Origin of the sequence: Streptomyces sp. AV19 (assembly GCF_015999245.1) — a bacterium.
Taxonomy (GTDB): domain Bacteria; phylum Actinomycetota; class Actinomycetes; order Streptomycetales; family Streptomycetaceae; genus Streptomyces.
The window spans coordinates 485,422-542,148 of record NZ_JAEAMR010000022.1 but is presented as its reverse complement, the minus strand read 5'-3'; the positions used below and the strand labels follow the sequence as shown (position 1 = coordinate 542,148).

At 71.9% G+C, this 56,727-nt stretch carries 50 protein-coding genes (1 of these 50 only partly in view); 32 read left to right on the top strand and 18 right to left on the bottom strand.

Annotation, left to right across the window (positions count from 1 at the left end):
- The 6 genes from I5Q34_RS30560 to I5Q34_RS30535 form a co-directional block, all read left to right on the top strand.
- Positions 1-240, top strand: the 3' portion of a protein-coding gene (locus tag I5Q34_RS30560; RefSeq protein ID WP_199895694.1) for a DUF742 domain-containing protein. 123 nt of this gene lie to the left of the window's left edge; 240 of the gene's 363 nt are visible here — the last part of the coding sequence; its start codon lies off the left edge, out of view; it ends in the stop codon at positions 238-240.
- Positions 218-871: an ATP/GTP-binding protein gene (locus I5Q34_RS30555; RefSeq protein WP_199895693.1), complete on the top strand. Its 654-nt coding sequence runs from the start codon at positions 218-220 to the stop codon at positions 869-871. The genes I5Q34_RS30560 and I5Q34_RS30555 overlap by 23 nt, the downstream gene beginning before the upstream one ends.
- Positions 868-2,343, top strand: coding sequence for a cytochrome P450 (locus tag I5Q34_RS30550; protein WP_277965591.1), 1,476 nt, complete (start codon positions 868-870; stop codon positions 2,341-2,343). The genes I5Q34_RS30555 and I5Q34_RS30550 overlap by 4 nt, the downstream gene beginning before the upstream one ends.
- Positions 2,340-3,452, top strand: coding sequence for a cytochrome P450 (locus I5Q34_RS30545; protein ID WP_277965590.1), 1,113 nt, complete (start codon positions 2,340-2,342; stop codon positions 3,450-3,452). Before I5Q34_RS30550 ends, I5Q34_RS30545 begins: the two co-directional genes overlap by 4 nt.
- Before the next feature lie 105 nt (positions 3,453-3,557).
- Entirely contained in the window at positions 3,558-5,609 is a 2,052-nt protein-coding gene (locus I5Q34_RS30540) for an APC family permease (RefSeq protein ID WP_199895691.1), read from the top strand.
- Between the two features lie 85 nt (positions 5,610-5,694).
- Positions 5,695-7,023 (top strand): class I SAM-dependent RNA methyltransferase, encoded by a 1,329-nt coding sequence (locus tag I5Q34_RS30535; protein ID WP_199895690.1) that lies wholly within the window; start codon positions 5,695-5,697, stop codon positions 7,021-7,023.
- 124 nt (positions 7,024-7,147) lie between these two features.
- Here I5Q34_RS30535 and I5Q34_RS30530 read toward each other — a convergent pair whose 3' ends face one another.
- The 8 genes from I5Q34_RS30530 to I5Q34_RS30495 all read right to left on the bottom strand — a co-directional run bounded on the left by I5Q34_RS30530 (position 7,148) and on the right by I5Q34_RS30495 (position 18,070).
- Positions 7,148-7,564 carry a type II toxin-antitoxin system VapC family toxin gene (locus I5Q34_RS30530; protein WP_199895689.1) on the bottom strand — a complete coding sequence of 139 codons (417 nt, stop codon included), beginning with the start codon at positions 7,562-7,564 and terminating at the stop codon, positions 7,148-7,150.
- Entirely contained in the window at positions 7,561-7,824 is a 264-nt protein-coding gene (locus tag I5Q34_RS30525; RefSeq protein WP_199895688.1) for a CopG family transcriptional regulator, read from the bottom strand. Before I5Q34_RS30525 ends, I5Q34_RS30530 begins: the two co-directional genes overlap by 4 nt.
- A 615-nt stretch (positions 7,825-8,439) precedes the next feature.
- A complete protein-coding gene (locus I5Q34_RS30520; RefSeq protein ID WP_199895687.1) occupies positions 8,440-8,748 on the bottom strand; it encodes a hypothetical protein in 309 nt (102 codons plus the stop codon).
- Positions 8,745-9,959, bottom strand: a complete 1,215-nt coding sequence (locus I5Q34_RS30515; protein WP_199895686.1) for a hypothetical protein — start codon at positions 9,957-9,959, stop codon at positions 8,745-8,747. Before I5Q34_RS30515 ends, I5Q34_RS30520 begins: the two co-directional genes overlap by 4 nt.
- 50 nt (positions 9,960-10,009) lie before the next feature.
- Positions 10,010-11,233, bottom strand: a complete 1,224-nt coding sequence (locus I5Q34_RS30510) for a TIGR02679 family protein (RefSeq protein WP_199895685.1) — start codon at positions 11,231-11,233, stop codon at positions 10,010-10,012.
- A gap of 2 nt (positions 11,234-11,235) precedes the next feature.
- On the bottom strand, positions 11,236-15,267 hold the full coding sequence (locus tag I5Q34_RS30505) for a TIGR02680 family protein (protein ID WP_199895684.1): 4,032 nt from the start codon (positions 15,265-15,267) through the stop codon (positions 11,236-11,238).
- A complete protein-coding gene (locus I5Q34_RS30500) occupies positions 15,264-16,502 on the bottom strand; it encodes a TIGR02678 family protein (RefSeq protein ID WP_199895683.1) in 1,239 nt (412 codons plus the stop codon). Before I5Q34_RS30500 ends, I5Q34_RS30505 begins: the two co-directional genes overlap by 4 nt.
- The gene (locus tag I5Q34_RS30495) at positions 16,499-18,070 is read right to left on the bottom strand and encodes a TIGR02677 family protein (RefSeq protein WP_199895682.1); all 1,572 of its coding nucleotides are present in this window, start codon (positions 18,068-18,070) and stop codon (positions 16,499-16,501) included. Before I5Q34_RS30495 ends, I5Q34_RS30500 begins: the two co-directional genes overlap by 4 nt.
- Positions 18,071-18,480: 410 nt before the next feature.
- Here I5Q34_RS30495 and I5Q34_RS30490 point away from each other — a divergent pair, with 410 nt between their 5' ends.
- The 9 genes from I5Q34_RS30490 to I5Q34_RS30450 all read left to right on the top strand — a co-directional run bounded on the left by I5Q34_RS30490 (position 18,481) and on the right by I5Q34_RS30450 (position 28,380).
- The gene (locus I5Q34_RS30490; protein WP_199895681.1) at positions 18,481-19,236 is read left to right on the top strand and encodes a helix-turn-helix transcriptional regulator; all 756 of its coding nucleotides are present in this window, start codon (positions 18,481-18,483) and stop codon (positions 19,234-19,236) included.
- Complete coding sequence (locus tag I5Q34_RS30485; RefSeq protein ID WP_199895680.1) at positions 19,233-19,439, top strand: DUF397 domain-containing protein; 207 nt, start codon at positions 19,233-19,235, stop codon at positions 19,437-19,439. Before I5Q34_RS30490 ends, I5Q34_RS30485 begins: the two co-directional genes overlap by 4 nt.
- A 1,266-nt stretch (positions 19,440-20,705) precedes the next feature.
- On the top strand, positions 20,706-21,611 hold the full coding sequence (locus tag I5Q34_RS30480) for an aromatic prenyltransferase (RefSeq protein ID WP_199895679.1): 906 nt from the start codon (positions 20,706-20,708) through the stop codon (positions 21,609-21,611).
- Between the two features lie 313 nt (positions 21,612-21,924).
- Positions 21,925-22,941: a mevalonate kinase gene (gene mvk / locus I5Q34_RS30475; protein WP_234429701.1), complete on the top strand. Its 1,017-nt coding sequence runs from the start codon at positions 21,925-21,927 to the stop codon at positions 22,939-22,941.
- Positions 22,931-23,953, top strand: coding sequence for a diphosphomevalonate decarboxylase (gene mvaD / locus I5Q34_RS30470; protein ID WP_199895677.1), 1,023 nt, complete (start codon positions 22,931-22,933; stop codon positions 23,951-23,953). Before mvk ends, mvaD begins: the two co-directional genes overlap by 11 nt.
- Positions 23,950-25,044, top strand: coding sequence for a phosphomevalonate kinase (locus tag I5Q34_RS30465; RefSeq protein WP_199895676.1), 1,095 nt, complete (start codon positions 23,950-23,952; stop codon positions 25,042-25,044). The genes mvaD and I5Q34_RS30465 overlap by 4 nt, the downstream gene beginning before the upstream one ends.
- Before the next feature lie 8 nt (positions 25,045-25,052).
- On the top strand, positions 25,053-26,144 hold the full coding sequence (gene fni / locus I5Q34_RS30460; RefSeq protein WP_199896054.1) for a type 2 isopentenyl-diphosphate Delta-isomerase: 1,092 nt from the start codon (positions 25,053-25,055) through the stop codon (positions 26,142-26,144).
- Positions 26,141-27,202, top strand: a complete 1,062-nt coding sequence (locus I5Q34_RS30455) for a hydroxymethylglutaryl-CoA reductase (protein ID WP_199895675.1) — start codon at positions 26,141-26,143, stop codon at positions 27,200-27,202. Before fni ends, I5Q34_RS30455 begins: the two co-directional genes overlap by 4 nt.
- 2 nt (positions 27,203-27,204) lie before the next feature.
- Positions 27,205-28,380: a hydroxymethylglutaryl-CoA synthase gene (locus tag I5Q34_RS30450; protein ID WP_199895674.1), complete on the top strand. Its 1,176-nt coding sequence runs from the start codon at positions 27,205-27,207 to the stop codon at positions 28,378-28,380.
- A gap of 571 nt (positions 28,381-28,951) precedes the next feature.
- Here I5Q34_RS30450 and I5Q34_RS30445 read toward each other — a convergent pair.
- The 7 genes from I5Q34_RS30445 to I5Q34_RS30415 all read right to left on the bottom strand — a co-directional run bounded on the left by I5Q34_RS30445 (position 28,952) and on the right by I5Q34_RS30415 (position 33,875).
- Positions 28,952-29,134 (bottom strand): hypothetical protein, encoded by a 183-nt coding sequence (locus I5Q34_RS30445; protein ID WP_199895673.1) that lies wholly within the window; start codon positions 29,132-29,134, stop codon positions 28,952-28,954.
- Positions 29,131-29,763 carry a hypothetical protein gene (locus I5Q34_RS30440; protein WP_199895672.1) on the bottom strand — a complete coding sequence of 211 codons (633 nt, stop codon included), beginning with the start codon at positions 29,761-29,763 and terminating at the stop codon, positions 29,131-29,133. Before I5Q34_RS30440 ends, I5Q34_RS30445 begins: the two co-directional genes overlap by 4 nt.
- Positions 29,764-29,854: 91 nt before the next feature.
- Positions 29,855-31,039, bottom strand: coding sequence for a phage tail sheath subtilisin-like domain-containing protein (locus I5Q34_RS30435; protein WP_199895671.1), 1,185 nt, complete (start codon positions 31,037-31,039; stop codon positions 29,855-29,857).
- Positions 31,040-31,227: 188 nt separating this feature from the next.
- Positions 31,228-31,734, bottom strand: a complete 507-nt coding sequence (locus I5Q34_RS30430) for a PhzA/PhzB family protein (protein ID WP_199895670.1) — start codon at positions 31,732-31,734, stop codon at positions 31,228-31,230.
- Positions 31,735-32,016: 282 nt separating this feature from the next.
- Positions 32,017-32,316, bottom strand: coding sequence for a hypothetical protein (locus I5Q34_RS30425; RefSeq protein ID WP_199895669.1), 300 nt, complete (start codon positions 32,314-32,316; stop codon positions 32,017-32,019).
- A gap of 112 nt (positions 32,317-32,428) precedes the next feature.
- Complete coding sequence (locus I5Q34_RS30420) at positions 32,429-33,604, bottom strand: 3-deoxy-7-phosphoheptulonate synthase (protein ID WP_199895668.1); 1,176 nt, start codon at positions 33,602-33,604, stop codon at positions 32,429-32,431.
- A gap of 34 nt (positions 33,605-33,638) precedes the next feature.
- On the bottom strand, positions 33,639-33,875 hold the full coding sequence (locus tag I5Q34_RS30415) for a PhzA/PhzB family protein (RefSeq protein ID WP_199895667.1): 237 nt from the start codon (positions 33,873-33,875) through the stop codon (positions 33,639-33,641).
- A 614-nt stretch (positions 33,876-34,489) separates the two neighbouring features.
- On the opposite strand from I5Q34_RS30415, the gene I5Q34_RS30410 reads away from it, so the two are divergent.
- The 4 genes from I5Q34_RS30410 (at position 34,490) to I5Q34_RS30395 (ending at position 38,727) form a co-directional block, all read left to right on the top strand.
- Positions 34,490-35,122 carry a DUF4956 domain-containing protein gene (locus tag I5Q34_RS30410; protein WP_199895666.1) on the top strand — a complete coding sequence of 211 codons (633 nt, stop codon included), beginning with the start codon at positions 34,490-34,492 and terminating at the stop codon, positions 35,120-35,122.
- Positions 35,119-35,940 (top strand): polyphosphate polymerase domain-containing protein, encoded by an 822-nt coding sequence (locus I5Q34_RS30405; RefSeq protein ID WP_199895665.1) that lies wholly within the window; start codon positions 35,119-35,121, stop codon positions 35,938-35,940. The genes I5Q34_RS30410 and I5Q34_RS30405 overlap by 4 nt, the downstream gene beginning before the upstream one ends.
- A gap of 413 nt (positions 35,941-36,353) precedes the next feature.
- Positions 36,354-37,685 (top strand): cytochrome ubiquinol oxidase subunit I, encoded by a 1,332-nt coding sequence (locus I5Q34_RS30400; protein ID WP_199895664.1) that lies wholly within the window; start codon positions 36,354-36,356, stop codon positions 37,683-37,685.
- 58 nt (positions 37,686-37,743) lie between these two features.
- Complete coding sequence (locus I5Q34_RS30395; RefSeq protein WP_199895663.1) at positions 37,744-38,727, top strand: cytochrome d ubiquinol oxidase subunit II; 984 nt, start codon at positions 37,744-37,746, stop codon at positions 38,725-38,727.
- 506 nt (positions 38,728-39,233) lie between these two features.
- Here the strand turns inward: I5Q34_RS30395 and I5Q34_RS30390 are convergent.
- Positions 39,234-39,596, bottom strand: a complete 363-nt coding sequence (locus I5Q34_RS30390) for a hypothetical protein (RefSeq protein ID WP_199895662.1) — start codon at positions 39,594-39,596, stop codon at positions 39,234-39,236.
- A gap of 580 nt (positions 39,597-40,176) precedes the next feature.
- The gene (locus tag I5Q34_RS30385) at positions 40,177-40,518 is read right to left on the bottom strand and encodes a hypothetical protein (protein WP_199895661.1); all 342 of its coding nucleotides are present in this window, start codon (positions 40,516-40,518) and stop codon (positions 40,177-40,179) included.
- A 569-nt stretch (positions 40,519-41,087) separates the two neighbouring features.
- Between I5Q34_RS30385 and I5Q34_RS30380 the strand changes: the two genes are divergently transcribed.
- The 4 genes from I5Q34_RS30380 (at position 41,088) to I5Q34_RS30365 (ending at position 43,771) form a co-directional block, all read left to right on the top strand.
- Complete coding sequence (locus I5Q34_RS30380) at positions 41,088-41,501, top strand: cell division protein SepF (RefSeq protein ID WP_199895660.1); 414 nt, start codon at positions 41,088-41,090, stop codon at positions 41,499-41,501.
- A gap of 24 nt (positions 41,502-41,525) precedes the next feature.
- The gene (locus I5Q34_RS30375) at positions 41,526-42,689 is read left to right on the top strand and encodes an ATP-binding protein (protein WP_199895659.1); all 1,164 of its coding nucleotides are present in this window, start codon (positions 41,526-41,528) and stop codon (positions 42,687-42,689) included.
- A gap of 155 nt (positions 42,690-42,844) precedes the next feature.
- Positions 42,845-43,195 carry a nucleotide pyrophosphohydrolase gene (locus I5Q34_RS30370; RefSeq protein WP_234429805.1) on the top strand — a complete coding sequence of 117 codons (351 nt, stop codon included), beginning with the start codon at positions 42,845-42,847 and terminating at the stop codon, positions 43,193-43,195.
- A 117-nt stretch (positions 43,196-43,312) separates the two neighbouring features.
- Positions 43,313-43,771, top strand: a complete 459-nt coding sequence (locus I5Q34_RS30365) for a DUF6099 family protein (RefSeq protein WP_199895657.1) — start codon at positions 43,313-43,315, stop codon at positions 43,769-43,771.
- Positions 43,772-43,782: 11 nt separating this feature from the next.
- Here I5Q34_RS30365 and I5Q34_RS30360 read toward each other — a convergent pair whose 3' ends face one another.
- A complete protein-coding gene (locus I5Q34_RS30360) occupies positions 43,783-43,977 on the bottom strand; it encodes a hypothetical protein (protein WP_199895656.1) in 195 nt (64 codons plus the stop codon).
- 247 nt (positions 43,978-44,224) lie between these two features.
- Between I5Q34_RS30360 and I5Q34_RS30355 the strand changes: the two genes are divergently transcribed.
- The 9 genes from I5Q34_RS30355 (at position 44,225) to I5Q34_RS30315 (ending at position 56,670) form a co-directional block, all read left to right on the top strand.
- The gene (locus I5Q34_RS30355) at positions 44,225-45,148 is read left to right on the top strand and encodes an LLM class F420-dependent oxidoreductase (protein WP_199895655.1); all 924 of its coding nucleotides are present in this window, start codon (positions 44,225-44,227) and stop codon (positions 45,146-45,148) included.
- 25 nt (positions 45,149-45,173) lie between these two features.
- Positions 45,174-46,094 (top strand): homocysteine S-methyltransferase, encoded by a 921-nt coding sequence (gene mmuM / locus I5Q34_RS30350; RefSeq protein ID WP_199895654.1) that lies wholly within the window; start codon positions 45,174-45,176, stop codon positions 46,092-46,094.
- Positions 46,095-46,128: 34 nt separating this feature from the next.
- Complete coding sequence (locus I5Q34_RS30345) at positions 46,129-47,613, top strand: 3' terminal RNA ribose 2'-O-methyltransferase Hen1 (RefSeq protein ID WP_199895653.1); 1,485 nt, start codon at positions 46,129-46,131, stop codon at positions 47,611-47,613.
- Entirely contained in the window at positions 47,610-50,216 is a 2,607-nt protein-coding gene (locus I5Q34_RS30340; RefSeq protein WP_199895652.1) for a polynucleotide kinase-phosphatase, read from the top strand. The genes I5Q34_RS30345 and I5Q34_RS30340 overlap by 4 nt, the downstream gene beginning before the upstream one ends.
- 445 nt (positions 50,217-50,661) lie before the next feature.
- Entirely contained in the window at positions 50,662-51,102 is a 441-nt protein-coding gene (locus tag I5Q34_RS30335) for a hypothetical protein (protein ID WP_199895651.1), read from the top strand.
- A gap of 41 nt (positions 51,103-51,143) precedes the next feature.
- On the top strand, positions 51,144-52,421 hold the full coding sequence (locus I5Q34_RS30330; RefSeq protein ID WP_199895650.1) for an arginine deiminase: 1,278 nt from the start codon (positions 51,144-51,146) through the stop codon (positions 52,419-52,421).
- A gap of 45 nt (positions 52,422-52,466) precedes the next feature.
- Positions 52,467-53,510, top strand: a complete 1,044-nt coding sequence (gene argF / locus I5Q34_RS30325) for an ornithine carbamoyltransferase (RefSeq protein ID WP_199895649.1) — start codon at positions 52,467-52,469, stop codon at positions 53,508-53,510.
- Positions 53,511-53,593: 83 nt separating this feature from the next.
- Complete coding sequence (locus I5Q34_RS30320; RefSeq protein ID WP_199895648.1) at positions 53,594-54,421, top strand: enoyl-CoA hydratase family protein; 828 nt, start codon at positions 53,594-53,596, stop codon at positions 54,419-54,421.
- A 2-nt stretch (positions 54,422-54,423) separates the two neighbouring features.
- The gene (locus I5Q34_RS30315; protein WP_199895647.1) at positions 54,424-56,670 is read left to right on the top strand and encodes a bifunctional salicylyl-CoA 5-hydroxylase/oxidoreductase; all 2,247 of its coding nucleotides are present in this window, start codon (positions 54,424-54,426) and stop codon (positions 56,668-56,670) included.
- Positions 56,671-56,727 lie beyond the last annotated feature (57 nt).

Here is a 56,727-nt window from a genome sequence, read left to right as displayed (position 1 = left end):
CGGCCGCTGGCCGGACTCAGCCCGGAGAAGCGCCGCATGATGGAGCTCTGCCTCGGCGGCGCCCTCTCCGTCGCCGAGATCGCCGGCCACCTCGGCCTTCCGGTCAGCGTCACCAAGGTGCTCCTCGGCGATCTGGTGGACAGCGGCCACCTCGCCACCCGGGCCCCCATCCCCTCGGCCCAGCTGCCCGAGGCCCAGATCCTCCAGGAGGTGCTCGATGGACTCCGCGCTCGCCTGTGACGGCGGCGTCCGTGACAGCGGCGTCCGCGACGGCGGCGCACACGACAGCGGCGTCTACCTGCCACGGACCGTGCGCACCGCCGCGAAGGTGCTCGTCGTCGGTCACTTCGGGGTGGGCAAGACCACGTTCGTCGGGGCCCTCTCCGAGATCCGGCCGCTGCGCACCGAGGAGACGATGACCCAGGCCGGCGCGCACCTGGACGACCTGGCCGGCACCGCCGGCAAGACGACCACCACCGTCGCCATGGACTTCGGCCGCATCACCATCAACGACGGCCTCGTCCTCTACCTCTTCGGAGCCCCCGGCCAGCAGCGGTTCACCCGGCTGTGGCTGGACATGACCCAGGGCGCCCTCGGCGCGGTCGTCCTGGCCGACACCCGGCGGCTGGAGCAGTCCTTCGACGTCATGGGCCTGCTGGAGGAGCACGACCTGCCGTACGCGGTCGCCGTCAACCACTTCGACGACGCCCCCGCGCACCCCGAGGAGGAGATCCGCGAGGCCCTGGACCTGCTCCCCGAGACCCCGCTGGTCACCTGCGACGCCCGGGACCGCCGCTCCGCCACCCGCGCCCTGATCACCCTCGTGGACCACCTGCTCCACACCCGCACCATCACCCGGGAGCCCGTGTGAACCACCGCCCCGCCCCGGGCACCGGGCAGTGCCCCGCCCACCGGGGCGCGACCGCGCTGCACGGACCGGAGTTCGCCGCCGACCCGCACGCCGTCTACCGGCGGCTGCGCGCCCACGGGCCCGTCGTGCCCGTCGAACTCGCCCCCGGCGTACCGGCGCACCTGGTCACCGACTACCGTGCCGCCCTCGAAGTGCTGCGCAGCCCCGGCACGTTCGCCAAGGACCCGCGGCGCTGGCGCGACCTGGCGGAGGGCCGCATCGCGCCGGACAACCCCGTCGTGCCGATGATGGCCTACCGGCCCAACTGCCTGTTCACCGACGGCGAGCAGCACCGCAGGCTGCGCGGCGCGGTCACCGACAGCCTGGAGCGCATCGACCCCAACGCCCTGCGCGGCTACGTCGAGCGCAGCGCCGACACCCTCATCGACCGCTTCACCGCGCTCGGCGAGGCCGACCTGCTCGGTTCCTACGCCAAGGTCCTGCCGCTGCTCGTCTTCAACCAGCTCTTCGGCTGCCCGCCCGAGCTCGGCGACCGCCTCGTCGAGGGCATGTCCGGCATCTTCGACGGCGTCGACGCCGAACGCGCCAACACCCTCGTCTACACCACCCTCACCGAACTCATCGGCATCAAACGGCGGCAGCCCGGCGCCGACATGACCTCCTGGCTGATGGCCCACCCGGCCCGGCTCACCGACGAGGAGATGATCCACCAGATCGTCGTCCTCATGGGCGCGGGCACCGAGCCACAGCAGAACCTCGTCGCCGGGGCGCTGCGCCTGCTGCTGTGCGACGACCGTTTCGCGGGCGATCTGGCCGGCGGCAGCATGCCCGTGGACGACGCGCTCGACGAAGTCCTGTGGCTCGACCCGCCGATGGCCAACTACGGCGTCCACTACCCCACGGCCGACCTGGACTTCGCGGGCGTGCGGCTGCGCGCGGGTGACCCCGTCGTCGTCAGCTTCGCCGCCGCCAACACCGACCCCGCGCTGCGCCCCGAGCGGCACTCGGGGCAGCGCACCGGCAACCGCGCCCACCTCGCCTGGAGCGCCGGCCCCCACCACTGCCCGGCCAAGGACCCCGCCCGGCTCATCGCCTCCGTCGCCGTCGAGCGGCTCCTGGACCGGCTCCCCGACCTCGAACTGGCCGTACCCGACGACCGGTTGGTGTGGCGGCCCGGCCCCTTCCACCGCGCGCTGACCGCGCTGCCCGTCCGCTTCCCGCCGCAGCCCGTCCCCGCGCGGGCGCCGGAACCGGCCGCCGCGCGCGCTGCCGGACTCCCCGCCGAAACACCCGCCGGGACACCCGTCGAGCCCCCCGCCGAGACCCCTGGAGACAGCCGATGGAACCTTCCCTCCCGCCCCTCCGGATCGACCCCTCCGGCCGGGACGTCCACGGCGAGGCCGCCCGCGTCCGCTCCCGCGGGCCGGCGACCCCCGTGGAGCTCCCTGGTGGCGTGGTGGCATGGGCGGTGAGCTCCCAGGCGCTGCTCAAGCGCCTGCTCACCGACCCCCGCGTCTCCAAGGACCCGCGCCGGCACTGGCCCGCCTGGATCAACGGCGAGATCTCCCCGGAGTGGCCGCTGTTCACCTGGGTCGCGGTGCAGAACATGTTCACCGCCTACGGCAGTGACCACCGCCGGCTGCGCGGCCTCGTCGCCAAGGCCCTCACCGCGCGCCGCACCGCCGGCATGCGCCCCCGCATCGAGAAGATCACCGCGGAGCTCCTCGACGGCCTCGCCACGCACGGCCCCGGCGCCACCGTGGACCTCCGCGAGGGCTACGCCTACCCGCTGCCCATCCAGGTCATCTGCGAGCTGATGGGCGTCGGGGACGAGGAACTGCGCGCCGGCCTGCGCCGCTGCGTCGACTCGATCTTCCACACCTCGGCCGACCCCGAGGAGGTCACCGCGACCTACACCGAGATGTACCGGCTGCTGGGCGAACTCGTCGCCGCCAAGCGCGCCGAGCCCGGCGACGACCTGACCAGCGCCCTGATCGCCGCGCGCGACGACGAGGGCGACACCCGGCTCAGCGAGCAGGAACTCCTCGACACCCTGCTGCTGGTGATCAGCGCCGGCCACGAGACCACCGTCAACCTCCTCGACAACGCCATCCACGCCCTGCTCACCCATCCCGAGCAGCTCGCCCTGGTCCGCGCGGGGAAGGCCGGCTGGGACGACGTCGTCGAGGAGACCCTCCGCGTCCAGACGCCCGTCGCCAACCTGCCGCTGCGCTACGCCGTGGAGGACATCGAGCTCGACGGCGGCGTCACCCTCCGCAAGGGCGACGCGATCCTCGCGGCCTACGCGGCCGCCGGCCGCGACCCGGAGCGGTACGGCGAGGGCACCCGTCCCGACGTCTTCGACGTGACACGTGCCACTAAGGAACACCTCGCCTTCGGCCATGGCGTCCACTTCTGCATCGGCGCCCCGCTGGCCCGGCTGGAGGCGGCCGTCGCCCTGCCAGCGCTCTTCGAGCGGTTCCCCGAACTGACCCTCGCGGTCGCCCCGGAGCTGCTGGAGCCGGTCGATTCCTTCATCTCCAACGGCCACCGGTCCCTCCCGGCACACCTGCACCTGTGACCTCTGCCGTCACCCACCGGAACCGGTGATCGCCCGGAATCCGATTTCCGTTACTGGTGGGTGGCGGGTGGGCGCGGTCAATACCGAACCCTTACGATCCTCTGCGTGTCCAAACTGACCGACCTGCCGAAACGGATCCTCATCGGGCAGGCGCTGCGCAGCGACAAGCTGGGAGAAACCCTTCTTCCCAAGCGCATCGCACTCCCCGTCTTCGCGTCCGACCCGCTCTCCTCGGTGGCGTACGCGCCGGGCGAAGTGCTCCTCGTCCTCTCCGTGGCCGGCGTGTCGGCCTACAAGTTCAGCCCGTGGATCGCCGTCGCGGTCGTCGTGCTGATGTTCACGGTGGTCGCCTCGTACCGCCAGAACGTCCACGCCTACCCCAGCGGCGGCGGCGACTACGAGGTCGCCACCACCAACCTCGGCCCCAAGGCCGGCCTCACCGTCGCCAGCGCCCTGCTCGTCGACTACGTCCTGACCGTCGCGGTCTCGATCTCCTCCGGCATCGAGAACCTCGGCTCGGCCGTGCCGTTCATCATCGAGCACAAGACCATCTGCGCCGTCGTGGTGATCGTGCTGCTCACCCTGATGAACCTGCGCGGCGTCAAGGAGTCGGGCAAGCTCTTCGCGATCCCCACGTACGTGTTCGTCGGCGGCGTCTTCCTGATGATCGCCTGGGGTGCCTACCGCGGCCTGGTCGCGGGCGACAGCATGAAGGCCCCCACCGCCGACTACACCATCCACGCCGAGCACCAGGGCCTCGCCGGCTTCGCGCTGGTCTTCCTGCTGCTGCGGGCCTTCTCCTCCGGCTGCGCCGCGCTCACCGGCGTCGAGGCGATCAGCAACGGCGTCCCCGCCTTCCGCAAGCCGAAGTCGAAGAACGCCGCCACCACGCTGGCCCTGATGGGCGGCCTGGCCGTCACCATGTTCTGCGGCATCATCGGCCTGGCCATGGTCACCAAGGTCCGGATGGCCGAGAACCCGGCCACCGACCTGCTCAAGAACGGCGTGCCGGTCGGCGACGGCTACACCCAGAACCCGGTCATCTCACAGGTGGCCGAGGCGGTCTTCGGCAACGGATCGTTCCTCTTCATCCTGCTCGCCGCCGCCACCGCGCTCGTCCTCTTCCTGGCCGCGAACACCGCCTACAACGGCTTCCCGCTGCTCGGCTCGATCCTCGCCCAGGACCGCTACCTGCCGCGCCAGCTGCACACCCGCGGCGACCGGCTCGCCTTCTCCAACGGCATCGTGCTGCTGGCCGGCGCCGCGGCGGTGCTGGTCTACATCTACGGGGCCGACTCCACCAAGCTGATCCAGCTGTACATCGTCGGCGTCTTCGTCTCCTTCACCCTCAGCCAGATCGGCATGGTCCGGCACTGGAACCGCCACCTGGCGACCGAGACCGACCCGGCCAAGCGCCGCCACATGATCCGCTCCCGGGCGATCAACACCTTCGGCGGCTTCCTCACCGGCCTGGTCCTCGTCGTCGTGCTGCTGACGAAGTTCACCCACGGCGCCTGGGTCGCCCTGCTCGGCATGGTGATCTTCTACGCCACCATGACCGCGATCCGCCGCCACTACGACCGGGTCGCCGAGGAGATCGCCCTCGCCGAGGAGCCGGGCGAGCACGCCGTACGGCCCTCCCGGGTGCACTCCATCGTGCTGGTCTCCAAGGTCCACAAGCCGACCCTGCGCGCCCTCGGCTACGCCAAGCTGATGCGCTCGGACACGCTGGAGGCCCTGAGCATCAGCGTCGACCCGGCCGAGACCAAGGCGCTGCGCGAGGAGTGGCACAACCGGGGCGTCGACGTCCCGCTGAAGATCCTCGACTCGCCGTACCGCGAGATCACCCGGCCGGTGATCGACTACGTGAAGTCGCTCCGCAAGGAGAGCCCGCGTGACGTGGTCAGCGTCTACATCCCCGAGTACGTGGTCGGCCACTGGTACGAGCACCTGCTGCACAACCAGAGCGCCCTGCGCCTCAAGGGCCGCCTGCTCTTCACGCCGGGTGTCATGGTGACCTCCGTCCCCTGGCAGCTCGACTCCTCCGAGGCCGCCCGCCGCCGCGCCCGCAAGCGCGCCGAGTGGAACGCCCCGGGCGCGGTGCGCCGCGGCCCCGTCGCGCAGCCCCGCAAGGAAAAGGCCGCCACGAAGAAGTAGCGCGTCGGGTGGGTGGCGCGGCGGGACGTAGACTGAGCGGCTGTTGTCCCGCCGCACCACCCACCCCACCAGGAGCTCTTCCACCATGCAGACGGAATCGACGGACTCGCTGGTCGGCCAGGAGTACGAGGTGGAGGTCGGCCCGGTCGCCCACGGCGGCCACTGCGTCGCCCGTACGGACGCCGGCCGCGTCCTGTTCGTCCGCCACGCCCTCCCCGGCGAGCGCGTGATCGCCCGCGTCACCGAGGGCGAATCGACCTCCCGCTTCCTGCGCGCCGACGCGGTCGAGATCCTCGACGCCTCCAAGGACCGCGTCGAGGCCCCCTGCCCCTTCTCCGGCCCCGGCAAGTGCGGCGGCTGCGACTGGCAGCACGCCAAGCCGGGCGCCCAGCGCCGCCTCAAGGGCGAGGTCGTCGCCGAACAGCTGCGCCGCCTCGCGGGCCTGACCCCCGAGGAGGCGGGCTGGGACGGCACCGTCGTTCCCGCCGAGGGCGACAAGCTTCCGGCCGGCCGGGTCCCCGCCTGGCGCACCCGTGTGCAGTACGCGGTGGACGCCGAGGGCCACGCGGGCCTGCGCAAGCACCGCTCCCACGAGGTCCAGATCATCGACCGCTGCCTGATCGCGGCTCCGGGCGTCACGGAACTCGGCATCGAGAAGCGCGACTGGCCCCAGATCGCCTCCGTCGAGGCCATCGCGGCGAGCGGCTCCGCCGACCGCCAGGTCATCCTCACCCCGAAGCCGGGCGGCCGCCTCCCGATCGTCGAACTGGACAAGCCGGTCTCGGTGATGCGCGTGGGGGAGAAGGACGGCCGCATCCACCGGGTCCACGGCCGTCCCTTCGTCCGCGAGCGCGCGGACGAGCGCACGTACCGCGTCGGCGAGGGCGGCTTCTGGCAGGTTCACCCCAAGGCCGCCGACACCCTTGTCCAGGCCGTCATGCAGGGCCTCATGCCCCGCAAGGGCGACATGGCCCTCGACCTCTACTGCGGCGTCGGCCTCTTCGCCGGCGCCCTCGGCGAACGCATCGGCGAGAAGGGCGCGGTCCTCGGCATCGAGTCGAGCAAGCGCGCCGTCGAGGACGCCCGCCACAACCTCCAGGACCTCGACCGCGTCCGCATCGAACACGGCAAGGTCGAGTCCGTCCTCCCGCGCACGGGCATCGACTCCGCGGACATCGTCGTCCTCGACCCGCCGCGGGCGGGCGCGGGGAGGGAGACGGTCCGGCATCTGGCGGGGCTGGGCGCGCGTCGGATCGCGTATGTGGCGTGCGATCCGGCGGCGCTGGCGCGGGACTTGAAGTACTTCGCGGGGGAGGGGTATCGGGTGGCGAAGCTGCGGGTGTTCGATCTGTTCCCGATGACCCATCACGTTGAGTGCGTGGCGATTTTGAAGCCGGTGGCCAAGGACGCCTGACCTGCGGGTTTGTGGGTGTGCGTGATGCGCGGTGTGGGCGTTACGGGCGATATCCGTCTACTCCCGCACCCGCCCGCCGTCAACAAACCACCGCTGGGTATGCGGCGTCGTGGTGGGCCGATACTCAGATCTTGATCACGGTGGCGTGTGCGCCGCACAGTGTGGTGATGTCCTCCGGGTCGGAGGTGAGGATCGTGACGGGGCCCCGGGCGGCGAGGGCGGTAGCGCTGAACATGGCGTCGATGGCGTGCTTATGGCCGTGCAGTCCGGCGTCGGCAAGCAGTGTGGCGGCGTGGCGGGCGATCGGTTCGGTGACCGGTTCGACCACGAGACGGGACAGTGTCCATTCCAGGGCCGGGCGGTTGATCCGGGCGTGGACCGCCTCGACGAGGGTGGCTGCGGACGTGATCACCCGCAGGTCGTCGGCGCGGGCGAGGGCGAGCCAGGCGGTGACCGTGCGGTCGCGTAGTACGGCCTTGGCCAGTCCTTCGCTGTCCAGGGCGAGGGTGCCGCCCGGTGTGGCGGTGAGGGGGCGGATCACGCGGCGTCCGCTCCGCCCCGTGTCTGCTCCTGGTGCGCTTGGTGGAGTTGGTCGCGCAGGGCCTGGATCTCCTCATCGGTGATGGCGCCGTGCTCGGCCTCGGCGACGGCGATGAGCTCGTTGAGGTTGTCGCGTTCGATCTGGCGGGCGACGGCGGCGGCGACATAGGCGGACAGGCCGGAAGGGCCGCTGCGCGCGCGGGCGGCTTCCGCGATGTCTCTGGGCATCGTGATCGAGTACTTGCCGGTAGGCTCGCTCATGCTACCTATCCTACCTCTCATCCTCCTCCGTCGAGGATTCGACGGAAGGCTGATTTTCAGCAGGAGTTGGGGCTATAGGGGCTCCAGTCATGGTGGAAGGGCCTCAGGTCATCGGCGCGCGGTTCTGGGACGTCGTGTAGCCGGGGTGGTGTGCTCAGTGGGTTCAGGCGTTCCAGGTGGGTGTGAGCCCAGACAGGGCAAGCCTCGGCTTCGGCCTTGACCGGCCCGGCCGGAAGGGTCGTCACATGGGCGCCGGCACGGAGGCACTGATACACACGTGACTCTGTGACAGGGGAGCGTCGAGCGGTTGCCCATGGCCGGGCGCGGCGGGAGAACGGAAGTCACGCTGTGTCCGTCCCGCCCCGCGTCTGCTCCCGGCGTGTCCGGTGGAGTTGGTCGTGCAGGGCTTGGATCTCCACAGCGGTGACGGCGCTGTGTTCGGCTTCGCTGACGGTGATGAGCTCGTTGAGGTGTCGCGTTCGATCCGGCGGGCTTCCGCGGGTGCGACGTGGGCGGACAGGCCGGAAGGGCGCTGCGGGGGCACGGGCGGATTCCGCGACGTCCCGGGGCGTGGTGATCCAGTACTTGGCGGGGGCGAGGCGTGCGGTATGCGGCTTACGACGCCCAATGCCGGTATGCCTCCACCCAGGCCCATCCCTCGGGAGCGGGTTCGGGCGGCGGCAGGTCGAGGATGCCGATCGCTTGACGGTGCCGGCCGCGTCGGCACAGGGCGACGATGCCGCTGCCGGGGCGGTCCTGGATGCCGGTGACGGTCACTGTTACGCCGAGCACGGCTGTGTCGAACGGCAGGGTGAGGCGATCTTCGATGGCCGAATGGAAGGCGGCGAGCTGTTCGTACTCGTCGTAGGCGTCGACGATCGCCTCCTCGACCATGGCGTCGAGCCGGGAGGTGGTGAGCCTCATCGCTCGTTCCGCTTTTGGGCGCGCAGGAGTTGGGCGAGGCGGGTGCCGACCGGGGTGATGCCGGGCAGGGGCTCGTGGTCGTAGTGGCTCTTCTTGCGGAGGCGCAGCAGTTCCTCCCCGTCCCGCTCCCAGGCGAACGCGGGCTTGCGCAGGAGCGTGCGGAAGACGGCGTCCGCGTTCTCGGGGTGCCGCTGGACGAGGCGGCGGATGGCCATGGGAGGGACGGAGTCGTCGTTCAGGTACTCCCTGAGCCGTGTCAGATGAGCGCGGTCACGGGCCAGGGCCGGATCGGCGAACAGCGCGTCGAGGCGGCCGAAGTCGGCGTAGTAGCACATCCCTTCGGTCTCGTCGCAGATCACGGCGACAGCATCCGCCTCGAGAAGGTCTTCGGGCAGGCTGCTGAGCTCGTCAAGGGAGGGTCCGCTGTTCCTCGCCTCCGCTGCGGCTTCGGTGGCGAGTTCGGCAAGGGCCTTGTCCTGCCGGTGACGGTGGTACTCACGTAGCCGGATCCGGGCTTCGCCGGGGGGCAGGATGAGCAGGTCGGTGCCGAACAACTCGATGAAGTCGGCCCGGGCTTCGGCCTGCATCTCCCAGCCCTTGCGCAGCATCTCGGAGTTGCGGCGCAGCAACTGCGGACTGGTCGTGAGGGCCCGGGCGGCGGTCTGCGCCAACTCCGCACCGTCGCCGGACGGGTAAGTGGTGAAGTTACCACTGACCAGCCAGGCGTCGGTGTCGGGGCGGACGGGCACGATGCGGCAGGCGACGAACATCCCCTTGCGGAGTTTCCTCAGGGCTCGCCGCCCCAGGTTGGAGTGGACCCGGTAGACAAGGTCGTCGAGCAGATTGTGCAGGGTGGCGGCGCCGCGGTCGAGACTCTGTACCTCGAAGATCCCCTCGACCACGTCGCGCCAGCCGAGCAGCATCGCACGCTCGTCCTCCGGCAGCGGCGGCCGGCGCCGGGCCACGAACCGCTCGACCACCGTGGAGCCGTCCGCCAGCCGGTGTTGCAGCGCGAAGTGGTCGATCGTCCGGATGACGGTCTCCTCGTCGAGGAAGCCGAGCCGGTCGGCGGCCTCGTCGAGCCGGGCGTCCAGCCGCCTCGCGAAGCGCGGACTCTGCGCGAAGGCCACCAGCTCGCTCTTGAGATCGCCGCTCCGTGTCACCAGCCTGTCGACTTGGGGGAGAGGCGCGGGGGAGTCGCTCTGTTCCATTTCTTCCTGCTTGGTCTTCCGGTTTCCGCCGGCTGATCGCCGGCGCTTGATCAGGCGAGATCTGCCATGAGGGCAGCCAACGCCACCTCTTCCTCGACGCGTACCCCGAGCTCGGTCAAGGCCGGTGACAGGGCCGGATCCCAGGGGGACGGGGCCGGTGCGCCGGTCAGGGGCGGCAGTTGGGACGCGGTGGCGGCCAGGGTGCGGTAGTCGGAGGCCGTGAACCGCCAGGGGTGCCACGGCACATGGCCCAGCAGTACGTTCGCGATACGGAAACCGCCCCAGTCGAAGTCCCCGTGGTAGAGGAGGTCCGCGCCGCGCTCGTGGAGATGGCGCAGGAGAGTCAGGGCCGCGGCGGACGGCTGGCCTTGGAGGCAGACCAGTGGTGGGCAGTCGGCGCCGTAGGCGTCGGCGGCGGCCGCCAGGACGGCCGGGTTCTCACAGATCCGTACCAGCCTGGGTGCGAATCGAAGGGGACGGTGAGTGAGTTGTCGGAGCGTCAGGACGCAGGGTTCGCCCGTCCCGGCCATCCAGTCCAGGGCGGGGGTGCCGCGAAGGTTCAGGGTGAGGACAGTCGAGGACAGCGCGTCGCGCAGCAGCCCCGCCGACGCCCACGCCTCGCGCCGCCACGCGGCGCCGCTGCCGTCGGGGAAGCCGGTGAGGGCGCGGATGCCGGACAGGGTGAGCGTGGTCAGGGGCGTCCCGTCGTCCAGGGCGTGCGCGCTGCCGAGTGTGCGGGCGGCGAAGGCGGGCAGGGATACGGCGGGTTCGGCGGGGAGTTCCCGGAGCACCTTCGCGGCGTCGGCGGTCAGCGGGCCGGCGGCCTCCGGGGTGCGGACGAGGCGCCGTACAAGGGTTTCGGTATGCGGCCCGGCGGCCCAGCCGGCGAGGCGGGGCAGGTCGCGGCCCAGCGCTTGGAGGGGCCGGAACGCCTGCTGCCAGGCGCGGGACTCGTTCCGGCGGGTCTCGCGGAGGGGAGTGACGGGACCGGTCAGGGCTTCGACGGCCGTGACGAGGCCGCCGGGGCTGATACCGGATCGGCGCAGGACGCCGTCCACGGCGTCGAGCCGGACCGTCAACGACCGGCCAGGACGCGGGGCACGGCCCAGCAGTCGTTCGACGGCCGTGCGCTGGGCTTCGGTCGGGGCGGCCAGCGAGACGGGTCCGGTGAGGGGCTGCTCGCGTTCGAGGCGTCGTCGTACGCGCTCGACCAGCCAGGCGAGTTCGGGGGTGCCCAGCAGGCGCCGCAGCCGGTCGACGTCGGTCCCGCTCATGCCTACAGCAGCTCCGGACCATCCGCTTCGGCGCGCCGGCGCGCGGAGCCGTCCCACTCCCAGCGGGTGACCAGGACCGCCCCGTAGCCGTCGATCCGGGAGAGCTGGGCGATGGCGATGCCGGGTACCTGCGGGTAGCAGGCCCATTCCCGTTCGCTGGTCATCACCACGTCCAGGTCGAAGGCGTGCAGCAGGCCCAGGCACTTGGCGCGCGAGTCGTCGTCGACTCCCGCGAACGCCTCGTCGAGGGTGACCAGACGAGGCGCGTGCGGGTTGCCGGCGCTCGCGTAGTGGGAGGAGGCGGCGGCGAAGAGGGGTACGGAGACGGCGAGGACGCGTTCTCCGCCCGAGGCCGGTCCGGTGGCGGGGACCCAGCGGCCCTGTTGCCGGCGCTCGATGCCGAATTCGTGCCACGCGCGGTAGTCGAGGGCGGCGGTGAGGTGTTCGAGCCAGCTGCCGGCGGCGTCGCCGGTCTGCTGCTGCGCGATCTGCGCCTGCAGGAACTCGCCGACCGCCGCCCGGTCCTCGGCCGTCCAGGCATCGGCGGACTGGCGCAGGCGTTCCCGTGCCCGGTCGAGACCCGCCGGGGCCTTGCGCGAGGCCCGCCACACCAGGCGCAGCTTCATGCCGGTCGAGGTCGGGCGTTCCTCCAGCTCGGCGTTCATGGCCCGTACCTGCCGCTCGGCCGAGCCGATCAGCTCCTGCAGGGTGCCCGCAACCTCGGTGATGAGGTGGGTTTCCAGGATTTCCCGCTCATGGGCGGACAGGATGCGGGTGAGCTCACCGACCTCGGTGGCGAGGGCCTCGGCGAGTTCGGGCACGGCTCGTTCGCGGCCCTGGTAGACGATGTCGACGACCATGCCGTCCTCGATCATGCGGGCGGACGCGGTGTGTCCGTGCCGGGACAGGGCGTCCTGCAGGGTCTTGAGCTCTTCGCTGAGACGCCTCTGTACTCGCTCCCACGCGCCGTCGGAGTCGTCCGTGCCGGAGAGTTCGGCCTCGACGGAACGGGCCAGGGTGATGGCGGGGGTGGCCGCCCAGGGGCCTTCTCCGGCCGGCGGTACGGCCAGACCGGGCAGGGCCACCGCGATCAGGCCGGTGCCGGCGAACCGCTGGAGACCCGCGATCGCCTCGGCGCGGGCGGCGGCCGCCTCGGCGATCCCGTGCTCCAGTTGCTCGATCCGGCCTTCGGCCCGGCTGGCCCGCCGGTCCGCCTCCGTGTGCTGCTCGCGCGTACGACGCTGCTCGGCTCCGCACTCGCGCAGGGACGCGGTGGTCTCGGCGAGGCGCCGCTGGAGCTCGGCGACGGCCGCGCCGACCGTGGAGCGCAGCGTGCTGTGGCGCTCGGCGGCGGCGGTGGCCTCGCGGGCCGATTCCTCGGCCCGCAGCGCGTGTTCCGCGGCCCGCTGTCCCGCCTGTTCGGCCTCGTCGCGTTCGTCATCCACCTGACGGGCCGCCTCGGCGCGCTCGCGCAGGGCGGGCCACAGATCGGCGAGGACGAGGGCGAGGCCGGTGAGGGCCTGGCGGACGGCGGCGAGTCCGTCCCGGTCGGCGGGCAGGCCCAAATCGGCCGCAGTCGTGCCCAGTTCGGCTGCCGCCCGCTCGGCGGCACGGGTCGCCCCGGCGAGGGCGGCGGCCCGTTCTTCGCGGCGGGCGCGGTCCCGGCGTGCGGCGCCGGCGGCCGCGGCCGCGCGCGCGTACGCCTGCCTGAGCGGCGCGTCGTCGGGCACGGCGGCCAGCTCGGCGTCGAGGGCGCGGCGGCGGGTCATGACGGCCCCGGCCTCGGCCGCTGTGGCCGCCAACTCGTCCTGGATGGCGGCGAGTTCTGCCCGCAGGGCGGTGATGCGGGACCGTCGCGCCTCTTCACGGGCCCCCTCGCCGACGTACTCCGCGCAGGTCTTGGCCCATCGCCCGGTGAGCGCCCCGACGCGGAACCGCCCGTCGGCCGCCGCCCAGGTGTCCGCGCCGCTTTCCCCGCCCAGCCCGACCGCCGCCAGCAGCCGGTCCACCGTCTCCTCGCCGACCACCGCGGCCCGCGCGTCGCCACGGTCGACGGCCGGGCGGAGCACATCGGCCAGGGACGGCCCGGACACGGGACCGGTGAGTGGAGCGAGCAGCACGTCGTGCCCGTCGGCGTCGAGGATCGCGCCGTCCGGCCGCACCCAGGCGTCCAGCAGCCCGGACGCCTCAAGGGCCGCTTCCAGTCCGGCGCGTTCCGTGTCGCCGAGCCCGTCCCGGAAGTCGACGAGCCGCCACAGAGGAGCACCGGCCGTGCGCTCACGCAGCCCCGGAGCGCGCGTGTACGGAGCCTTCGGGCCGCGCTGGCCACCGGCCTCCAGTTCGGCCAGCTCGCGCTCCCTCTCCCGCAGGGACGAACGCAGTTCGGTCGTGCGGTGGCTCAGACCGGCCGCCTGGTCGGCGAGCCGTGCCGAGGCGGCGCTGTGGGCACGCGAGGCGTGCAGCCGGGCCGGGCAGGGCCCGTCGAGGTGCAGGGTCCACTCCTGGAGCTCGTCGAGGAGGCCGGCCGGATCCGGACAGACCAACTCCTGGCACCCGTCGGCATGTTCGCGAACGGCGGCCAGGAGCGCCCGGCCGGCCGCCGCCGTGGCCTCCTCCGCCTGGTCCAGCGCCCCGGCCGCGAGCGCGAGGTCGGACTCCGCCTCGTCGAGCCGCCGGGATGCCGCGCGGCGCTCGCCCACGGTCCGGTCGGCCTCGTCCGCGAGGCGCTCCACATGGGTGAGCGTGCGCCGCCTGCGGTCCGCCTCCTCGTCGGCCGCCTCCCGGGTCGGCTCTTCGGGCAGACTGACCAGGGCCTCCCCGGCCGCCTCCCGGGCACGGACGAGGACGACCCCGGCCCGGTGCCCGGCCGAGGCGAGCCGGTTCTCGGCCGCACCGAGCCGCGCCAGCGCGCGTGTACGGAGCTGTTCGGCCTGCCCGTGGTCGGCCTCGGCGCGTTCCCGTTCCCGCGCCGTGCGGTCCGCCGCCTCGGCCGCCCGCTCCAGCTCACGGGCGCTGCGCATCTCGGGCCCCGCGCGCAGGGCGGCGTCCTGCGCCCGCAGCCGTGTCTCCTTCTCCTCCAGCACCGCCATGCGTTCCCCGGCCGCCGCCCGGTCCTCCTCCGCGCGCGCCTTGTCCGTCTGGGCCTCGGCGAGGTCCCGCTGGAGGTGTTCGTACCGGGAGTGCTCGCTGCGGGGGAGGCGGGCCCGCCGACGGGAGGCGATGCGGGCGTAGCGCCGGTAGTGGTCCAGGAACGCCGAGGCGGCGCGCTCGGCCTCGGCGGCGGCCCGCAGTTCCTCCTTCTCCTCGTCCAGGGAACGGAACGCCTCCGCCGCGTCGGCGATGACCGCCTGGTCCATGGGCGGCAGCGCTTCGGTCAGCGCCCGGGAGAGCGCGGCCTCGTTCGGCCGCTTGGACAACTGGGGCTGGCGCAGCTGGATGAGCAGGTCGACGAGGGCGGCGTACCGCTGCTCGCCGAGGCCGAACAACGCCTCGTCGACGGCCCTTCGGTACGTCTTGGCCTGGTCGTAGACCATTCCGTGCCCGGCGATCGCCTCGGCGAGCCGGTCACGGGACAGGGCGGTACGGGTGGCGTCGAGCAGGCTGAGGTCCTGGCCGATCCGCTGGTCGGTGACCGCGTACCAGTGGCGGGCGATGCCGCGCCCGGCGACCGCCTTGAGCCCGCAGACGAGCGTGCGGAAGTGCACCTCGCCGGTCGTCCCGTCGCGTCGGCCGAACTCGATCCAGGTGTAGCCGAGTCGTTCGGGATGGGGGTGTTCGCCGCCGAGGAGCAGGTTCCACTCCATGCGTTTGCCCGGGTCGCCGTCGGGCTCGACACGGCGCGGAGTGAGGTCCCCGTCCAGGAGGAACGGCAGGGTCAGGGCGAGGACCTTGGACTTTCCGGTGCCGTTGTTGCCGCGCAGCAGCAGCCGCCCGTCGCGGAAGTGGAACTCCTCCTCGTCGTAGTGGAAGAGGTCGACGAGCCCGATGCGCATCGGTTGCCAGCGGGAGCGGGTGGGGACGGGGAGGGCGGTCACTGCCGGCTTGCCTTTCGCTGCTGGGGCATGCGGGTGGTGCTGCGGGGTTCGAGGACGACCGCCTCACCGACGGCGTACCGGGCGAGGGCCGGGCGCGGCGTGATCCCGTCGCCCCGGCGGGTGATGAGTCCGAGTGCGGAGAGCTTGGCGAGCGCCTGCTCGACCAGTTCGCCTTCCGCGCCTGGTTCCTTGGCGGTCTTGGACCAGAAACCACCGGATTCGGAGGCGAGTTCACGGACTTTTCGCCGGAGGTCGCCGGTGGTGACAGGCCCGCGCGCTGTCGCGAGATGCTCCGTGAGCAGCAGCGTGATGTGGCCGTGGGTGCCCTGTTCGGGCATGCGGACATCGGTGAGGTCGTCGTCGGGGTCGACCATGGCGACGCCCTCGGCCCGTACTTCGGCGACGAGCCCGGTCAGTTCGGTGATGCGGGCGGTGAGGAAACCGCGCTGCCGGGTGAGGTACGCGAGCTCGGCGTCGGTCAGCTCGTCGTAGTACAGGACCGGGTCGTCGAGCAGGCGCCTGGTCAGTGAGCGGCGCATCGCGCGGAACCGCAAGTCGTCGCTGTCCAGGGCGGTTTCGGCGACGAGATCGGCCAGGCGCCCGTCGAAGGTGCCGGCCCGCACCGTGGAAGGGCCCCGGCGGGTGGCGAGCAGACCTGCCAGTACACGGCGCTCGACGTCGTACAGGACGTCGCCCGCCCCGCTGACGTACGCGTCCTCGTCACCGGCGACCCGCCGCAGAACGCCGAGCTTCAGCAGGAGCTTGACGACGGCGGCGAGGTCGAGGCGCTCGTCGCGGCGGTCCAGGGTGAAGTGGATTCCGGCGGCGGTGAGGTGGGGATCCGCCGCGTCCAGAACGACCTGATCGGCGAGGCGGCCGAGGGCCACCTGGGCCTCGCCCCGTTCAAGGGCGGCGAGGGCGAGGCAGAGCAGGACGTAGCGTCGGCGGGTGAAGGGAGCGGCGGCCCGGCCGGCCTCACGAGCGGGGTGCGTGGGGTCGGTGAGACGGCCGGGGACCTTGTACAGCCGGGCGGCGTCGGCGTCCACATGGAGGGGCCAGCCGGTGTTGCGGTCGAACCACTCGCGCAGTTCCGAAGCATGGCGGCGGACGAGCCGGAAGTCGTCCGAGCGCGGCCCGCGTGCGAGCAGGAGGGGCTCCTTGAGCAGGGCACGCGCGGCCTTGCGGAGTTCGGCGGAACGCTGCCCGTCCAGCACCTCTGTGAGCGGGGTGTTCATCGCCTGCTGTCTCCCTCGGTCAGGTCGATGATCTCGACGGTGTGGTCGGGGCCCCGGAACGTACCCCCGGGGGTGGTGACCTCGGCGGTCGTGCCGTCGCCGAGTGCCGTGAGGCGGATCTCCATGGAGCCGTCGTTGCTGGTGGCGGACGTGTGCGTCATGCCGGGCCGCCAGGTGGCGAGGGCGTCGCCGAGAAGCTGGAGGAAGAGGCCGAAGGCCAGCGGATCGAGGTCACCGAGGGCGGAGATCCGGGTGACGCCGTGGGTGGCGAGCCGCGCCCGCGCGGCGGCGGTCTCGGCGGCTTGCTTGGCGGCGGTCTCGGCGAGATGGCGGCGCGCCTCGGAGCGGTCCTCGACCTTGCGCGGCTTGCCACGCCGTTCGTAACTGCCCGTGCGCCGCAACTGCGGGCTGATGCGCAGCGGTTCGGCCTCGGCCCACGGGGTGGCGGCGGGGACCGGCCGGGCCGTGCGGGCGGCGAGGGTTTCGGCGTCGACGGTGAGATGGCGGGCGGGGTGGAGCCCGAAAGCGGTGCGCCACAGGCGGTGCCGGGCGTCGTCGTCGGGCGCCTCGGCGAACCAGCGGGCGAGCGTACGGAAATCGGCGGAACGGTCGGAGCGTCCGGCTCTCCGCTCATTCAGTGAGCGTATGACCGCGAGGAGTTGAGGAATCGCGCCGAGGGCCCGGGCGCGCAGCAGCCGTGCCTGTGATTCCCGCCCGTTCCTGCTGAGGAACCAGGCGGCCAGCCCGTCCCAGCGTCCCGTCCAGCGCGCGTACGCCTCCCGCTCGGCGTGCTCCGCGTCCTCCGGAGCGGCGTCGGCGGCCTCGCGGGCGGCGGCGGTCCGGAGCAGTGGTGCGATGACGCCGCTGTCCTCCAGCTCCAGGATCAGCTGGGCGATGCGTCCGCCGAGGGTGATCAAGTCCTGGATGAAGCGCTCCAGATACTGGATGAGCCGGTCCTTGTAGGCGAGGAAGACCTCCTCTTCGACATCGTGGAGGTCGATGGTGCGCTGCAGGGAGCCCATGAACGCCCGGGCGTTCTCGGCGAGGGCCGCGAACCGGCTGGTCAGCGCGTCGAGCGCGAGGTAGGTCTTGGCCGGGTCGGGTGTCCCCTCGGCCCCCAGGACGAGCAGGGCCCGCAGTTGGGTGACGATGTCGTGCAGTGCGACCGCCTGGAGTGCACCCCGCCGGCCCAGAGCCTCGTCGTAGACGGAAAGCGCTTCCTCGGCCGCCTCTCCCGCCCGGGTGAGCTGATAGACGAACCGCTTGCGGTAGAAGTCCTCGACGGCGGTGACACGGGCCGTATCGGGATCGGCGCGCAGGTTTCCCCACTCGACGAGGCTGTCGAGCGCCTTCACCACGGTGTCGAGCTCGGCCGGACGCTCGTCGGCGGGCAGGGCGGCGTGCACGTCCTCGGGGCGCAGGTGCACCGCGAAGCGCTCCTTCGCGGTGAGGAAGGTCCGCATTGTCCGCCGATAGAGGGGGGAGTTGGGGGCGGTGAGGTGCGCGAAGGGGGCGTACCCGGTCGTCGGGGCCGGGGGCTCGGGCGCCGAGGGCGGTGTCGGGGTCATCGCCCGGTCATTCTGTCGGATGCCTCCTCGGCACACAAAACCGGGAATCTCGCAGAGCGGTATCGGCTGGTCATCGCAGTCTCGGCCGTGAAGCCCGATGCCCTCGGCCGGTGCCCGCGCGACACTGGTCGCCGACGGGCCGGCCGTACGTCGTTGAGGTCGTACGACCTCGTACGACCTCGTACGCGGAGTGCGTCGGGCGCCAACTCCGCCGTCGGGGCTGGGCTCTTCATGCGCACGGTTCGTTTCGTGTTGGTTCCGGTTACGGGCGTCGTTGTGTGGCGGTAGCGTGACCGGAAGTAACGGCCGCAGAGAGCCGTGTCTCCACGGGAGGGCGTACGACCGTGCCCGCGCCAAAGCGGATCGAACCGACGAATCTGAACGAGTGGTACGGCATGTAGATCCGCGAGTTGCGCGAAGCGCGCGGGTGGACGCAGGCGGAGCTGGGGGCGAAGGTCATGCTCAGCGCCGGCCGGATCGCCCAGTTCGAGCGGGCGGAGGGCGTGCCGCCGAAGGACATCGCGAAGCTGCTTGACGAGGTTCTGGATTCGGGTGGTGTCTTCACGGAGATGCGTCCGTTTCTCCAGCGCAGTGCGTACGTGAAGCGGATCGAAGCTCTCTCCGACCTGGAGTCCGATGCACTGAAGATTCAGCAGTACGCGCTCCTCATCCCAGGCTTGTTCCAGACTCGGGAGTACGCGACGGCTCTGCTGAGTGCGGGCATTCCCCTCTATGGCGGTGATCTCGACGAGAAGGTCGCACTCCGCATGGGACGTCAGGCTGTCCTCGACAGTCCGAAGCGCCCATGGGTACGCGCCATCATCGACGAGTCGGCTCTCTACAAGGTCATCGGTGACACCGAGGTCATGCGGCGTCAGCTGTCACACCTCCTGGAGATGTGTGAGAGGCCGCGTGTAGGGGCCCAGGTGCTGCCACGTGACGGTTCTTCCCTGGTGGTCACGAGCCTTGCCCAGGCTGTCATCTGGATGTTTGAGGGCGGACGTACAGTCGTGGCCCAAGAGACCGCTGCCGATGGGTTGTTGATCGCCGAACCGGCCCAGGTGCCTCTGATCACCTCCATCTACGATCAGCTGGCAGCCGACTCGCTCTCGGCCGATGCATCAATCACTCTCATTCGTAAAGTGCTTGAGGAGCAATACTCATGAGTCCCATTGGCTCTGGCGTTCCTCACCTGGACTGGCACAAGAGCACCTATAGCCAGGGCCTTGAGCAATGCGTCGAGATCGCCGACAACATACCCAGCCGCATCCCCATACGTGACAGCAAACGTTCCCACATGATCACCGCCCAACCGGAATCCTGGGTTGCGTTCATTGCGGCTTTGCGTGCCAGCACCCTCTCCGGCTGACCGTCGGCCCCGGGCAGTCGCGTCAAACCGGCGGGCAGAGGCTGGGCTTGCTGGGTCAGCTGACGTGGAGAGTGTCGCGAGCGTGGGCGTCGGCCACGAAGGGCAGGGAGCGTGCCTTGAGTTCTTTGGCGCGGTGCAGGGGAGGTCGTGTCCCGCCGGGTGGTGTGGCCGTCGAGGTGCGGAAGCGGGCGATTTGGTTGTGTGTGGCGGCGTGGCTGTCAGGCCATCACGACCAGAATGCCCGCAATTCACAGGTCAACGACCGCACGGTCACCGCACCGCGCTCAGACCTCTGTCGCTGGGCATCCTGACCCGTAGGCCGCCCGCACGGACACTCCGCCACGTCACCACAGGGGCATGGCCCAAGGTCATCGCACGTCCTCTTGCGGAACGAGCTTCACTACTCGGAGAGTCGCGCGATGGTCGCCACTCGACGGTGCGCCATCGCGGGCGTCGGCAGTGGGGTTCCTGGCACTCGAGGCCCTTGAGCTGGCGCATGGTGCCGACGTGGAACTCCGCGTTGCACTCTGAGGCGTCCTCGGTGAGTTCGCCGACGGCTGCTGCCCCGTGGACCGCGCCCGTCGCCGCTGGCGACGATCTCCTCGCGTCAGGCCGTGAGGGCCGTGTGAGTCCCGCCGGTTCGTCGTTCCAGGACTCGCTGGTGATGAATTCCGGGATGGGGTGAGGTAGCCGCCCTTGGGGCTCACGACCGGCGGGGTGCGTGTGAGGGTCTCCCTCGTGTGTGGTGGCTGAGTGGGCTTTGAGAAGCGGGAACGGGCGCGCTCGGCGCCGGATCCGGCGTCCGCGATTCCGCTAGGAGTGGCCCACGTCACTGCGGACGGACCTTGGTGTGTGAGCACTGCGCGTGTCACTCTTTCTGCACGCCGACCCTGCCCAAAACCGCCGACCAGGCGGTTGCTTGAGTGACATGTCCGCCGGACCGGACCGTGCCCGATGCGGCAGCGGTTCTCCTGAAGCCCGTCAGCTTCTTCGGTGAGGCCGGTTCTGGCGAACGACGTGATCCGGTGGGGCAAGCCGTGTCGCGGCGTCTCACGGTCACCACCCTGTCTGCTTCACGCTGCGCGCCCCCCGAAGCGGCCGCAACCGCCCCGCCATGGCCAGTGGTTCCGGCATCCGCCCGGTCGTTCGGCCGGAGCGTGAATCCGCTGTCCGCTCGTTCTTGCACGGGCCGTTCTCCCCGTCCCGGGAGGGCGGCCCGTGGTGTGTCCTCGTCCAACTGACGTCAACTTGATAAGTGGAGGAAGAATGTCGGAAACCACCGGCATCGCGGAGTTCTACTCGGTCACCGAGAAGACCGCCCAGCTGATGGGCGTTCCCTGCGAGCGTGACACGGTGTGGCCCATCCTGGACGCGTACAAGGACGTGATGGCGCTTCCGACCGTCATCTCCTTCCGGACGCAGACCGGGCCGCGCGGTGCGGGAGACGTCGACTGCCGCTGGACGATGCTGCCCAAGGACGTCGACCCGTACGCCATCGCTCTGGAGAAGGGGCTCGTCGAGAAGACCGAGCACCCTGTGGGCAAGCTGCTGGAGGAGATCCACCAGGCGTTCCCCATCGGGGGTTACGGCTTCGACTACGGGGTCGTCGGCGGGTTCAAGAAGACCTGGACGTTCTTCCCGGCGCCCGAGCCGCAGCCGGCGGCCAAGCTCGTCGAGCTGCCGTCGATGCCGCGCAGTGTCGCCGACAACCTGGGCTTCTTCGAGAAGTACGGCCTGGAGGAGATCGTCAATACGATCGGCATCGACTACGCGAAGCGCACGGTGAACCTGTACTTCAACCCGCCGGAGCGGGAGTTCTTCTCGGCGGAGGGGATCCGGGCGGTTCTCCGCGACGCCGGGATGCCGGAGCCGAGCGAGGGGCTGCTGAAGTACTGCGAGCAGGCCTTCGGGATCTACACCACGCTGAGCTGGGATTCGTCGAAGATCGAGCGGGTCACCTTCGCCGTCAAGACGACGGATCCGCTGGGGCTGCCTGTTCAGGTCGACCCGGTGATCGAGAAGATCGTGAAGGAAGCTCCCTACACCGCCGGCGAGCAGTTCGTCTACGGCATCGCGGCGACGCCCAAGGGCGAGAACCACAAGATCCAGTCGTACTACCAGTGGCACACCCGGGTGGAGAGCCTGCTCACGCCGGTCGTCGACGCCGGTTGATGCCCCGTCCGCCGGTAGGGAACGAGCCGGTGCCGGCGGCCGTCGGACAGGTCCCGGATCCGCGAGGGCGCGCGAGGGCGGCAGCGCTCGGGCCGGGGCCTTTTTCGTCAACTCCGTAACTCCGTTATCGGGGCGTGAGCTTGAGGCGTCGTCCCACCGGCTGAGACGTCGTCCCACAGCTGAGACGTCGTCCCGCCGGCTGAGGCGCCGTCCCACCGGCTGAGGCACCGTCCCACCGGCGACCACCTCGAAACGGCGGTTTCCGTCGAGAACTCTGGATGAAGCGATCTCAATGCGTAAGAAACAAGGGGAGTTGAGTGAGTTGACTCTGCCGACCTCAGCGGAGGGGACATTGGAGGGCCGCCGGGCTCGCACGGTCGGTGTCGGCCGTGCCCACGCCAAGGCCATCGTGCTGGGGGAGCACGCGGTCGTCTACGGGGCTCCGGCGCTCGCTCTCCCGGTTCCGCAACTGTCGGTCACGGCAAGCGTCGGGTGGTCCTCCCACTCCCCTGACGACACGGGCGACGTGTCCCTCACGATGACCGGTTCCGCTTCGAGGCCGGAGGAGACGCAGGCGTCCGAGGGCCTGCGCCGGCTGACCGCCGAGTTCCGGGCGCTCATGGGGCTGACCGACAGTCTTCACCTCGACGTGATCCTCGACTGCGTGATCCCGGCCGGCCGGGGACTCGGTTCCAGCGCGGCGTGCGCCCGCGCGGTCGTCTTCGCCCTCGCCGACCTCTTCGACCGCGAAGTGACGCCGGGCACGGCGTTCGACCTGGTGCAGACGGCCGAGAACGTGGTGCACGGCCGGGCCAGCGGCGTCGACGCCCTGACCGTCGGCGCGTCCGCCCCGCTGCTGTTCCAGGCGGGCGAGGCCCGGGAACTGCCCATCGGCTGCGACGGTTCGTTCATCATCGCGGACAGCGGGGACGTGGGCAGGACCAAGGACGCGGTCGAGCTGCTGCGCGAGGGGTTCCGGAACCGGCCGGGAGCGCAGGAGGAATTCGTGCGCCGGGCGACGGAGTTGACCGAGGACGCCCGGCACGCGCTCGCCGGCGGCAGGCCGGAGGAGCTCGGCTCGCGGCTCACCGACTACCACGAGCTGCTCCGCGCGGCCGGCCTCAGCACCGAGCGGATCGACACGATGGTCGAGGCCGCGCTCGCCGCGGGCAGCCTCGGAGCCAAGATCACGGGTGGCGGCATGGGCGGCTGCATGATCACGCTGGCCCGGCCGGAGCAGGCGGGCGAGGTCACCCGGCGGCTGCGCGAAGCCGGCGCCGTGCAGACCTGGGTCGTACCGCTGAAGGGGCTGGCCGACGATGAGCGCTGACCACCGCAGTACGGCAGGAAGCGCCACCGCCGTCGCGCACCCGAACATCGCGCTGATCAAGTACTGGGGCAAGCGCGACGAGCAGCTCATCCTTCCCCGGACCGACAGCCTGTCGATGACCCTGGACATCTTCCCGACGACCACCCGCGTCCGGCTCGACCCCGAGGCCGAGCACGACGAGGTGACGCTCGACGGCGCGCCTCTGGAGGGGGAGGCGCGGCGACGCGTCGTCGCGTTCCTGGACCTGGTGCGGGAGCGGGCGGGGGTTTCCCGACGGGCCGTCGTGGAGACCGAGAACACCGTCCCCACCGGGGCGGGCCTGGCGTCGTCCGCGAGCGGGTTCGCCGCCCTCGCCGTCGCCTCCGCCGCCGCGTACGGGCTGGACGCCGACGCCACCGCGCTGTCACGGCTGGCCCGGCGCGGATCCGGGTCGGCGTCGCGGTCCGTCTTCGGCGACTTCGCGATCTGGCACGCGGGCGAGCCCGGGGCCGTGGACGCGGACCTCAGCTCGTACGCCGAGCCGGTGACCACCGGGGAGATCGACCCCGCGCTGGTCATCGCGGTGGTCAACGCGGGGCCCAAGGCCGTGTCCAGCCGCGAGGCCATGCGGCGGACGGTCGCCACCTCGCCGCTGTTCGAGCCGTGGGCCGCCTCCAGCAAGGACGACCTCGTCGAGATGCGGGAGGCGCTCCACCGGGGCGACCTCGACGCGGTGGGGGAGATCGCCGAACGCAACGCGCTCGGCATGCACGCGACGATGCTGGCCGCGCGCCCGGCGGTGCGCTACCTGTCGGCGCCGACGCTCACCGTGCTCGACAGCGTGCTCCAGCTCAGGCGGGACGGAGTGCCGGCCTACGCCACCATGGACGCCGGGCCGAACGTCAAGGTGCTCTGCCACCGCGCGGACGCGGACCGGGTGGCCGCGGTCGTGCGCGGTGCCGTCCAGGGGGGCGCGGTGCACGTCGCAGGACCCGGCCCGGGCGCCCGCCTCCTGCCCGGGGGAGGATCATGACGGTCGTCCGGCGCGCGCCGGGCAAACTGTTCGTCGCGGGCGAGTACGCGGTGGTGGAGCCGGGCAACCAGGCGATCCTGGTCGCGGTCGACCGGTACGTCACCGTCACCGTGTCCGAGCCCGGCGAAGCCGGCGTCGTGATCTCCTCCGACCTCGCCCCGCGACCGGTGCACCGGCAATGGCGCGACGGCCGGCTCGCCGCCTCCGACGAGGGAGGCGAACGAGCCGGACTGACGCACGTGCTGTCGGCGATCGAGACCGTGGGCCGGCTGCTGGCCGAACGCGGCCGTCCCGCGCCCGCGCTGAGCGTCTCGGTCAGCAGCGAACTGCACGACAACGGCACGAAGTTCGGGCTGGGGTCGAGCGGCGCGGTGACCGTGGCGACCGTCGCGGCGGTGGCGGCCTTCTGCGGCCTGGAGCTGTCGCCCGACGCCCGGTACCGCCTGGCCGTGCTCGCGACGGCGGAGACCGACGTCAAAGCCTCCGGCGGTGATCTCGCCGCCGGCACATGGGGCGGCTGGATCGCCTACCGGGCGCCCGACCGGGCCGCCGTGCTCGACCTGGCACGGCGCCGGGGCGTCGAGGAGGCGCTCGGCGCGCCCTGGCCGGGCTTCGAGGTGCGCCGGCTGCCGCCGCCCGACGGCCTCTCACTGGAGGTCGGCTGGACCGGAACGCCCGCCTCCACCACGTCCCTCGTGTCCGGCCTCCACCGGCGGACCTGGCGGGGCAGCGCGTCCCACCAGAGGTTCATGGAGACCAGCGCGGACTTCGTGCGCGCCGCGGTCTCCGCGTTCGAGCGGGGGGACCAGCACGACCTGATGCACCAGATCCGGCGCGCCCGGCGGGAGTTGGCGCGGCTGGACGACGAGGTCGGACTGGGCATCTTCACAACCGAGCTGACGGCGCTGTGCGATGCCGCCGAAGCCGTCGGCGGCGCGGCCAAGCCCTCGGGGGCAGGGGGCGGCGACTGCGGCATCGCCCTGCTCGACGCCGAGGCGTCGCAGGACATCACTCACGTACGGGAACGGTGGGCCATGGCGGGGGTTCGGCCCCTGCCGATCCGTCCCGCCCTGGAAGGGAACGAAGAATGACCGATCAGCTGATCGCCCAACGCAAGGACGACCACGTCAGGCTCGCCATCGAGCAGCAGCACCAGAGCAGTGGACGCAACCAGTTCGACGAGGTGACGTTCGTCCACCACGCCCTGGCCGGCACCGACCGGCCGGAGGTGTCGCTGGGCACGGCCTTCGCCGGTATCGGCTGGCAGGTGCCGCTGTACATCAACGCCATGACCGGCGGCAGCGTCAACACCGGTGTGATCAACCGGAATCTGGCCGTCGCCGCCCGCGAGACCGGTGTGCCCATCGCCTCGGGCTCCATGAGCGCGTACTTCAAGGACCCTTCGTGCGCCGGTACGTTCAGCGTGCTGCGCGAGGAGAACCCCGACGGGTTCGTCATGGCGAACGTCAACGCGACGGCGTCGGTCGAGAACGCGCGGCGGGCCGTCGACCTGCTGAAGGCCAACGCCCTGCAGATCCACATCAACACGGTGCAGGAAACGGTGATGCCGGAGGGCGACCGGTCCTTCGCGTCCTGGGTCCCGCAGATCGAGAAGATCGCGGCGGCCGTCGACGTCCCCGTGATCGTCAAGGAGGTCGGTTTCGGGCTGAGCCGTGAGACCGTCCTGCTGCTGGAGGAGCTGGGCGTGCGGGCCGCGGACGTCAGCGGCCGGGGCGGCACGGACTTCGCCCGCATCGAGAACGGCCGGCGCAGGCTCGGCGACTACGCCTACCTGGAGGGCTGGGGCCAGTCCGCCGTCGCCTGCCTCCTGGACGCGCAGGGCGCCGGTCTCCCGCTCCTCGCCTCCGGCGGCGTCCGCAACCCGCTCGACGTCGCCCGCGCGCTGGCGCTCGGCGCGAACGGCGTCGGCGCGTCCGGCGGATTCCTCCGCACCGTGCAGGACGAGGGCGTGGAGGCCCTGGTCGCCCAGCTGACGACGTGGCTCGACCAGCTGGCGGCCATCATGACCATGCTCGGCGCGCGCACCCCCGCCGACCTGACCCGCTGCGATCTGCTGATCAACGGCACCCTTCGCTCCTTCTGCACCGACCGGGGCATCGACACACGGCAGTTCGCCCAGCGTTCCCGCCGTGCCGGTGCCACCGACGAACTGACGGGAAACGCACGATGACCGAGGAACACGCGATAGCCGGGGTCCCCATGAAGTGGGTGGGGCCCCTGCGCATCTCGGGGAACGTCGCCACCACCGAGACCCACGTCCCGCTCGCCACCTACGAGTCGCCGCTGTGGCCCTCCGTGGGCCGCGGGGCGAAGGTCTCCATGCTGGCCGAGAAGGGCATCGTCGCCACGCTCGTCGACGAGCGGATGACCCGCTCGGTGCTCGTCGAGGCGGTGGACGCGCAGACCGCGTACACCGCCGCGCGGACCATCGACGCGCGGATCGACGAGCTTCGTGACGTGGTGCGCACCTGCAGCCGGTTCGCCGAGCTGATCGGCATCCGGCACGAGATCAACGCCAACCTGCTCTTCATCCGCTTCGAGTTCAGCACCGGCGACGCGTCCGGCCACAACATGGCGACGCTCGCGTCCGACGTGCTCCTGGGCCACCTGCTGGAGACCGTCCCGGGCATCTCCTACGGCTCGATCTCCGGGAACTACTGCACGGACAAGAAGGCCACCGCGATCAACGGCATCCTCGGCCGCGGCAAGAACGTGGTCACGGAACTGCTCGTGCCGCGCGACGTGGTCGACCGCGTCCTGCATACCACGGCCGCCAAGATCGTCGAGCTGAACATCCGCAAGAACATGCTCGGCACCCTGCTCGCCGGCGGCATCCGCTCGGCGAACGCCCACTTCGCGAACATGCTGCTCGGCTTCTACCTGGCGACGGGCCAGGACGCGGCCAACATCGTCGAAGGCTCGCAAGGCGTCGTCATGGCCGAGGACCGGGACGGCGACCTCTACTTCGCCTGCACGCTGCCCAACCTGATCGTGGGCACGGTGGGCAACGGCAAGGGGCTCGGGTTCGTGGAGACCAACCTGGCCCGGCTCGGCTGCCGCGAGGACCGTGCCCCCGGGGAGAACGCGCGCCGGCTCGCCGTCATCGCGGCGGCGACGGTGCTGTGCGGAGAGCTCTCGCTCCTCGCGGCGCAGACCAACCCGGGTGAACTCATGCGGGCCCACGTCCAGCTGGAGCGGGCCAACACGTCGGAAAAGGTGGGTGTTTAGGCATGGCCGGCGATTCCGCCATCGGTATTCACGATCTGTCGTTCGCGACGACCGGGTTCGTCCTGCCGCACACGGCACTCGCCGATCACAACGGCACCGAGATCGGCAAGTACCACCTGGGCATCGGCCAGCGGTCGATGAGCGTGCCCGCCGCCGACGAGGACATCGTGACCATGGGCGCGGCCGCGGCCGCGCCCATCATCGCCCGCCACGGCGCCGAGGGGATCCGGACGGTCGTCTTCGCGACGGAGTCCTCGATCGACCAGGCGAAGGCGGGGGGCGTATACGTCCATTCGCTGCTCGGGCTGCCGTCGGCCACCAGGGTCGTCGAGCTCAAGCAGGCCTGCTACGGGGCCACGGCGGCCCTGCAGTTCGCCATCGGCCTCGTGCACCGGAACCCCGAGCACCGCGTCCTCGTCATCGCGAGCGACGTCTCCAAGTACGACCTGGACAGCCCGGGCGAGGCGACCCAGGGCGCGGCGGCCGTGGCCATGCTGGTCGGTTCGGACCCCGCGCTGGTGCGCATCGAGGAGCCCTCGGGCCTGTTCACCGCCGACGTCATGGACTTCTGGCGGCCGAACTACCGTGACGCCGCACTGGTCGACGGACAGGAGTCCATCACCGCGTATCTGCAGGCGGTGCAGGGCACTTGGAAGGACTACGCGGAGCAGGGCGGCCGCGCCCTGGAGGAGTTCAGCGCGTTCTGCTATCACCAGCCGTTCACCAAGATGGCCTACAAGGCGCACCGCCATCTGCTGAACCTCTGCGGGCAGGACACCGACGAGGCGGCGGTCGCCCGTGCCATCGGGCAGACCACGTCCTACAACGCCGTCGTCGGCAACAGCTACACCGCGTCGGTGTACCTCGGCCTGGCCTCGCTGCTCGACCAGGCGGACGACATGACCGGCCAGTCCATCGGCTTCCTCAGCTACGGCTCCGGCAGCGTCGCGGAGTTCTTCGCCGGGACCGTCGTTCCCGGCTACCGGGAGCACCTGCGGACCGAGGCGCACCGCGAGGCGATCGACCGGCGGCAGCCGCTGGACTACGCCGGGTACCGCGAGCTGCATGAGCGGTCCTTCCCGACCGACGGCGGCGACTACCCGACCCCGTCGCAGACCACCGGCCCCTACCGGCTGGCCGGCCTCAGCGGCCACAAGCGCGTCTACGAGAGTCGCTAGACCGGCTGTAGCCGGCAGACCGGCTGGAGGCGGTAGAGGCGCTCTGCCGGCCACGGGTACGCGGGCATCCCCTCCCGGGCTGCCCGCGTACGGGTCGGCGCGGGCGGACGGATGCCGTGTCACGCCCCGCCGGCCGTGCCCGTGCGGCTCGTTCCGCCCGGGCACGGCCGCTCGCGGCCTGCCCGCACGGCTGCGCCGGCCTGCTGACGCAGACCGGCGGCAACGTTTCTTTTCCCCCTGCCTTTCCCCCCGCCTTCCCCCCCGCCCCGGCACGATGGTTTCTTGTGACGTGCGCGGGCGTGTTGTCGCTTTCACTCAAGTCCGGGCTGATTCATGCCCTGTTCACTCAGGCCCGGGTTCACTCAAGTCCGGGCGTGGGCCGCGTGCGCGGCCGCGCGGCCGGACGGATTCCCGGCCGGCACCGGCACCGGCCGCGGCGCCGGGACCGGTGCGAACTGCCCGTGAGGCAGTCCCGGACTCCCGCAGCCGGGACGCGATCCGGCGGACGTCCCGCCCACGCCGTCCCTCTTCCCCCTGTTCCCACCCGTCGAGCCCCCCGCGGGCCGACGGGTCAGTGCTGCCGTTGCAGAGCGATCTGCGTGAGTTCCTCTATGTCGAACTCCGAGCGGCCCGGCGTGCCGTAGCGGGTTATCTTCCCCCGGCTCACCCACTTACGAATGGTCGCCTCGGTCACGCCCGCGGCGAGGGCGGCCACATTCGTCGGCACGAGCCTGTGGCGCGGCGGCCTGTTCATGCGGCGTCCTTCCGTCGCCGGCCCATGAGATGCCGTAGGGTGAGCCATTCGCGTACCTCCCAGGAATGTCCTGACGAACAGCTGATGCTGTTCTTTCCCGCGTTCCCGCCACCGCTCCTCTGCGGCAAGGCGTTGATCGTCCCCGTGCAGTCGTCCACGACGCATTCCACGGCGGGCGCACGGCGATCACCGTGGTCGGGGTCGATGGTCCGGAGTAATTCACCGTGCAGGGTCTCGATCTCGGCCGCGAAGTCGGCAGCCGGATGCCGGGCGACGAGCCACTCCAGATGGCGCAGGAGAAAGCTCGCCAAGTGGTGGACGGAACGGGCCGGTACAGCGGTTCCGAGCTCATCCGCGACAAATCCGGACCAGGACTCCAGAATGGCGAGAACGTCGTTCCGGGCGTCCAGCGCGGACATGTTCAGGTGATCCCGCCTGCGGCTTCCGGAAACCTTCGTCCGGATCCGCTGCCGGGACACCGCGAGGACGTGGTGCAGGCATTCCTGGTGGAGATCGGGAAGCGCACGCAGTTGACGGTCCAACTGCCTGATGCACGCGGCACAGAGGACAGCTCCGGCGGCGGGGCGGATTTCCTCCGCATGGCTCCTGAGACACGAGTCAAATTCCATTGAGACTCCTCGGGGAGTTCCGGTGAAGGACGCTGATCCACCCTGGCGGGTGCGGGGTGTGGTGCATCTGGTGGATTTCCTCTTCCTTTCCTTATGCTTCGGTGTCCCCGAAGGTCTGCCGGATGCGGAAGGTGATGAACTCGGCCGGCCGCAGGGCGGCGAGGCCGGCGTCGAGGTGCAACGTGCCCCGCGCCATGTCCTCGGGGGAGTTGTTGCTCTCGTCGCAGACCAGGGAGAACGCCTGGTCCGCGGACCGGCCGAGCAGCGCCCCTTCGCGCCACAGACCGGTCAGGAACTCCGTTGCGGACTGACGGACCCTGGCCGCCAGCTGGACGTCGTCCGGCCCGGAGGCGGCCCACCGGGTTGCCTGTTCGAGCGACTCGCGCGCGTGGTTCACCAGGCGGCGCACGCCGATGTGCGTCCAGGCGGGATCGACGGACAGCGTGCGCGCACCTGCCACGCGGATGCCCTGTCCGGGGACGGACCGCAGGCAGTTCACCCCCGGGCCGCCGATCGCCTCCTGTTCGCCGTCGGACAGGTCCCTCTCGTGCTTCACCACGCCCAACAACGCGCCGACGGGCGCTCTGTGCACGCCCCGCTCGGCATCGGTGCGGCAGTAGAGCCCGGACACGTGCCCCGAGGCCGGCACCGGACGTTCGTCCCCGTCGGTCCCGGTCACGGTGATCCACGGGTAGTAGACGGCGGCGAACTGGGCGACGGGCTCCGGAAGTTCGAACAGCGCGTCCTTCACGTCGGCGGGGGCGAGCCCCTGCCGGGTGTGCAGCAGAGCGAACCGGTCGCCCAGGCGGCGGCAGTGCTCGGCGATCGACTCCGCGATCGCGTGCGCGTCGTCCTCCACCCGCCACAGGTCCGGCGCCACCACGAGGGTGATCCCCGGAACGTGCTCCAGCCCGGCGAGAGCGGAGCGGTAGGCGGCGACACGATCCCCGCCACCGGCCGTCCCGAGGATCCAGGCCCCGCCGCCGCCGTTGCGGAAGTGACCGAGAACGGCCTCGCGAACGAAGGACGGCGCTTTCCCGCCGGCCCCCACCGACACGAGGAACTCGGTGAATTCCCGCGGGCCGCGCACGAAAACCGGCTCGTCCGGCAGCCCCTGGACGTCGCCGACGAAAGCGGTCACCGACGCACGCGTGCCGTGCACGGCACGCGTTCCGCCGTCCGCTTCCCGGAGGTGGGTCCCGGGGACGCGGGTCTCGGGGACGCGGGGACGGGTGGCGGTGGTCGTGCGCGGTTCGTTCAACTGCCGTTGAGACATGTTGGATTCCTCGATCACGATGGGAGGGCGGTGCCGCGGCCTCGCAGCGGTTGCCGTCCGACGACGGGCTGGTGGACGCCGTTCACATGAGTCAGGCGGGTCAGGCGGGTCAGGCGGATCAGGAGGTCAGGCGGGTCAGGCGGGTCAGGCGGGTCAGGCGGATCAGGAGGTCAGGCAGGTCAGGTGGTTCAGGTGGGGATCCAGTCCCGCTTGATGTGCGGTGTCTCGATGCTGAGGGCGCGCATGTGCTCGATCGGGTTGGTGTACTCGCGGCTGGAGGCGATGTGTCCGTCGCTCAGCGTGAAGCCGTGGAGGAAGTGGTTGCGGTAGCGGCCTTCGGGATAGCCGGGGAACCGGATCGTTCCTTCGCCGTCGCACTCGACCCAGATGACGGCCGGGTCCTGCGTCTCGTAGACGTGCACGTCGAACCACTGCCAGTCGGGCAGCACCTCGAGGGAGAGCTCCCCGTGCCGCTTCAGCTTCTCCCGGCCCTGGACGACGATGGGCCGGCCGATGTCGGTGTAGAAGAGGGACGCGGTGCCGTCCTCGGTGTAGAGGGTGTACCTGCGCAACCGGGCCTCCGCACCCACCTCCATGTACTGCTCCACGGCCCGGCGGTTGCGGGCCCGCAGGTCGTGGTGGTCGGTGAACACCCCTGTATGAGGGGTGAGTTGGGATATCGGTGACGGGGTCATGGCGTCTCCCGGAGATCGGTGAGAGGTGTGGTCCGAAAGGGGTGCTGGGGCTGCGGTTCCAGGGGCATGCGAGCGGGCGCACGCGCAGCCGTCGCGGCCGGCGTCCGCTGATGTCCCGGCCGCGGTCGTCGCGGACAGGGTGCGACCGCTCGTGCGGCCGGTGCGTGTTCGTCGGCCGGTAACTCGGCATGTTTGCCCACCAGTCGGTGGGAACGGCCGATCCGGCGCCGCAGTGGCGTCGTACCGGCGGTCCCGGTGGGAGGTTCCGGCTGTACGGGCGGATCAGGCCGGGACGAGGGCGCGGGCACGGGCCGGCCCGGGCGGGCCGGCCGGGATCGCGCCCGCGCCGACCGCCATGGGCTCGTCGTGCCCGCCCCGCGGATCCCGCGGTCTCGTCGCGACCGGGCCGCGGCCCTCGGAGCCGGACGTCCCGTCGTACGGACGAACCGTCATCCGCTGTGCCACGGACCGCGATTGGCCGTGGACCGCCGAGGCGAAGGTGTCCACGACGGGCACGTCGGCCGGGGCCGGGTGTCCGCCGGCGGGCGACGGATACGCGTGGATGGGGGGTATGCCGATCATGGTTCCAGTTCCTGGCTTGATGCGCGTGTGCTTCGTGCGCAGAGTGGAACAGAGAGCAATGGAACAGAGAGCAGTCGTCGCGTGACGCGGATCAGGCGATCCGTGACGCAGATCAGGCGATCCAGGACGAGACCACGGAAACGGCCTGCGACGGGTTGAGCCGGGGATCGCAGTGCGAGGTGTAGCGCTCCCCGACGGCATCGAGGTCGGCCTCGGTGGAGGCGCACTCGGTGACGTCGTCCGGTGTCGTCTCCAGGTGCAGTCCGCCGGCGACGCCTCCCGCGCCGCGCACGGCCTCGACGAAGCGGGAGACCTCGAGCGAAATGGTCTCCACCAGCCGCGTCTTGTGGCCGCCGGGCGCCGTGACGGTGTTGCCGTGGACGGGGTCGCTGAGCCAGACGACGGGGTGTCCCGCGCCGCGTACGGCTTCGACGAGCCGCGGCAGCCGGTCGCTGACGGCGTCGGCTCCCATCCGTGCGATGAGGGTGAGCCGCCCCGGGTCGCGCCACGGGTCGAGCCGCTCGCACAGGGCGAGCAGTTCGCCGGGCTCCATGGTGGGGCCGACCTTGCACGCGACCGGGTTGCTCACCTCGGCGAGGAGGGCGACGTGGGCGCCCTCGACCTGACGGGTGCGCTCGCCGATCCACGGCCAGTGGGTCGAGCCCAGGAAGAGCCGCCCCTTGTCGTCCATGCGGAGCATGGGCATTTCGTAGTCGAGCAGAAGCGCCTCGTGGCTCGTCCACACCGGCGGCTCCACGACGCCGCGCCCCGCGGCGCGGTCGCGCCAGCCCAGGTGCTCGACGATGTCACCGGCGGCCATGTGGCCCGTGAGGACGCGCAGGGGGTCGGGCCGACGGCTCTCGGGGTCCGGCTCCGGGCCGTTGACCATGTGCCCCCGGAACACGGGGAGTTCGGTGCCTCCGACGATTTCGGTGGGCTTGGAGCGCGGCTTGGCGAACTGCCCCGCGATGCGCCCCGCCCGCAGGACGGGCTTGCCGGTGACCAGGCCGAGCGCGCCGGCCAGCAGGTCGAGCAGCGCGGCCTTGCGCGCGACGTGCTGGTACGTGCACTCCTGCGGGTCCTCGGCGCAGTCCCCGGACTGCAGCACCATGGCCTCGCCGAGGGCCACTTTGCCCAGAAGAGTGCGCAACGTGGCCAGGTCGTCGGCCTGTACGAGAGTGGGGCGTGCGGCGAGTGCCTCGCCCACCCGGCTCATCTGAAGAGGATCGATCCATTCGGGTTGCTGCAATGCCCCGCGAATGCGAATCCCCCGTTTTACGTCTTCCAAGACGTACTCCGATCCAGCGGCTGTGACGCGCTTGTCAGGCGGGGATAATTTCGTGCTTGATTTCCGGGACCGGAATATCAAGCGCCCGTGACTGCTGGAACGGATTCATGAGGCCGGGATTCCGCCCGGCCTTACCGCACTTGAGTTCCGCCGGACGCGGGAAGTGACTCTTCTGACAGTCCCCGGTCGCGTACTGCGCGGCGGCGGCGCGGTTGATGTGACGGAGTTTCGCCCCGTCAGAAAACCCTTGAGGAATGACGATCTCAGACACAGTTATCTCCCCCGTGTGTCTTTGAGCAACTGAATGTGTGGCGCAAGCACTCCTGTTGAATACTGCCCCAGGTGGCGGGCTTCCGCAAGGGAGGACAGTGAACTGTCGATGAAGGCGCGGCAGATAGACAATCGTCTCGATTTGCCCGGGTCCTGGTCATTGGTTCAGGGGAACCAATTTGACTGGTCGTTACAACAAAGTAGTGAACGGGGTGCTCGCCTCGCAACACTCCGCGTTGCGGGCGGGCGGGCCGGATCGTGTCGGCCGTTCCCGGTCGGAGCGCGCCCGGCAGGGCTCAACTCGATTCCGGTACCGAGGAGTCGGCGGGGTCCGATGCGATCGGGTGGGTGGTTGACGGGTTCGGCCGGGACCGGCGCCGACTGCCGCTCGTCGTCCGGATCGGTCGGGATCCGGAGCGATCGGGGCCTGTTGCGTGTGATCGACGACGCGCGATCGACGACGCGCGATCGACGACGCGCGATCGACGACGCGCGATCGACGACGCGCGACCGACAAGGAGAACGGTTTCTCCACAGGGTCAACACGCTCGGCCGGTATGTGATTACTCTCTGTGCTCACCTTCGATCCGTCGACGCACAGGGGGAGTCCACGTCATGGATGCTCTGCGGCATCTCGCCGCCCACTCGGCACTCGACCTCGCCGCCGTCAGCCTGCTGACCTTCGCCTTCTACTATCCGCGCCACCGCCGCCGCGATCTCGTGCCGGCCTTTCTGGCCCTGAACACGGGGCTGTTCACCGTTGTCGTCGCTCTCGCCGAGGTGGGAGCCGGGGGCGGCGCGGCGCTCGGGTTCGGGCTCTTCGGAGTGCTGTCCATCGTCCGGCTGCGGTCCGACGCGGTGCAGCACGAGGAGGTCGCCTACTACTTCACGACGCTCGTCCTCGGCCTGGTCTGCGGGCTGCCGGGGCTGGCGCTCCCCGACGCGGCCGGGCTCAGTGCCGTCCTGCTGCTCGTCGTCTGGGCGGTCGACCATCCCCGTCTCCTGTCCGGTGCCCGGCGCGCCGTCGTCACCCTCGACACCGTTCACCTCTGCCCCGACGCGCTCCGCGCCGACCTGACCGTACGGATGGGGGAGCCGCTCAACTGGACGGTCAGGGAGGTGGATTTCGTGCGCGACCTGATGGTCGTGGACGTGCGCTACCGCGAGGCCCGGCCCGGTGCGGGCCCCCGTCCGGCCGCCGTTCGCGGGCCGGCCCGCCGCTCCGCGCCGGTCGGGGAGCCGGCGTGAGCGCGCCGGCCGTGGAGGCCGTCGCCGCTGCCGCGGATGCCGCCGCGCCCGTCTCCCTCGCCGAGGTCAACGAGCGCGCCGAACTGCTCGTCCGCTTCGACCGCAGCTATCTCGTGCCGGTGGACGTCTTCCTGCGGATCGCGGAGTGCCTCACCGCGCGCCGGCGGCCCGGTGGCCCCTTCCGGGCGCTGGCCATCGGCGGACGGCGTGCCTTCCGTTACCACTCCGTCTACTACGACACCCCCGGCCTGCGCTGCTTCCACGACCACCGGCAGGGCCGCAGGGTCCGCTTCAAGGTCCGTGAGCGGGTGTACGAGGATTCCGGCGAGCGGCAGTTCGAGGTCAAGCTGAAGGGGCGGTGCGGCAACACGGTCAAACGCCGCCGTCCGCTGGCCGGTGCGGACACCGCGCTCGACGCGGGGTACCGGGCGTACCTCGCCGAGATCCTGCGGCACGCCTACGGCATCGACGCGCCCGAGGCGCTGGTCCCGTCCCTCGGCACCGACTACCTGCGCGCGACACTGGTCGCCGTCGGCGAACGCGTCACCTGTGACGCGGGGCTGTCCTGTGCCGACCCGGGCACGGGGCGCACGGTGCGCTGTGACCCCGGTCTCGTGCTGGTCGAGACGAAGACGGCCGGTCATCTGGGCGAGTCCGACCGGCTGCTGCACGCGTGGGGACTGCGGCCCGCCGTCTTCACCAAGTACTGCGGAGCCCTGACAGCCCTGCGGCCCACTCTTCCCGGGAACCGTTGGCACCGGGCCGGCCGCCGTGTGTTCGGCCCGGCGGCCCTGCGGCCGGGGGGTGATCGGGCATGAGGCGGGCCGACCGCGCCGGTTCCTGTGCGGCGCCGCGAATATCCGGCGTTCCGTTCCGTCCGTCGGTGTTCCGTCCGCCGGTGTTCCATCCGTCCGGCGTTTCGCCGTGACCCGCTCGACGGCTTAGTCCCAAAGGCTTAGTTCCCTCGCCCTTCCCTCGCCGCTCTCTCGCCGTTCTTGAAGGCTTGAGCGGGCGAGAACTCGGTTCGGGGCAGGCCCAGTAGGACGGAATGCAGAATTCCGGTCGTCGTTTCCCATGAACTCCAGGGGCGGGGCGATCTCCTGAAGAACGCTCGCTACGATGAGCGCATGGAGTTATGCCAGTTGCAGTACTCGGCTGTTGTGGCCGAAGTGGCCGGAGCGCTGCCGATGGCCTCCGAACTGCCCGTGTCCCGCCCCTTGGAGAGCGTCACGTGAACGTCGTCGACCTAGCCCGGCTGCAGTTCGCCGTCACCGCAACACTGCACTTCCTGTTCGTCGCCGTCACTCTCGGGCTGGTCACGGTCGTCGCCCTCATGCAGACCCGGGCGGCGCGCACCGGTGATCCCGACCTGCGCGCGTCCCGAATGCGCCGGGTGCGCTTCTGGGGCGGTCTCTACGTCATCAACTACGCGCTGGGCATCGTCAGCGGCCTCACCCAGGAGTTCCAGTTCGGGCTCAACTGGTCAGGCCTCTCCCATGTCCTGGGCAACATCGTCGGCACTCCGCTCGCCATCGAGACCATCGTCGCCTTCTTCCTGGAGTCGACGTTCCTGGGACTGTGGGCGTTCGGCTTCAAGCGGGTGCGGCCCAAGGCCCACCTCGCGCTGATCTGGGGCGTCACGCTCACCGCGTACATCTCCACCTTCTGGATCATGGTGGTCAACGGCTTTATGCAGAAGCCGGTCGGCTACGCGAAGCGCGACGGCGTCGCCTACGTCACCGACTGGGGCGCCATCCTCACCAACGGCGCCACTTGGTACGCCCTGTTCCACATCATCGGTGCCGTGGCCCTGCTGGCCGGTCTGATCCTGGCCGCGGTCAGCGCCCACCACCTGCGCCGCGACCGCGACATCGCGTTCTTCCGCCCGACCCTGCGTCAGGGCTCCGTGCTCGCGGGCGTCGGGGCGGTCGTCGCCGTGGGTGCCGGCTTCATCCACCTCGACGCGCTCAAGGGTTCCGAGCCCGAGAAGTGGGTCGTCCTCATGGGGGAGTCCGGCGAAGAGGTCGAGAAGGCGAGGGTCGCCGCGCAGGCGGCCCACGGCCCGGGCGACTGGATGCCGCCCGCCTGGGTCGCCCACGCCTCCCTCGCCATGCTCCTCATCGGCATGCTGCTGGTCGCCCTCGCGTGGATCCCGGCCACCGCGGTCCGCGGCAAGGACCCCGAGGCGTCGGTCTCCCGGCGGCGCATCCGGCTCTGGCTGCCGATCATCCTGCTGCCCCTCGGCTTCGTGGCCCTGATCTGCGGCTGGCTGAGCCGTGAGGTCGGCCGCCAGCCGTGGATGGTCACCGGCGAACTGACCGTCCGCGACGCCATCGGCGACGTGTCCGTCAGCGGGATGACCGTCTCCTTCGTGGCGTTCACGCTCGTGCTCGGCGTCCTGGCCCTGGTCGACTGGATGCTGATGGTCCGCTACGCCCGCCTCGGGCCCGACGCCGGACTCCTCGGCGACACGGACCTCTTCCCCGACGGCCCCGACAAGGGCCGGCCGGCGGACGACGACTCCCGGAAGCCCTCCGCGGCCGACGTCCCCGTCTCGTACTGAGGCTCCCCTCCCGAACCCTCCCTTCGACCATGTCCGCACGCTGACAGGGGAATCACCCGTGGATGTCTTCTGGTACGCCCTCGTCGGGCTGCTCCTCGCCGGCTATCTGGTGCTGGAGAGCATCGACTTCGGGGTGGGGATGCTGATCCCGTTCGCCGAATCGGAGGCCGGCCGCGTACGGCTGCGCCGCACGGTCGTCCCCCTCTTCCTCGTGAACGAGGTCTGGCTGGTGGCCTTCGGCGGGCTCATGTTCGGAGCCCTGCCCCTGCTGGAGGGGGAGCTGCTGCACGCGCAGCGGATTCCCATCGTCGTCCTGCTGTGCGCCTGGTTCCTGCGCGACGCCGCCCTGTGGTTCCGCCACGCCTCGCCGGGCGCCGCCTGGCGGCGCGCCTGGGACGCCGTGCTTCCCGTGAGCAGCCTTGTCCTGGCGGCCGGCTGGGGCGTCGTCCTGGCGACGCTGGTGCGGGGCCTGTCCACCGGTGGCGACGGCCGGGCCGACGCCACCGCGGGTGACGTGTTCCACCCCTTCAGCCTGCTCTGCGCGGCCCTGGTCGTGGTGGCCGCGCTGCGTCAGGGCGCCCTCTTCGCCGGCCGCGGGCTGCCCGAGGGGGACGCGCTGGGCGCCCGGCTCGGCCGGACCGCGAAGGTCCTCACCCCGGTCCTGGCCGGGCTGCTGCTGGTGACCGCCGCCGTCGGTGCCGCGGTCACCGACTCCCCGGTGGTCGTCGGCGTCGCCACCGCCGTCGCCGCCGTCAGCGTCTACGCCTCCCACCTCGTCCGGGGCACCGGCCGCGTGGTGCCGGCGCTGCTCCTGGGCGGCGCTCCGCTGCTCGCGCTGCCGGTCATGGTGGGCTTCGCCCACGGGAGCACCGTCCTGGCCACCCGCTCCGGCGAGGGGGACCTCGCGCTGTCCCGGGCGATCGCGGACTCCGCGTCGCTCGGCCTGCTGTCGGTGACGGTCCTCCCGACGCTGATCGCCGTCGCCCTCGGACAGGTATGGATCTGGCGGGAGTTCGGCCGGCCGGTGGTCCGCCCGGCGTGACGACGGACCGGCGAAGCGGCCGGACCGGACCTTCGGAATCGGTGGACCTCGGGCCCGCCGGGCTGCCCGCCCGGCGGGCCCCGGCCTGTACGTCCGTCTCGTGGGTCACCGTGCTCTGACGGTCGGGCGTGAGGGCCGTACCGCCGCGGCCGGACATGCGTGCTGCACGACCGGACCGTGCCGGCGATGGACGAGCTCACCGGGCTGCTGCGCGAGCGGTTTCGCCGCCGGTTCGGTCGCGTCGTCCGACTTCCTCGGAATTCCCGAACTCATCGCGGACTTCAGCGAGCGGAATCCGGTGGTCGAGGTCTCCTTCTCCGAAGGAAACATTCTCCGGAGGACCGCCGCCACGACGACCGCGGTCAATTGGCCGTGGATCGCGTACAGAGGCAGGCGGGCAAGAGATCCCCGGGCCCTGACCCGGCACGCGTTTGCCGCGCCGGAGCGGCCGCGGTCCCGCCTCCATGACCGGCGTCGTGACCCCACCGTGTACGGCGTCCTCGGAATCAGTGACTCTCCAGCTGGCGCGGCACCTGCGGAAGAAGCGCCGTTCCGAGGCCGCTGAGGGTAGGCAGTCCGTGATCCCCCTCGACCGTCGCCTCGATGTCGAACCACTCCCGGAAGTCGAGCGAGTGGCCTATGAGCTCACCGGCGCTGCGGGGGAGGGTCGCCTTGGCGGCCGCCTCCTCGGACTCCCAGATCATCACCGCTCCCCAGCGGTTCCGTTCCGGATCGGACACCCAGAATTTCAGTACCAGGCCAGGAATGTCCGACCAGTGCTGCCGGGCCTCTTCGCGAAGAAAATCACGCAGCGTCTCGGCATTCTGCTGCGATGTGCTGAGATCCCACCATGCGATCATTGCCTTCATTGTGCCAGTGTACGAGCGGATCACCCCACAAGCACCCATACGGCAATGGAAAATACGGTTTGGGGCCAGTTGAGACGCTGACCTGACAAGGTCTTTGAGGAATGCTGGCGGTGAAGTACCGGCTGTTTCCTGGGCGTTTGTCGGCCGTGTAAAAATTTTTTGGGGAATTGGGCTGTCTTGCTACGTGAGGTGGGCCCGGGGCGGGGCGGTGTGCCCCCGCCCCGGGGTGGGTACCGCGTCCGTCACGCCGGGGGCGGGGCGCACGGCCCCGCGTCATCGGCCCGACGCGCCGCCGATGGCCGGTCGCCGCGCAGTCGCAGCAGAAGCCGGGTGAAGGGGTTCACCGGCGCGGGGGCGGGGGGTGGAGGAACCGGGGTGACTTCCGGGGCGCCAGGTGGCGAAGAGGCGTCCGGCGGAGGTGAGTCGGGGATGGGACGGAGTTGCTCACGGTACGTCTGGGCGCGCATATAGGCGCTCACGGACCGTGTCGGGTCGAGGGGCATCGTCTCTCTGCTCTCGTGCCGCGGTCTGGGGGAACCTCGAAGCGCCGTACCCGGCGGGCGGGGCGGCGCGGTGCCCCTCAGCAGCGCAGGACGGCGTTCCGCGCGCCCTCGGGACGGGGCGGGGCGGGGAAGGGCAGGGGTGTGCCCGGGCGGGGCGGGGCCGGCGCGGAAACCGACGGGGTGCCACGCCGCGTGGTGCAGCGGTGCGGTACGCCGGCGGCCCGGCTCTCCGGGATCAGGGCGTCGGGCGCGCGGTCGTCGCAGGCGGTCAGCTCCGTGGAGATGGCGATCTCCTCGGCCGCGCCGTCGAGAACGGCGGCCGCGCCGCCGCCACCCGACACGACGAGCAGCAGGGAGAGCAGCGCGGCCGTCATCGTGCGCGCGACGGTTCGCGCGGGAACGTGACTCCACCAGGGCATGCACACATGGTAATCGAGCAACTACTCTAGGTGTATTCCCTCGATCGGGTGGCGTGGTCGCGCAGTGTGCGGTAACGGCTCGTCAGGTGTGTTCCATGGCCAGGGCGATCACCGTCCCCGCCTCCAGGGCCCGGCAGATGCGCGGGGCGTCACCGGGGTGCGATGCAGTCGCCGGGGCCGAGCTCGACGGGTTCGTCGAGGGGCCCGACCAGGGCGCGCCCGGCGGCGACCACCGCGTGCTCCGTCGTGCCCGGCATGTGCGGGCCGGACTCGCGCGCGGATCCCGGCTCGACCTGGAGCGGATACAGGTCCCGCCGCGCGCGGCGGGCAGGAGGCCGGCAGGGTGGCGGCGTAGTCCGCGCGCTCCGAAGAGGGGGCGGCGGCCCCTTCTCTCAGGCCGGCGCCCTGCTCCGGCTAGCCGGTGTGGCCTGAGTGACCGGTGTGCAAGGGGTAAACCGCGCGAATCCCATCGATCCGGGCGGGGTGCGTGTCAGTGGGCCGAATGGGGGCGTCGCTCCCTAGAATCACCGGATGTACATAACGAGCGCGTCCCCCGGAGGGGTGAGCCGGTGAACAGGTCAGAGGCCACCGACGAGCAGTGGGAGGGGCTGGCCGAGGTCGTGCCCCTGCGCGGTCACCACACCTGGCCTTCATGGGCCAATCACCGGTCGCTTCCCGAGGAGGAGCCGGAAACGCCAGCGAATCAGCACAAGCTCGTCATCCTGCGGGTGCAGTTCTTCGCGGACGCGCGCGAGGTCGCGGAGCACCTGATCGGCGGGGTGCCCGTGCTGCTGGACCTCACCAGCGCGGACATCGACGTGGCGAAGCGCATCCTCGACTTCTCCAGCGGCGTCGTCTTCGGGCTCGGCAGCGGCATGCACCGGGTGGACACCAACGTCTTCCTGCTCGCGCCCGAGGGGACCGAGGTCGCCGCCACGTACCCCGATCGTAGGAAGAATGATCAGCTGAAACGGTTTGGCTGACCGGTCGCGCCATACGGTCCGGGCATGGACGCACGTCGTGCCCGACCGGACGCTCCCCGGCCCCCGCGCCCCGTCGTCACCGAACTGCGGCTCTCCGCCTTCAAGTCGCACCGCAACGCCACCTTCGAGCTGGGCCCGCTGACGTTCTTCCATGGGGCGAGCGGCACCGGCAAGTCCAGCGCGCTCCAGGCGTACGAGGCCCTGGCGCGCCTCGCGGGCGGCGGCACCCTGGCCGAGGCGCTGGCCCCGGCGGGCGGCGCCGCGGCCTGCGTTCCGCACCGGGCGCGGCCCGACGCGCAGGGCCGGCGCGGCTTCCGGATCGGCTGTACGGTCGAGGGGCCCGCGGGCCCCGTGCGACTGGACCTGGCCGTCCAGGCCGAGCCGGAGGCCCGGGTGGTCGGCGAGCGGCTGACCGGTGCAGGGCGGACGCTGTTGTCCACGGCGCTGCGCGACCCCGGGCTGCCGGCGGTCGAGGCGGCCTGGCACACGGCCGGAGCCGTCCCCGTCACCCGGGCACCCCTGCCCGACGACCGGCTGGGCACCGCGCTGCTGCCGTTGCGGGTGGCCGGCAAGACGGCGGGGCAGCGGCTGGTGCTGGGCGCCGCGGAGCAGGCGGTGGTCGCCCTGCGTTCGGTCTTCGCCTGCGACCCGCGGCCCGAGCTGATGCGGGCGCCGGTCGCGGCCCGGGACGGCCGGCTGCGCGGCGCGTGCGACAACGTCGCCGCCGTACTGGGACGTACCGGCAACGAGTGCGCCATCCGGCACTCGATCCTGGTCACCGCGGCGGACGCGGGATGCCGCGGGCGGGTCGAGGGCCTGGCGGTGGAGGGGCTCGACGGCGGTTTCGTCCGGGCGGTCCTGGCCCGCGGGGCGGGCGCGGCGACGCCGCTGGAGCGGCTCGGGGACGGCGAGCTGCGCTATCTGGCGCTGTGCCTGGTCCTGTTGACCGGGCCCGAGGTGCTCGCCGTCGACCCGGCGGCCGAGGTGCTGCCCGCGCGGCAGGCGCTGACCGTCCTCGCCGACGGCTTCGACCGGTGCCTCGACCCGCGCCAGGCGCGGGAGTTGGTGGGACTGGCGGCGCGGATGTGCGAGCGGGGGCACATCAGGCTGGTGGGAACGGTGCGTGGGGAAGTGGGACGAGTGGCGGCGGAGGTCCCAGGGGCCACGATGGTAGATCTGGGGGAATGACGGAACACGACGCAACGAAACACGACGCAGCGAAAAACGACCCGACGAAACACGACGCGACGAAGCATGGCGGAACGGAACGCGACGGAGCCGCGGACGGTACCGGGACGGCTGGAGCCTTCGGGCTCCCGCGGGAGCCCGGGGACCTCGCCGCGCTGCGGGACAGACTGGCGGCCTTCGCGGCGGCCCGTGACTGGCAGCCCTTCCACACCCCCAAGAACCTGGCCTCGGCCCTCAGTGTCGAGGCGGCCGAACTGGTGGAGATCTTCCAGTGGTTGACACCGGAGCAGTCGGCCCGCGTGATGGCGGACCCGGGGACCGCGGACCGGGTGACGGACGAGGTCGCGGACGTCCTGGCGTATCTGCTGCAGTTCTGCGGCGTGCTGGGGATCGACCCCCTCGCCGCGCTCTCCGCCAAGATCGACAGGAACGAGCGACGGTTTCCGGTACCCGGGGAGCGGGCTCCGGAGGGTCAGGGTTCCCCCGATCGTCACTCTCCGGAGTGATTGAGTTGTCCACAGCCCATTTGGTATCCACAGATTTCTGAATTCCCCTGGCTTTTCCGGCGGTTAGTCATCACTCTGGGTAGTGAGAGCGCAACGGCGGGAACTGGGGGACCGGGCATGGACGCACTGCGGTTGATCGAGACCACCCGACTTGCCCTGGCACGGGCCAGGTCGATGGAGGACATCGTCGCCGAGGCATGGCAGACACAGGCTCTGGCCCAGGCCGTCGGCATACATCTCGCGAGTCAGGGGCCCATCGAGGCGCGGGCGGCCGCGGGCCACCTCAGCGAGGCGGGCGGGAGGACCTCCGGCGCGCTGCGGCAGATCGCGCTGCGCGCCGGAGGGTTACGGGCGGCCCGGCTCTCCGGAATCCGGGATCCCTGGGGCACGTTGACCGAGCTCGGCGTGCTCCTCGGTGAGGTGGGCATCGCTCTGGTGGGCGTCGCCTGCGCCTGTGAGGAGGACGGCCTGTACTGGCAGTGCATCGAGGCGATCGACGCGGCCGACGAGACCGGTGACCGGGTGAGCGGTCTGCTGAGACGGCTCACCCTGCGGGAGAGAGGGGGTGCGGCATGAAGCGCAGGGGGTCAGCCGGCGGCGTCCCCGCGCGGCGGAGAAGGCCGCTCCGCGGACGACTGCAGATCGGCGTCGAGCTGCGTCAGATCGGCGTTCAGCGCTGCCATCAGCTCCTCCATCTGTTGCAGCAGGCCCTTGGGTGCGCCCTGTTGCGGGGCAGCGGCCGGGGCGCTCACTGCCTCGTCGGGCACGGCTTCCTGGTGCATGTGGCCTCCTCGGCCCTGGGCCCTCCCGGTCCGGAAGGGCGGCGTTGCGGTCATCGCCTCCGGCAGGGAACACCGGTGCGCGGGCCGGGCGGTCCGGCTCCGCCGAGGCCAACGATCACCGTGCGCGCCGGACACTGGCCGGTGACGGGGCGTTCGGTACGGGAGGGCGAGATTCACCCGCCAGGGGCGGGAGCGGCGGGGCGGGGGGTGTGCGGTTGACGTGTGTTCGAGAGTGCAGGATGGAGGTATGGACCTGCGAATCTTCACCGAGCCCCAGCAGGGCGCCGACTACGACACCCTGCTCCGCGTGGCCAAGGCCACCGAGGATCTCGGCTTCGACGCCTTCTTCCGTTCCGACCACTACCTGGCCATGGGTTCCTCGGACGGACTGCCCGGTCCGACCGACGCCTGGATCACCCTGGCCGGTCTCGCCCGCGAGACCAGCCGCATCCGGCTCGGCACCCTGATGACCGCGGGGACGTTCCGGCTGCCGGGCGTGCTGGCCATCCAGGTGGCCCAGGTGGACCGGATGTCGGGCGGCCGGGTCGAGCTGGGGCTGGGCGCCGGGTGGTACGCCGAGGAGCACACGGCCTACGGAATCCCCTTCCCCAAGGAGAAGTTCGGGCGACTGGAGGAGCAACTCGCGATCGTCACCGGGTTGTGGGGGACGCCGGTCGGCGAGAAGTTCGACTTCGACGGGAGGTACTACCAGCTGGCCGACTCCCCGGCGCTGCCCAAGCCGGCCCAGGGTCGCGTGCCGGTGCTGATCGGCGGCCTGGGAGCGACCCGGACGCCGAGGCTCGCCGCCCGGTACGCCGACGAGTTCAACGTGCCCTTCTCATCGGTGGAGGACAGCGACCGGCAGTTCGGCCGGGTGCGGGCCGCGGCCGAGGAGGCGGGGCGCAAGCCCGGCGACCTGGTGTACTCCAACGCGCTGGTCGTCTGCGTGGGCCGGGACGACGCGGAGGTGGCCCGCCGGGCGGCGGCCATCGGCCGTGAAGCGGACGAGCTCAAGGAGAACGGGCTGGCCGGCTCCCCGGCCGAGGTGGTCGACAAGATCGGCCGGTACGCGGAGATCGGCTGCTCCCGCGTCTACCTCCAGATCCTCGACCTGGACGACCTCGACCACCTGGAGCTGATCTCCTCCGCGGTCCAGTCCCAGCTGGGCTGACGCCGCGGAAGGAGGGAGCACGCCCATGACGTCCGTCCCGCACGCCCCGCGCACCTCGCTCGCCGAGGCGCTGGCCCGCGGGCCGCTGGTCCTCGACGGCGGCCTGTCCAACCAACTGGAGGTCCAAGGCTGCGACTTGTCCGACGCGCTCTGGTCGGCCCGGCTGCTCGCGGACGACCCCGGGCAGATCGAACGCGCCCACGCGGCGTATGTACGGGCGGGCGCACGGGTGTTGATCACCGCGAGCTATCAGGCCACGTTCGAGGGGTTCGCCCGGCGCGGGCTGGGGCGGGACGAGGCCGAGGGGCTGCTGCGGCGCAGCGTCGAACTGGCCCGGCGGGCGGCCGGGGCGGCGGAGCGGGAGGTGTGGGTCGCCGCGTCCGTCGGGCCGTACGGGGCGATGCTCGCGGACGGCAGTGAGTACCGGGGCCGGTACGGGGTGGGCGCGGCGGAGCTGGAGCGGTTCCACCGCCCCCGCGTCGAGGCCCTGGCGGCGGCCGGGCCGGACGTGCTCGCGCTGGAGACCGTGCCCGACGCGGAGGAGGGCCGGGCCCTGCTGCGGGCCGTGCGGGGGTGCGGGGTGCCCGTGTGGCTGACGTACAGCTGCTCCGGGGCCGAGACCCGGGCCGGGCAGCCGCTGGCGGAGGCGTTCGCCCCCGCGGCGGACGACGACCAGGTCGTCGCCGTCGGCGTCAACTGCTGCGAGCCGGGCGACGCGGAGGAGGCCGTGCGGATCGCGGCGCGGGTGACCGGGAAACCGGTCGTGGTCTATCCGAACAGTGGGGAGGGATGGGATGAAGGAGCACGGGGGTGGCGGGGGCGTCCCACTTTCGACCCGGGGCGGGTGGACGCCTGGCTGGCCGCGGGGGCGCGGCTCGTCGGCGGCTGCTGCCGCGTCGGCCCGGACCGCATCGCCGAGTTGGCGGCCCTGGTCGAAAACCAGTAGGAAACGGGACACGGCGAAGGGAATACTCGGGCGTGTGTTCCTGACCATCAGTACCACCGGCGACGCCGGCGCCCCCGCGACCGACCTCGGATTCCTGCTGCACAAACACCCCGACCGGGCGCAGCGGTTCTCCACCTCCCACGGCACCGCCCACATCTTCTACCCCGAGGCCACGGCCGAGCGCTGCACGGCGGCGCTGCTGCTGGAGGTGGACCCCGTCGCCCTCGTGCGCCGGGGCCGGGGCAAGGGCCGCGGCGGCGCTCCGGACTCGGCACTGGCCCAGTACGTCAACGACCGGCCGTACGCCGCGTCCTCGCTGCTGGCCGTGGCGATCGGCAGCGTGTTCTCCAGCGCGGTCAAGGGCCAGTGCGCCGCCCGGCCCGAACTGCCCGGCCGCGGCCGCCCGTTGCGCATCGAGCTGCCGGTCGTGCCCGCGCGCGGCGGGGCCGGGCTGGTCGAGCGGCTCTTCGCGCCGCTCGGCTGGAAGGTGACCGCCCGGCCCGTACCGCTGGACGAGCGGTTCCCCGAGTGGGGGGAGTCCCGTTACGTCGCGCTGACGCTGGAGGGCGAGCTCCGGGTCGCCGACGCGCTGCGCCACCTCTACGTGCTGCTGCCGGTGCTGGACGACGCCAAGCACTACTGGGTCGCCCCCGACGAGGTGGACAAGCTGCTCCGGTCCGGCGAGGGCTGGCTGGAGGAGCACCCCGAGCAGAAGCTGATCACCAGCCGCTACCTCGCCCGCCGTTGGTCCCTGACCCGCGACGCGCTCGAACGGCTGGCCCTCGCGCGGCTCGCCGAGGCCGACGGAGCCGAGCCCGAGGAGCTCGACAACGCCGTGGACGAGTCGGTGGACACCGAGGAGAAGCCGGTCCCGCTGGCCGTTCAACGGCGCGAGGCCGTCCTCGGCGCGCTGCGCGCCGCCGGCGCCGCCCGCGTCCTCGATCTGGGCTGCGGCCAGGGCCAGTTGGTCGGAGCACTGCTCAAGGACGCGCGCTTCACCGAGATCGTCGGGCTCGACGTCTCGGCGCGCGCCCTCAAGGAAGCGGCACGCCGGCTGCGCCTGGACCGCCTGTCCGAGCGGCAGTCCGCCCGCGTGCGGCTCGTCCAGGGCTCGCTCGTCTACACCGACCGCCGGCTGGCGGGGTACGACGCCGCCGTGCTCAGCGAGGTCGTCGAGCACCTCGACCTGCCCCGGCTGCCCGCCCTGGAGCACGCGGTGTTCGGCGCCGCCCGCCCCCCGACGGTCGTCGTCACCACCCCGAACGTCGAGTACAACGTCCGCTGGGAGACCCTCCCCGCCGGTCACGCGCGCCACGCGGACCACCGCTTCGAATGGACCCGGCGGGAGTTCCGCGCCTGGGCCGACGGCGTGGCCGCGCGCCACGGCTACGCGGTCGAGTTCCTCCCCGTCGGCCCCGACGACCCCGAGGTGGGACCGCCGACCCAGATGGCCGTCTTCCACCGCGACCCCGCCGGAACCACCGGCCCCACGACCCCGAAGGAGGCGAAGGCGGCATGAGCACCCCCGTCACCACCCACACCCTCGTCACCACCCGCACCCTCGCCGTGCCCGACCTCTCCCTCGTGGTCCTCATAGGCGCCACCGGATCCGGCAAGTCCACCTTCGCCGCACGGCACTTCGCCCCGACCGAGACCGTCTCCTCCGACGTCTGCCGCGGGCTGGTCAGCGACGACCCCAACGACCAGAGCGCGACCCCGGACGCCTTCGACCTCGTGCACTACATCACCGGCAAGCGGCTCGCCGCCGGGCGGCTCACCGTCGTCGACGCGACCAACGTCCAGTCCGAGGCGCGCAAGCAGCTCGTCCGGCTGGCCCGCGAGCACGACGTCCTGCCCGTCGCGATCGTCCTCGACGTCCCCGAGGACGTCTGCGCCGAGCGCAACGCCGCCCGCCCCGACCGGGCCGCCCTGCCGCGCCGCGTCATCCAGCGCCACCGGCGCGAACTGCACCGCTCCCTGCGCCACCTGGAACGCGAGGGCTTCCGCAAGGTGCACGTCCTGCGCGGCGCCGAGGAGGCCGCGGCCGCCGAAGTCGTCCGCGAGCGCCGCTTCAACGACCTGCGCCACCTCACCGGCCCGTTCGACATCGTCGGTGACATCCACGGCTGCCGGAGCGAACTGGAGTCCCTGCTCACCCGGCTCGGCTACGCCCTCCGCCGCGACGAGGCCGGACGTCCCGTCGACGCCGCGCATCCCGACGGCCGCACCGCCGTCTTCGTCGGCGACCTCGTCGACCGCGGCCCCGACAGCCCCGGCGTGCTGCGCCTGGTCATGGGCATGGTCGCCGCCGGGCACGCCCTGTGCGTCCCCGGAAACCACGAGAACAAGCTCGGCCGCCACCTCTCCGGCCGCAAGGTCCAGCACACCCACGGCCTCGCCGAGACCGTCGGGCAACTGGAGCGGGAGGATCCCGAATTCCGGGAGCGGGCCCGGGAGTTCATCGCCTCGCTCGTCAGCCACTACGTCCTCGACGGCGGTGACCTCGTCGTCTGCCACGCGGGCCTGCCCGAGAAGTACCACGGGCGCACCTCCGGCCGCGTCCGCTCGCACGCCCTGTACGGCGACACGACGGGCGAGACCGACGAGTTCGGCCTGCCCGTGCGCTACCCGTGGGCCGAGGACTACCGGGGCCGCGCGGCCGTCGTCTACGGCCACACCCCCGTCCCGGCCGCGACCTGGCTCAACAACACCATCTGCCTCGACACCGGAGCCGTCTTCGGCGGCCGGCTGACCGCGCTCCGCTGGCCCGAGCGCGAGCTCGTGGACGTGCCCGCCGAGCGCGTCTGGTACGAGCCGGCCCGGCCCCTGGCGCAGGACGCGCCCGGCGGCGCGGACGGCCGCCCCCTCGACCTCGCCGACGTGACCGGGCGCCGCGTCGTGGAGACCCGGCACATGGGCCGCCTCGCCGTGCGGGAGGAGAACGCCGCGGCCGCCCTGGAGGTCATGAGCCGCTTCGCCGTCGACCCGCGGCAGCTGCTCCATCTGCCGCCGACCATGGCGCCCTGCGCCACCTCGCGCGAGGACGGCTACCTCGAGCACCCGGCGGAGGCGTTCGCCGCCTATCGGGCCGAGGGTGTGCGGCACGTCATCTGCGAGGAGAAGCACATGGGTTCGCGGGCGGTGCTCCTCGTCCTCCGCGACGAGGCGGTCTCCGCCGAGCGCTTCGGTACGCCCGAGGGCGCGCGCGGAGCGGTCTTCACCCGCACCGGACGCCCGTTCTTCGACGATCCCGCCGTGACCCGGAGTGTTCTGGACCGGGTGAGCGACGGCATCCGCGACGCCGGCCTGTGGGACGAACTCGGCACGGACTGGCTGCTGCTGGACGCCGAGCTGATGCCCTGGTCCCTCAAGGCCGGCGGGCTGCTGCGCCACCAGTACGCGGCGGTCGGCGCGGCCGCCCGGGCGGTCCTCCCCGGCGCGCTCGCCGCGCTGGAGGCCACCGCGGCGCGGGGCGTGGACGTGGCCGGCCTGCTGGCCGGGCAGCGCGAACGGGCCGTGGACGCGACGGCGTTCACCGAGGCGTACGGCCGGTACTGCTGGCCGGCGGGCGGCGGGCCGGACGGGCTGTCCGGCATCCGGCTCGCGCCCTTCCAGATCCTGGCCGTCCAGGGCCGCAGCCTCGCCGCGCTCCCGCACGACGAGCAACTCGCCCTGATCGACCGGATCGTCGCGGCCGATGCCGCGCACGGCCTCTTGGCGCCCACTCGCCGCCTCGTCGTCGACACCGAGGACGAGGCGTCCGTGGCCGCCGGTACGCGGTGGTGGCTGGACCTCACGGCCGCCGGCGGCGAGGGCATGGTCGTCAAGCCGCTGGCGGCGTACGTGCGCAAGGCGGACGGCGGTCTCGTCCAGCCCGGCGTCAAGTGCCGCGGCCGGGAGTATCTGCGCGTCATCTACGGGCCGGAGTACACCCGCCCGGAGAACCTCGCGCGGCTGCGCGTGCGGCATCTCGGGCACAAGCGGTCGCTGGCGCTGCGGGAGTACGCGCTGGGCCTGGAGGCGCTGGACCGGGTGGCGGAGGGGGAGCCGTTGTGGAGGGTGCACGAGGCGGTGTTCGCGGTGCTGGCGCTGGAGTCGGAGCCGGTGGATCCGCGGTTGTGACCTTTCCCCACCCCGCCCTTTCTCCCCCAGAGGGGGTGCCCCCAGTTTCCTCCGGGGCTCCGCCCCGGGGCCCGGGCGCGGCTCCGCCACGCGGAAGGGCGGGGGCTTGCGCCCCCTGCACCCCCGCATCGCGGCTGCGCCGCGTCGACCGGGGGCTACGGCCCCCTGGGCCCCTGCAACGTGGCTGTGCCGCGTGATCGGGTCTGCACCCCTGTGCTCCCGGCCGCCCTCCGGGCGGTTTCCGGGAGCTCCGCCCCCCGGCCCCCTGAAGCGCCCTTCGGGCGCTGTCCTTAAACTCTCCGCCTGGGGTTGCCCCCTACGGGGAGTTTGAGGACGATGCGGCGAAGCCGCATCGCGGGGTCTCGCGGCGTCCACCCTCTGCTCCGACGTATGGGGCTGGTCCGTCCGCCGCACCGGCCTGGCCCTCGCGCCGTGGCCCGGCACCGTGCTGGTGGTCTCGGCGCTGTCCGGCCGGCTCGTGGCGGCCGTGGGCGAACGCGCCGCCGCGTCACTGGGCGCGCTGTGCTTCACGGCGGCCCCGCTGTGGTGGCTGGTCGCGGTCGGCGACCACGCGGACTACGCCTCCGCGGTGCTGCCCGGGCTCGTCCTCGCCGGCGTCGGCACCGCGCTCTGCCAGTCGGTGATGTTCGCCGCCGCCGGGCGGCTGCCCGAGCACCGGGCGTCGCTCGGCTCCGGGGTGCTGATGGTCTCCCGGCAGGCCGGAACGGCCCTCGGTGTGGCCGTGCTCGTCGGCCTGGGCGGCGGCGAACACCGCCTCGGCCTGGGCACCCTGCGCGCCGGCTGGGTGTTCGCCGCGGCGACCGCCGCGCTCGCCCTCGCCGCCACGCTCGCCCTCCGCTCCGGCGGCCACGACGATGGGGCCTGAATCACGGGGTGAACGGGGCTGAATCAGGTGAGGATGGAAGGATGGGATTCCATGTCGATTCCGAGGCCGGGCGGCTGCGACGCGTCATCCTGCACCGCCCGGACCTGGAACTGAAGCGGCTCACCCCGTCCAACAAGGACGCCCTCCTCTTCGACGACGTGCTGTGGGTGCGCCGCGCCCGCGCCGAGCACGACGGGTTCGCCGACGTGCTGCGCGAGCGCGGCGTCGAGGTGCACCTGTTCCAGGACCTGCTGGAGGAGAGCCTGGCGGCCCCGGCCGCCCGCTCCCTGGTCCTGGACCGGGTCTTCGACGAGAAGGAGTACGGCCCGCTGGCCACCGACCATCTGCGTGCGGCCTTCGACCGGATGCCCGCCCAGGAGCTGACCTCGTGGCTCGTCGGCGGGATGACCAAGCGCGAGTTCCTGGAGCGGCACGCCGAGCCGGTCTCGGTGCGCTTCCACGTGACGGACCTCGACGACTTCCTGCTCAATCCGCTGCCCAACCACCTGTTCACCCGCGACACCTCGGCCTGGGTCTACGACGGCGTGTGCATCAACGCCATGCGCTGGCCCGCGCGTTGGCACGAGACCGTGCACTACGAGGCCGTCTACCGGCACCACCCGCTCTTCGCCGCCGGCGGCTTCCACATCTGGTCCGAGGGCCAGGCCGCCTACCCGTCCACCATCGAGGGCGGGGACGTCCTGGTCATCGGCGAGGGCGCGGTGCTGATCGGGATGAGCGAGCGGACCACCCCGCAGGCCGTGGAGATGCTGGCCCACCGGCTCTTCGCGGCCGGCTCGGCGCGCACGATCGTGGCGCTCGACATGCCCAAGCGGCGGGCGCAGATGCACCTGGACACCGTGATGACCATGGTGGACGGCGACACCTTCACGCAGTACGCGGGCCTGGGCATGCTCCGCTCGTACACGATCGAGCCCGGCGTCGGCGAGCGCGAGCTGAAGGTCACCGACCATCCGCCGGAGCACATGCACCGCGCCATCGCCGCAGCCCTCGGGCTGGACTCCATCCGCGTGCTCACCGCCCGCCAGGACGTGCACGAGGCGGAGCGGGAGCAGTGGGACGACGGCTGCAACGTGCTGGCGATAGAGCCGGGGGTGGTGGTCGCCTACGAGCGCAACGCGACGACCAACACCTATCTGCGCAAGCATGGAATCGAGGTCATCACCATCCCCGGCAGCGAGCTGGGGCGGGGGAGGGGCGGGCCGCGCTGCATGAGCTGCCCGGTGGAGCGGGATCCCGTCGGGGGACCCGTGGCGGGACCTGCGACGGGGCCGGTGGAAGGGCCGGAGGCACCATGAGTGCATAATATTGCGACCAGCCGCATAGAGTTCCAGGGAGTCCTCATGGCCACAGACCTCGCGGGCCGCAGTCTGCTCAAGGAAACGGACCTCACCGCCACGGAGTTCCACGGCCTGATCGAGCTGGCGGCGGAGCTCAAGGCGGCCAAGCGCGCCGGCAGCGAGGTGCCCCGGCTCGGCGGGCTGAACCTCGCGCTGGTCTTCGAGAAGACCTCCACCCGCACGCGCTGCGCCTTCGAGGTCGCCGCCGCCGACCAGGGGGCCCGGACGACCTACCTCGACCCCGCCGGGTCGCAGCTCGGGCACAAGGAGTCGGTCAAGGACACCGCGCGCGTCCTCGGCCGGATGTTCGACGCGATCCAGTACCGGGGGCACGGCCAGGCCGTCGTCGAGGAGCTCGCCGAGTACGCCGGGGTGCCCGTCTTCAACGGACTGACCGACGAGTGGCACCCCACCCAGATGCTCGCCGACGTGCTCACCGTCTCCGAGCACACCGCCAAGCCCCTGGAACACGTCGCCCTCGCCTACCTCGGCGACGCCCGCTACAACATGGGCAACTCCTACCTGGTCACCGGCGCGTTGCTGGGCATGGACGTGCGCATCGTCGCCCCCGAGGAGCTGTGGCCCGCCCCCGCGGTGGTGGAGCTGGCCCGGCACCTCGCCCGGTGGAGCGGCGCCCGCCTCACCCTCACCGCGGACGTGGCCGAGGGGGTGGACGGCGCCGACTTCCTCGCCACGGACGTCTGGGTGTCCATGGGGGAGCCCAAGGAGGTGTGGGACGCGCGCATCGCCCTGCTCGGCCCCTACGCGGTGACCATGGACGTCCTGCGCGCCACCGGCAACCCCGCCGTGAAGTTCCTGCACTGCCTGCCGGCCTTCCACGACCTCGGCACCACCGTCGCCCGGGAGATCCACGAGCGGCACGGCCTCACCTCGCTCGAAGTCACCGACGAGGTCTTCGAGTCCGTGCACTCCGTCGTCTGGGACCAGGCCGAGAACCGGATGCACACCATCAAGGCCATGCTCGTGGCCTGTCTCGCCCGCCCCGAGCCCGTCGAGGAGACCTCCGTACCCATCGCGCACTCGTGACGACAGTCACACATCGGTGATAGCTTCACCGGGCAGGCACCAGCACCGCACCAGCCCTCCCAGGCTGAAGGAGGCCGTGCCCGATGAGTCCGTTCACCGGCTCCGCGTCCACGACCGAGGAGTGGCGGCACCTGCGCCTGACCCTCGACGCCGGCGTCGCCACCGTCACCCTCGCCCGCCCGGACCGGCTCAACGCCCTGACCTTCGGCGCCTACGCCGACCTGCGCGACCTGCTCCCCGAGCTGGCCCGCGACGGATCCGTACGGGCGCTGGTGCTCGGCGGTGAGGGGCGCGGCTTCTGCTCCGGGGGCGACGTCGAGGAGATCATCGGCGCGACCCTCGCCATGGACACCGGCCGCCTGCTCGACTTCAACCGCATGACCGGGCAGGCCGTCCGGGCGCTGCGCGAGTGCCCCTTCCCCGTCGTCGCCGCCCTGCACGGCATCGCCGCGGGCGCCGGCGCGGTGCTCGCGCTCGCCGCGGACTTCCGCGTCGCCGACCCGACCGCCCGCTTCGCCTTCCTCTTCACCAAGGTCGGGCTCTCCGGCGGCGACATGGGCGCCGCCTACCTGCTGCCCCGCGTCGTCGGCCTGGGCCACGCCACCCGGCTGCTGATGCTCGGCGACACCGTGCGCGCCGCCGAGGCCGAACGCATCGGCCTCATCAGCCAGTTGGTGCCCGAGGGCGAAGCCCCCGGCGCCGCCCGCGACCTCGCCCGCCGCCTCGCCCAGGGCCCCGCCCTCGCCCACGCCCAGACCAAGGCCCTGCTGGGCGCCGAACTCGACATGCCCTTCGCCGCGGCCCTCGAACTCGACGCCGCCACCCAGGCGCTCCTGATGAACAGCGCCGACTACGCCGAGTTCCACGCCGCGTTCACCGAGAGACGGCCCCCCGTGTGGAGAGGGGAGTAGCCGTGCGCGTCGCGGTCATCGGCGGCGGCCCCGGCGGCCTCTACGCCGCCGCCCTCCTCAAACGGGACGCCCCCGAGCGGGAGATCACCCTCTGGGAGCGCAACGCCCCCGACGACACCTTCGGTTTCGGCGTCGTCCTCTCCGACGAGACCCTCGGCGGCGTCGAGGACGCCGACCCCCAGGTCCACGCGGCGCTGAGCCGGGAGTTCGTCCGCTGGGACGCCATCGACGTCGTCCACCGGGGGCGGCGGCTGCGCTCCGGCGGCCACGGCTTCGCCGCCCTGGGGCGGCGCCGGCTGCTGGAGATCCTCCACGAGCGCTGCCGGGGGCTCGGGGTCGCCCTGCGGTTCCGCACGGAGGCGCCGCCGGCCGCCGAACTCGCCCGCGACCACGACCTCGTGATCGCCGCCGACGGCGTCCACAGCCGGACGCGGGCCGCCCACGCCGAACACTTCCGGCCCTCCGTCACCACGCACCGCTGCCGCTACATCTGGCTCTCCGCGGACCTCGCGCTGGACGCCTTCCGTTTCGAGATCGCCGGGACGGCGCACGGCGTCATGCAGCTCCACGGCTATCCGTACGCGCCCGGCGCCTCCACCGTCATCATCGAGATGCGCGAGGAGGTCTGGCGCCGGGCCGGGTTCGACCGGATGTCCGAGGGCGAGACCCTCGACGCGTGCGGCGCGGTGTTCTCCGGCGTCCTGCGCGGGGCGCGGCTGCGCTCCAACCGGTCCTCCTGGACCGCCTTCCGCACGGTCACCAACGAGCGCTGGTCGTACGGCCGTACGGTGCTCATCGGCGACGCCGCCCACACCGCGCACTTCTCCATCGGCTCGGGCACCAAGCTGGCCGTCGAGGACGCGCTGTCCCTGGCCGGGCAGGTGACCGCGCACGGTGACGTCCCGGCGGCGCTGGCGGCGTACGAGGCCGAGCGGCGGCCGCTCGTCGAGTCCGCCCAGCGGGCGGCCCGGGCCAGCCTGGAGTGGTTCGAGGAGCTGGCGACGCGGCGGGACCAGCCGCCCCGGCGGTTCGCCTTCGACCTGCTCACCCGCAGCCGCCGCGTCACCCACGACAACCTGCGGCTGCGCGACGCCGCGTTCGTCGCCGCCGTCGAGGAGGAGGCGGGGATACCGCCCGGGACGCCGCCCATGTTCACCCCGTTCCGGCTGCGCGGGCTGACCCTGCGCAACCGGGTCGTCGTCTCCTCGATGGACATGTACTCGGCGGTGGACGGCGTGCCCGGCGACTTCCACCTCGTCCACCTGGGCGCCCGGGCGCTGGGCGGGGCGGGGCTGGTGATGACCGAGATGGTCTGCGTGAGCGAGCGCGGGCGCATCACGCCCGGGTGCACAGGGCTGTACGCGCCCGCGCACGAGGCGGCCTGGCGGCGCGTCACCGACTTCGTGCACGGTCCCGTGGCGCCGGCCGGGACCGCCATCGGCGTGCAGATCGGGCACTCCGGGCGCAAGGGATCCACGAAGTTCATGTGGGAGGGCATCGACCAGCCGCTGGACGAGGGGAACTGGCCGGTGGCGGGGCCGTCGGCGCTGCCGTACCGGGCGGGGGTGAACCAGGTGCCGCACGTCCTGTCCGTCGCCGAACTGGCCGTCGTGCGGGAGGAGTTCGCCGCGGCCGCCGCTTCCGCCGCCCGCGCCGGGTTCGACCTGCTGGAACTGCACTGCGGGCACGGGTATCTGCTGTCCTCCTTCATCTCGCCGCTGACCAACCGCCGGGACGACGCGTACGGGGGCGGCCTCGGGCGGCGGCTGGCCTACCCGCTGGAGGTCTTCGACACGGTGCGGGACGTCTGGCCGGCGGAGCGGCCGATGACGGTGCGGATCTCCGCGACGGACTGGGCGGACGGGGGCGTCACGGCCGACGACGCGGTCGTCGTCGCCCGGGCCTTCGCCGAGCACGGCGCGGACGCGGTCAACGTCTCGACCGGGCAGGTCGTGCCGGACGAACGCCCGGCGTTCGGCCGGTCCTACCAGACGCCGTTCGCGGAGCGGATACGGCGGGAGGCGGGCGTGCCGGTGATCGCCGTCGGGCTCATCTCGTCGTGGGACGACGTGAATTCGCTGATCCTGGCGGGACGGGCGGACCTGTGCGCGGTGGGGCGGCCGCATCTGTACGACCCGAACTGGACGTTGCACGCGGCGGTGGAGCAGGAGTACGCGGGGGCGGGGGTGGAGTGGCCGGCGCCGTACCGGGCGGGGAGCCGCAAGCCGCCGGTGGGGCGGCGGTTGTGACCTTTCCCCACCCCGCCCTTTCACCGTTTCCGCAGGGGCTGCGCCCCTTCGCGACCC

What these genes read in the sequence shown, in the direction of transcription:
- I5Q34_RS30450 (WP_199895674.1), top strand. Translation starts at nt 27,205, where the DNA reads ATGGCCGGCGATTCCGCCATCGGTATTCACGATCTGTCGTTCGCGACG.
- I5Q34_RS30365 (WP_199895657.1), top strand. Translation starts at nt 43,313, where the DNA reads ATGGACGCACTGCGGTTGATCGAGACCACCCGACTTGCCCTGGCACGG.
- I5Q34_RS30390 (WP_199895662.1), bottom strand. Translation starts at nt 39,596, where the DNA reads ATGAAGGCAATGATCGCATGGTGGGATCTCAGCACATCGCAGCAGAAT.
- I5Q34_RS30525 (WP_199895688.1), bottom strand. Translation starts at nt 7,824, where the DNA reads ATGAGCGAGCCTACCGGCAAGTACTCGATCACGATGCCCAGAGACATC.
- I5Q34_RS30520 (WP_199895687.1), bottom strand. Translation starts at nt 8,748, where the DNA reads ATGAGGCTCACCACCTCCCGGCTCGACGCCATGGTCGAGGAGGCGATC.
- I5Q34_RS30355 (WP_199895655.1), top strand. Translation starts at nt 44,225, where the DNA reads ATGGACCTGCGAATCTTCACCGAGCCCCAGCAGGGCGCCGACTACGAC.
- I5Q34_RS30410 (WP_199895666.1), top strand. Translation starts at nt 34,490, where the DNA reads ATGGATGCTCTGCGGCATCTCGCCGCCCACTCGGCACTCGACCTCGCC.
- I5Q34_RS30515 (WP_199895686.1), bottom strand. Translation starts at nt 9,959, where the DNA reads ATGGAACAGAGCGACTCCCCCGCGCCTCTCCCCCAAGTCGACAGGCTG.
- I5Q34_RS30465 (WP_199895676.1), top strand. Translation starts at nt 23,950, where the DNA reads ATGACGGTCGTCCGGCGCGCGCCGGGCAAACTGTTCGTCGCGGGCGAG.
- I5Q34_RS30480 (WP_199895679.1), top strand. Translation starts at nt 20,706, where the DNA reads ATGTCGGAAACCACCGGCATCGCGGAGTTCTACTCGGTCACCGAGAAG.
- I5Q34_RS30535 (WP_199895690.1), top strand. Translation starts at nt 5,695, where the DNA reads ATGCAGACGGAATCGACGGACTCGCTGGTCGGCCAGGAGTACGAGGTG.
- mvaD (WP_199895677.1), top strand. Translation starts at nt 22,931, where the DNA reads ATGAGCGCTGACCACCGCAGTACGGCAGGAAGCGCCACCGCCGTCGCG.
- I5Q34_RS30330 (WP_199895650.1), top strand. Translation starts at nt 51,144, where the DNA reads ATGGGATTCCATGTCGATTCCGAGGCCGGGCGGCTGCGACGCGTCATC.
- I5Q34_RS30510 (WP_199895685.1), bottom strand. Translation starts at nt 11,233, where the DNA reads ATGAGCGGGACCGACGTCGACCGGCTGCGGCGCCTGCTGGGCACCCCC.
- I5Q34_RS30495 (WP_199895682.1), bottom strand. Translation starts at nt 18,070, where the DNA reads ATGACCCCGACACCGCCCTCGGCGCCCGAGCCCCCGGCCCCGACGACC.
- I5Q34_RS30440 (WP_199895672.1), bottom strand. Translation starts at nt 29,763, where the DNA reads ATGGAATTTGACTCGTGTCTCAGGAGCCATGCGGAGGAAATCCGCCCC.
- mmuM (WP_199895654.1), top strand. Translation starts at nt 45,174, where the DNA reads ATGACGTCCGTCCCGCACGCCCCGCGCACCTCGCTCGCCGAGGCGCTG.
- I5Q34_RS30485 (WP_199895680.1), top strand. Translation starts at nt 19,233, where the DNA reads ATGAGTCCCATTGGCTCTGGCGTTCCTCACCTGGACTGGCACAAGAGC.
- I5Q34_RS30555 (WP_199895693.1), top strand. Translation starts at nt 218, where the DNA reads ATGGACTCCGCGCTCGCCTGTGACGGCGGCGTCCGTGACAGCGGCGTC.
- I5Q34_RS30340 (WP_199895652.1), top strand. Translation starts at nt 47,610, where the DNA reads ATGAGCACCCCCGTCACCACCCACACCCTCGTCACCACCCGCACCCTC.
- I5Q34_RS30385 (WP_199895661.1), bottom strand. Translation starts at nt 40,518, where the DNA reads ATGCCCTGGTGGAGTCACGTTCCCGCGCGAACCGTCGCGCGCACGATG.
- I5Q34_RS30500 (WP_199895683.1), bottom strand. Translation starts at nt 16,502, where the DNA reads ATGAACACCCCGCTCACAGAGGTGCTGGACGGGCAGCGTTCCGCCGAA.
- I5Q34_RS30445 (WP_199895673.1), bottom strand. Translation starts at nt 29,134, where the DNA reads ATGAACAGGCCGCCGCGCCACAGGCTCGTGCCGACGAATGTGGCCGCC.
- I5Q34_RS30430 (WP_199895670.1), bottom strand. Translation starts at nt 31,734, where the DNA reads ATGACCCCGTCACCGATATCCCAACTCACCCCTCATACAGGGGTGTTC.
- I5Q34_RS30455 (WP_199895675.1), top strand. Translation starts at nt 26,141, where the DNA reads ATGACCGAGGAACACGCGATAGCCGGGGTCCCCATGAAGTGGGTGGGG.
- I5Q34_RS30425 (WP_199895669.1), bottom strand. Translation starts at nt 32,316, where the DNA reads ATGATCGGCATACCCCCCATCCACGCGTATCCGTCGCCCGCCGGCGGA.
- I5Q34_RS30360 (WP_199895656.1), bottom strand. Translation starts at nt 43,977, where the DNA reads ATGCACCAGGAAGCCGTGCCCGACGAGGCAGTGAGCGCCCCGGCCGCT.
- I5Q34_RS30375 (WP_199895659.1), top strand. Translation starts at nt 41,526, where the DNA reads ATGGACGCACGTCGTGCCCGACCGGACGCTCCCCGGCCCCCGCGCCCC.
- I5Q34_RS30435 (WP_199895671.1), bottom strand. Translation starts at nt 31,039, where the DNA reads ATGTCTCAACGGCAGTTGAACGAACCGCGCACGACCACCGCCACCCGT.
- I5Q34_RS30320 (WP_199895648.1), top strand. Translation starts at nt 53,594, where the DNA reads ATGAGTCCGTTCACCGGCTCCGCGTCCACGACCGAGGAGTGGCGGCAC.
- argF (WP_199895649.1), top strand. Translation starts at nt 52,467, where the DNA reads ATGGCCACAGACCTCGCGGGCCGCAGTCTGCTCAAGGAAACGGACCTC.